Source organism: Amycolatopsis rubida, assembly GCF_900115345.1.
Lineage (GTDB): Bacteria > Actinomycetota > Actinomycetes > Mycobacteriales > Pseudonocardiaceae > Amycolatopsis > Amycolatopsis rubida.
Window position 1 is genome coordinate 115344 of the sequence record NZ_FOWC01000006.1, and the last position, 56105, is coordinate 171448.

General features: G+C 70.6%; 52 protein-coding genes and 2 pseudogenes. 36 read left to right on the forward strand and 18 right to left on the reverse strand.

Features of this window, described 5'->3' with window-relative positions; all coding sequences use genetic code 11:
- Positions 1–100: 100 nt before the first annotated feature.
- Together BM362_RS50660 and BM362_RS23445 are read left to right on the forward strand one after the other, a co-directional pair.
- Positions 101–610 (forward strand): annotated as a pseudogene (locus BM362_RS50660) (amidohydrolase family protein); the annotation flags it as partial.
- A gap of 331 nt (positions 611–941) precedes the next feature.
- Complete coding sequence (locus tag BM362_RS23445; protein WP_244287250.1) at positions 942–1169, forward strand: hypothetical protein; 228 nt, start codon at positions 942–944, stop codon at positions 1167–1169.
- 30 nt (positions 1170–1199) lie between these two features.
- Here the strand turns inward: BM362_RS23445 and BM362_RS23450 are convergent, their stop codons facing one another.
- Complete coding sequence (locus BM362_RS23450; protein WP_093574776.1) at positions 1200–1814, reverse strand: TetR/AcrR family transcriptional regulator; 615 nt, start codon at positions 1812–1814, stop codon at positions 1200–1202.
- A 101-nt stretch (positions 1815–1915) separates the two neighbouring features.
- Between BM362_RS23450 and BM362_RS23455 the strand changes: the two genes are divergently transcribed.
- The 3 genes and pseudogenes from BM362_RS23455 (at position 1916) to BM362_RS23465 (ending at position 4395) form a co-directional block, all read left to right on the forward strand.
- Positions 1916–2701, forward strand: coding sequence for an SDR family NAD(P)-dependent oxidoreductase (locus tag BM362_RS23455; RefSeq protein WP_093574553.1), 786 nt, complete (start codon positions 1916–1918; stop codon positions 2699–2701).
- Between the two features lie 115 nt (positions 2702–2816).
- Positions 2817–3428 (forward strand): annotated as a pseudogene (locus BM362_RS23460) (NAD-dependent epimerase/dehydratase family protein); the annotation flags it as partial.
- A 322-nt stretch (positions 3429–3750) separates the two neighbouring features.
- Positions 3751–4395 carry a GntR family transcriptional regulator gene (locus BM362_RS23465; RefSeq protein ID WP_067591965.1) on the forward strand — a complete coding sequence of 215 codons (645 nt, stop codon included), beginning with the start codon at positions 3751–3753 and terminating at the stop codon, positions 4393–4395.
- Positions 4396–4797: 402 nt separating this feature from the next.
- On the opposite strand, the gene BM362_RS23475 is transcribed toward BM362_RS23465, so the two are convergent.
- Positions 4798–5025: a hypothetical protein gene (locus BM362_RS23475; RefSeq protein WP_067591968.1), complete on the reverse strand. Its 228-nt coding sequence runs from the start codon at positions 5023–5025 to the stop codon at positions 4798–4800.
- 189 nt (positions 5026–5214) lie between these two features.
- On the opposite strand from BM362_RS23475, the gene BM362_RS23485 reads away from it, so the two are divergent.
- From BM362_RS23485 to BM362_RS23500, 4 genes are all read left to right on the forward strand, one after another.
- Positions 5215–6213 (forward strand): alpha/beta fold hydrolase, encoded by a 999-nt coding sequence (locus tag BM362_RS23485; protein ID WP_093574555.1) that lies wholly within the window; start codon positions 5215–5217, stop codon positions 6211–6213.
- 467 nt (positions 6214–6680) lie between these two features.
- Positions 6681–8528, forward strand: a complete 1848-nt coding sequence (locus BM362_RS23490; RefSeq protein ID WP_244287251.1) for an alpha-L-fucosidase — start codon at positions 6681–6683, stop codon at positions 8526–8528.
- Positions 8529–8537: 9 nt separating this feature from the next.
- Positions 8538–10409 carry a glycoside hydrolase family 84 protein gene (locus BM362_RS23495; RefSeq protein ID WP_093574557.1) on the forward strand — a complete coding sequence of 624 codons (1872 nt, stop codon included), beginning with the start codon at positions 8538–8540 and terminating at the stop codon, positions 10407–10409.
- An 11-nt stretch (positions 10410–10420) separates the two neighbouring features.
- Positions 10421–12250, forward strand: coding sequence for a beta-galactosidase (locus BM362_RS23500; protein WP_107309556.1), 1830 nt, complete (start codon positions 10421–10423; stop codon positions 12248–12250).
- A 507-nt stretch (positions 12251–12757) separates the two neighbouring features.
- Here BM362_RS23500 and BM362_RS47590 read toward each other — a convergent pair.
- Positions 12758–12913 (reverse strand): hypothetical protein, encoded by a 156-nt coding sequence (locus BM362_RS47590; RefSeq protein ID WP_093574558.1) that lies wholly within the window; start codon positions 12911–12913, stop codon positions 12758–12760.
- A 253-nt stretch (positions 12914–13166) separates the two neighbouring features.
- Here BM362_RS47590 and BM362_RS23510 point away from each other — a divergent pair, with 253 nt between their 5' ends.
- Both BM362_RS23510 and BM362_RS23515 read left to right on the forward strand, forming a co-directional pair.
- Positions 13167–13538: an STAS domain-containing protein gene (locus tag BM362_RS23510; RefSeq protein WP_067591986.1), complete on the forward strand. Its 372-nt coding sequence runs from the start codon at positions 13167–13169 to the stop codon at positions 13536–13538.
- Between the two features lie 118 nt (positions 13539–13656).
- Positions 13657–14619, forward strand: coding sequence for a TIGR03557 family F420-dependent LLM class oxidoreductase (locus BM362_RS23515; protein ID WP_067591988.1), 963 nt, complete (start codon positions 13657–13659; stop codon positions 14617–14619).
- Between the two features lie 33 nt (positions 14620–14652).
- Here the strand turns inward: BM362_RS23515 and BM362_RS23520 are convergent, their stop codons facing one another.
- A complete protein-coding gene (locus BM362_RS23520; RefSeq protein ID WP_067591991.1) occupies positions 14653–15744 on the reverse strand; it encodes an Rv2629 family ribosome hibernation factor in 1092 nt (363 codons plus the stop codon).
- 34 nt (positions 15745–15778) lie between these two features.
- Complete coding sequence (locus tag BM362_RS23525; RefSeq protein ID WP_093574559.1) at positions 15779–17071, reverse strand: NAD(P)/FAD-dependent oxidoreductase; 1293 nt, start codon at positions 17069–17071, stop codon at positions 15779–15781.
- 114 nt (positions 17072–17185) lie between these two features.
- Between BM362_RS23525 and BM362_RS23530 the strand changes: the two genes are divergently transcribed.
- From BM362_RS23530 to BM362_RS23555, 6 genes are all read left to right on the forward strand, one after another.
- Positions 17186–17440 carry a hypothetical protein gene (locus BM362_RS23530; protein WP_093574560.1) on the forward strand — a complete coding sequence of 85 codons (255 nt, stop codon included), beginning with the start codon at positions 17186–17188 and terminating at the stop codon, positions 17438–17440.
- A gap of 45 nt (positions 17441–17485) precedes the next feature.
- A complete protein-coding gene (locus BM362_RS23535; RefSeq protein ID WP_067592001.1) occupies positions 17486–17992 on the forward strand; it encodes a type 1 glutamine amidotransferase domain-containing protein in 507 nt (168 codons plus the stop codon).
- Positions 17993–18032: 40 nt separating this feature from the next.
- The gene (locus BM362_RS50005) at positions 18033–18164 is read left to right on the forward strand and encodes a hypothetical protein (protein WP_280142740.1); all 132 of its coding nucleotides are present in this window, start codon (positions 18033–18035) and stop codon (positions 18162–18164) included.
- A 393-nt stretch (positions 18165–18557) separates the two neighbouring features.
- On the forward strand, positions 18558–18959 hold the full coding sequence (locus BM362_RS23545; RefSeq protein WP_093574561.1) for an STAS domain-containing protein: 402 nt from the start codon (positions 18558–18560) through the stop codon (positions 18957–18959).
- Between the two features lie 138 nt (positions 18960–19097).
- Positions 19098–20147: a GAF and ANTAR domain-containing protein gene (locus BM362_RS23550; RefSeq protein WP_198545602.1), complete on the forward strand. Its 1050-nt coding sequence runs from the start codon at positions 19098–19100 to the stop codon at positions 20145–20147.
- Between the two features lie 394 nt (positions 20148–20541).
- Complete coding sequence (locus tag BM362_RS23555) at positions 20542–21462, forward strand: universal stress protein (protein WP_208865313.1); 921 nt, start codon at positions 20542–20544, stop codon at positions 21460–21462.
- On the opposite strand, the gene BM362_RS23560 is transcribed toward BM362_RS23555, so the two are convergent.
- Positions 21459–22061 carry an endonuclease gene (locus BM362_RS23560; protein WP_067592010.1) on the reverse strand — a complete coding sequence of 201 codons (603 nt, stop codon included), beginning with the start codon at positions 22059–22061 and terminating at the stop codon, positions 21459–21461. The genes BM362_RS23555 and BM362_RS23560 overlap by 4 nt on opposite strands.
- Before the next feature lie 34 nt (positions 22062–22095).
- On the reverse strand, positions 22096–22530 hold the full coding sequence (locus tag BM362_RS23565; RefSeq protein WP_067592013.1) for an ATP-binding protein: 435 nt from the start codon (positions 22528–22530) through the stop codon (positions 22096–22098).
- 128 nt (positions 22531–22658) lie between these two features.
- Between BM362_RS23565 and BM362_RS23570 the strand changes: the two genes are divergently transcribed.
- Positions 22659–23132, forward strand: coding sequence for a hypothetical protein (locus BM362_RS23570; RefSeq protein ID WP_067592016.1), 474 nt, complete (start codon positions 22659–22661; stop codon positions 23130–23132).
- Positions 23133–23206: 74 nt separating this feature from the next.
- Here BM362_RS23570 and BM362_RS23575 read toward each other — a convergent pair whose 3' ends face one another.
- Together BM362_RS23575 and BM362_RS23580 are read right to left on the reverse strand one after the other, a co-directional pair.
- Positions 23207–25762, reverse strand: coding sequence for a polynucleotide kinase-phosphatase (locus BM362_RS23575; protein WP_093574562.1), 2556 nt, complete (start codon positions 25760–25762; stop codon positions 23207–23209).
- Complete coding sequence (locus BM362_RS23580) at positions 25749–27167, reverse strand: 3' terminal RNA ribose 2'-O-methyltransferase Hen1 (protein ID WP_093574563.1); 1419 nt, start codon at positions 27165–27167, stop codon at positions 25749–25751. Before BM362_RS23580 ends, BM362_RS23575 begins: the two co-directional genes overlap by 14 nt.
- 189 nt (positions 27168–27356) lie before the next feature.
- Here BM362_RS23580 and BM362_RS23585 point away from each other — a divergent pair, with 189 nt between their 5' ends.
- From BM362_RS23585 to BM362_RS48320, 5 genes are all read left to right on the forward strand, one after another.
- Positions 27357–28100, forward strand: a complete 744-nt coding sequence (locus tag BM362_RS23585) for an IclR family transcriptional regulator (RefSeq protein ID WP_067592025.1) — start codon at positions 27357–27359, stop codon at positions 28098–28100.
- A complete protein-coding gene (gene hutG / locus BM362_RS23590) occupies positions 28097–29032 on the forward strand; it encodes a formimidoylglutamase (protein ID WP_093574564.1) in 936 nt (311 codons plus the stop codon). Before BM362_RS23585 ends, hutG begins: the two co-directional genes overlap by 4 nt.
- 2 nt (positions 29033–29034) lie before the next feature.
- The gene (locus BM362_RS23595; RefSeq protein WP_093574565.1) at positions 29035–30516 is read left to right on the forward strand and encodes an ABC transporter substrate-binding protein/permease; all 1482 of its coding nucleotides are present in this window, start codon (positions 29035–29037) and stop codon (positions 30514–30516) included.
- A complete protein-coding gene (locus BM362_RS23600; protein ID WP_093574566.1) occupies positions 30516–31247 on the forward strand; it encodes an amino acid ABC transporter ATP-binding protein in 732 nt (243 codons plus the stop codon). Before BM362_RS23595 ends, BM362_RS23600 begins: the two co-directional genes overlap by 1 nt.
- A gap of 97 nt (positions 31248–31344) precedes the next feature.
- Positions 31345–31902: an MDR/zinc-dependent alcohol dehydrogenase-like family protein gene (locus BM362_RS48320; RefSeq protein WP_208865314.1), complete on the forward strand. Its 558-nt coding sequence runs from the start codon at positions 31345–31347 to the stop codon at positions 31900–31902.
- Positions 31903–31920: 18 nt separating this feature from the next.
- Here BM362_RS48320 and BM362_RS48325 read toward each other — a convergent pair whose 3' ends face one another.
- On the reverse strand, positions 31921–32490 hold the full coding sequence (locus tag BM362_RS48325; RefSeq protein WP_244287252.1) for a YbhB/YbcL family Raf kinase inhibitor-like protein: 570 nt from the start codon (positions 32488–32490) through the stop codon (positions 31921–31923).
- Between the two features lie 369 nt (positions 32491–32859).
- Here BM362_RS48325 and BM362_RS23615 point away from each other — a divergent pair, with 369 nt between their 5' ends.
- Positions 32860–33909 carry an FUSC family protein gene (locus BM362_RS23615; protein WP_093574567.1) on the forward strand — a complete coding sequence of 350 codons (1050 nt, stop codon included), beginning with the start codon at positions 32860–32862 and terminating at the stop codon, positions 33907–33909.
- On the opposite strand, the gene BM362_RS23620 is transcribed toward BM362_RS23615, so the two are convergent.
- Positions 33887–36157, reverse strand: coding sequence for an FdhF/YdeP family oxidoreductase (locus tag BM362_RS23620; protein WP_093574568.1), 2271 nt, complete (start codon positions 36155–36157; stop codon positions 33887–33889). The genes BM362_RS23615 and BM362_RS23620 overlap by 23 nt on opposite strands.
- Before the next feature lie 211 nt (positions 36158–36368).
- Between BM362_RS23620 and BM362_RS23625 the strand changes: the two genes are divergently transcribed.
- The 3 genes from BM362_RS23625 to BM362_RS23635 are packed head-to-tail and all read left to right on the forward strand — an operon-like array spanning position 36369 to position 38235.
- Entirely contained in the window at positions 36369–37586 is a 1218-nt protein-coding gene (locus tag BM362_RS23625; RefSeq protein WP_093574569.1) for a PucR family transcriptional regulator, read from the forward strand.
- A 2-nt stretch (positions 37587–37588) separates the two neighbouring features.
- Entirely contained in the window at positions 37589–37771 is a 183-nt protein-coding gene (locus tag BM362_RS23630; RefSeq protein ID WP_067592042.1) for a hypothetical protein, read from the forward strand.
- Positions 37753–38235: a CBS domain-containing protein gene (locus BM362_RS23635; protein ID WP_143132466.1), complete on the forward strand. Its 483-nt coding sequence runs from the start codon at positions 37753–37755 to the stop codon at positions 38233–38235. The genes BM362_RS23630 and BM362_RS23635 overlap by 19 nt, the downstream gene beginning before the upstream one ends.
- On the opposite strand, the gene BM362_RS23640 is transcribed toward BM362_RS23635, so the two are convergent.
- Positions 38216–40567 carry an alpha-L-fucosidase gene (locus BM362_RS23640; protein WP_093574571.1) on the reverse strand — a complete coding sequence of 784 codons (2352 nt, stop codon included), beginning with the start codon at positions 40565–40567 and terminating at the stop codon, positions 38216–38218. The genes BM362_RS23635 and BM362_RS23640 overlap by 20 nt on opposite strands.
- A 599-nt stretch (positions 40568–41166) precedes the next feature.
- Here BM362_RS23640 and BM362_RS23650 point away from each other — a divergent pair.
- The 3 genes from BM362_RS23650 (at position 41167) to BM362_RS23660 (ending at position 44839) form a co-directional block, all read left to right on the forward strand.
- Positions 41167–41451 (forward strand): DUF1905 domain-containing protein, encoded by a 285-nt coding sequence (locus BM362_RS23650; RefSeq protein WP_067592054.1) that lies wholly within the window; start codon positions 41167–41169, stop codon positions 41449–41451.
- 116 nt (positions 41452–41567) lie between these two features.
- Positions 41568–43676, forward strand: coding sequence for a N,N-dimethylformamidase beta subunit family domain-containing protein (locus BM362_RS23655; RefSeq protein ID WP_093574572.1), 2109 nt, complete (start codon positions 41568–41570; stop codon positions 43674–43676).
- Positions 43677–43816: 140 nt separating this feature from the next.
- Positions 43817–44839 (forward strand): LLM class flavin-dependent oxidoreductase, encoded by a 1023-nt coding sequence (locus BM362_RS23660; protein WP_093574573.1) that lies wholly within the window; start codon positions 43817–43819, stop codon positions 44837–44839.
- Between the two features lie 277 nt (positions 44840–45116).
- Here BM362_RS23660 and BM362_RS23670 read toward each other — a convergent pair whose 3' ends face one another.
- The 5 genes from BM362_RS23670 to BM362_RS23690 are packed head-to-tail and all read right to left on the reverse strand — an operon-like array spanning position 45117 to position 48906.
- Positions 45117–45737, reverse strand: coding sequence for a 3,4-dihydroxy-2-butanone-4-phosphate synthase (locus BM362_RS23670; RefSeq protein ID WP_093574574.1), 621 nt, complete (start codon positions 45735–45737; stop codon positions 45117–45119).
- Complete coding sequence (locus BM362_RS23675; protein ID WP_093574575.1) at positions 45734–46315, reverse strand: NADPH-dependent FMN reductase; 582 nt, start codon at positions 46313–46315, stop codon at positions 45734–45736. The genes BM362_RS23670 and BM362_RS23675 overlap by 4 nt, the downstream gene beginning before the upstream one ends.
- A gap of 24 nt (positions 46316–46339) precedes the next feature.
- Positions 46340–47122, reverse strand: a complete 783-nt coding sequence (locus BM362_RS23680) for a creatininase family protein (RefSeq protein ID WP_093574576.1) — start codon at positions 47120–47122, stop codon at positions 46340–46342.
- 12 nt (positions 47123–47134) lie between these two features.
- Positions 47135–47542, reverse strand: coding sequence for a RidA family protein (locus BM362_RS23685; protein WP_067592065.1), 408 nt, complete (start codon positions 47540–47542; stop codon positions 47135–47137).
- The gene (locus BM362_RS23690) at positions 47539–48906 is read right to left on the reverse strand and encodes a purine-cytosine permease family protein (RefSeq protein ID WP_067592068.1); all 1368 of its coding nucleotides are present in this window, start codon (positions 48904–48906) and stop codon (positions 47539–47541) included. The genes BM362_RS23685 and BM362_RS23690 overlap by 4 nt, the downstream gene beginning before the upstream one ends.
- Positions 48907–49100: 194 nt before the next feature.
- Here BM362_RS23690 and BM362_RS23695 point away from each other — a divergent pair, with 194 nt between their 5' ends.
- Entirely contained in the window at positions 49101–50267 is a 1167-nt protein-coding gene (locus BM362_RS23695; RefSeq protein ID WP_093574578.1) for an LLM class flavin-dependent oxidoreductase, read from the forward strand.
- A 46-nt stretch (positions 50268–50313) separates the two neighbouring features.
- Here the strand turns inward: BM362_RS23695 and BM362_RS23700 are convergent, their stop codons facing one another.
- Positions 50314–50898 carry a helix-turn-helix domain-containing protein gene (locus BM362_RS23700; protein WP_067592074.1) on the reverse strand — a complete coding sequence of 195 codons (585 nt, stop codon included), beginning with the start codon at positions 50896–50898 and terminating at the stop codon, positions 50314–50316.
- Between the two features lie 709 nt (positions 50899–51607).
- On the opposite strand from BM362_RS23700, the gene BM362_RS47595 reads away from it, so the two are divergent.
- From BM362_RS47595 to BM362_RS23725, 5 genes are all read left to right on the forward strand, one after another.
- Entirely contained in the window at positions 51608–52327 is a 720-nt protein-coding gene (locus BM362_RS47595) for a GntR family transcriptional regulator (RefSeq protein WP_067592077.1), read from the forward strand.
- A complete protein-coding gene (locus tag BM362_RS23710; RefSeq protein WP_093574580.1) occupies positions 52324–53268 on the forward strand; it encodes a carbohydrate kinase family protein in 945 nt (314 codons plus the stop codon). The genes BM362_RS47595 and BM362_RS23710 overlap by 4 nt, the downstream gene beginning before the upstream one ends.
- A 5-nt stretch (positions 53269–53273) precedes the next feature.
- A complete protein-coding gene (locus BM362_RS23715; RefSeq protein WP_157905103.1) occupies positions 53274–54296 on the forward strand; it encodes an ADP-ribosylglycohydrolase family protein in 1023 nt (340 codons plus the stop codon).
- Between the two features lie 38 nt (positions 54297–54334).
- Positions 54335–55720, forward strand: coding sequence for an MFS transporter (locus BM362_RS23720; protein ID WP_067592083.1), 1386 nt, complete (start codon positions 54335–54337; stop codon positions 55718–55720).
- Positions 55721–55837: 117 nt separating this feature from the next.
- A complete protein-coding gene (locus tag BM362_RS23725; RefSeq protein WP_093574582.1) occupies positions 55838–56104 on the forward strand; it encodes an alpha/beta fold hydrolase in 267 nt (88 codons plus the stop codon).
- Position 56105 lies beyond the last annotated feature (1 nt).

Consider the following 56105-nt stretch of genomic DNA (forward strand, 5'->3'; position numbering starts at 1 on the left):
CGACGCGCTGCGGTTCCTCGACCACGCGAAGGAACTCGACGATCCGCTCGTCAACGGTGTTCTGTTGCCGTGCCGCATCGAGACCCTCACCGAAGACCTCATGCGCGCCTCCGCCGACGCGGCGCGCGAGCGCGACGTCCTGGTGCGGCTTCACTGCCCGCAAGGCGTGCTGGAGCGCGAACTGATCCTGGACCGATACGGCGTAACGCCGCTGGAAATGCTCAAGCGCACCGGCCTGCTCGGCGAACGGCTGCTGATCCCGCACGGCCACGTCCTCGACCGCCATCCCGGCGTCCACGGCGACGTCGCGACCTTGGCCGCGGCCGGCGCGTGGGTGATCCACTGCCCGCTCACGTCCTTCCGCTACGGCCACGCCCCGCGCTCGTTCCGCGAATGCCGCGAAGCAGGGCGGAACCTGTGTCTGGGCACGGATTCCTTCCCGCCGGACCTGGTGCGCGGCATGGACGTCGGCGTGCATCTGGCGAAGGTGACCGACGACCGCGCCGACGCGGCCCCGGCGGAGTGGTACGTCGAGGCGGCGACGCTCGACGGCGCCCGTGCGCTCCGCCGCGGCGATCTCGGCAAGCTGGCTCCGGGTGCGGAGGCGGACCTCGTCGCATTCCACGCCGGCGACCTCCGCGACGGCGTGCGGGACGATCCGGTCCGCACTTTCCGGCTCTCCGGAACCGCCCGCCAGGCAACGCATTCCGTCGTCGCGGGCCAGCCGGTGCTGGTGGACGGGGATGCGGGAGGCCAGACTGGGGCTCGCTTTGGTAGACCGGATCGCAGTGGCGGGAGGAGGCAAAACCGGCCGACGGCTAGCTTGTGCCGTCGAAAGGGGGACGCGATGGACAACCCGGCGACGGAGCTGTGGCGCCCGGCCGGTCCGGCGGAGCTGGGGCTGGTCCGCGTGGTCGCCGGAGCAGCCGATCTTCTACCCGGTGCTGAACGAGGGCTACGCGGTGAAGGTCGAGCGAGACTGGAACGTCCGGTACGACGGCGCCGGCTACGTGACCCGCTTCCGCGTCGAGACGCGTTCCTCGCCCGTTATCCGGTGCGGCAGGCGGGCGGCGAGACGATCCTGGAGCTGTGGGTTCCCGCCGAGGAGCCGCCGGAGTTCAACGCGCCACCTGGCCGGGGAGATCGAGGCCGTGCACGAGTTCCGCTGACCGGCCGGCTCGTGCCCGCCGGTCCCGGTTCTAACCGTGATCGGCACTCGCGAGCCCGCCCGACAACCCGCGGAAACACCGAACCGCCAACTCCACCGGCGCCGCTTTCTCCTCGGTCCCAGCCCACAGCTCCAGCGAGATCCGAATGGCATCCGTCGCCGCGGCCGCGACCAGATGCACCGTCACCTCGTCCGCCTCCGGGGCCAGTCGCGCCAGCACGGGACGCAGCCGGGTCTCGGATTCGCCGTTCACCCGGTGCCACACGGCCGCCAACGCCGGGTCGTCCCCGCTCGCGGCTCGCAGCAAGCCGCGTGTCCAGCTGAATTCCGGGGTGGCGTCGGCGGCGGAGATCGTCTTGCGGATCGCGTCCTCGACCGCCTTCAGCAGCGGCGTTCCTTCGGGCGTCGACGCGAGGTGGTCCCGCCACGAGTCGGCGCCGACGACCAGCAGCGGGGCGACTGCGTCCTCTTTGGTGCGGAAGTAGCGGTAGAAGGTGCGCGGAGCGACACCCGCCGCGGCGGCGATCGCTTCCGCTGTCGTCCCCTGTGCGCCATGCTCGGTGAACAGGCGAGCGGCGGCCCGGGCGATGTCGAGTTGCGTCGCCGCTTTGCGCCGTTCGGTCAGGGTCGGGGTCTTTCCGCTCACCATCGCCACGCTACCCGATCACTGTCAAGCATGCAGGCCTAGTCAAAGTGGCACAATCTGCCATATAGGCGTAACGTGACGGTAGATGAAAGGAGCGGACCATGAACCGTTACGAAGGACGCCGTGTGCTGGTCACGGGAGCGGGCTCGGGCATCGGGCAGGCGACAGTGCTGCGGATGCTGGCCGAGGGCGGACGTGTCGTCGCCGCGGACGTGAGCGAAGCGGGCCTGGCGGACACTGTCGAGAAGGCGGGCGCCGCGGCGGACCGGCTGAGCACCGTGGTCGTGAACGTCGCCGACGAAGCGTCGGTGAAGGCCGGGGTCGCGTCGGCGGTCGAGCAGCTCGGCGGGCTGGACGCGCTCGTCAACGCTGCGGGCATCCTGCGGTCGGCGCATACCCACGAGATGCCGCTCGGGGAGTTCGAGCAGGTCCTGCGCGTCAATCTGGTCGGCACGTTCCTGATGATCCGCGAGTCGATCCCGGCGCTGCGCGAAGGCAGCGGCCCGGCGGTGGTGAACTTCAGCTCGACGTCGGCGATGTTCGCGCACCCGTACATGGCGGCGTACGCGGCGAGCAAGGGCGGCATCCAGTCGATGACGCACGCGCTGGCGTCCGAATACGCGAAGGACGGCATCCGGTTCACCGCCGTGCAGCCCGGTTCGATCTCTTCGGGGATGACCGACGGCAGCGGCAAGAGCAAGCAGAGCGTCGGCCCCGGCTTCCCCGAGGACGCCGACTTCACCCTGCTCGGCAAGCTGCTTCCCGCGCTGGGCCAGGGTTTCGCCGGTCCGGAGACGGTCGCGTCGGTCGTCGCGATGCTCGCCAGCGAGGACGCCGCGTTCATCACCGGCACCGAGGTCCGCATCGACGGCGGCACGCACTTCTGATGCGCGATGTGGTCAAGAACCGGCAGGCGGGCGGGCCGTAGCTTCGCCGCATGACAGAGTTCTCCACCGCCCGATGCGGGGTGCGGCGATGATCCTCGTGACCGGCGGCCTCGGCATGATCGGCGCGCACACCGCCCGGGCGCTGGCCGATCTGGGGCGGGAGGTCCTGGTCACCGGGCACCGGCGGACGGACGTCCCGTCGTTCCTGGCGGGCCGGGCCGCCCTGGAAACGCTCGACGCGACCGACCGGGACGCCTTTCTCGCACTCGGCGGCCGGTACGACATCACCGAGGTCGTCCACCTGGCGGGCAGCGTCCCCGGCGACGACCCGGTCGCGTTCTTCCGGACGGACCTGACCGGCCCGGCCAACGCCCTCGACGCGGCCCGCACGTGGCGGGTGCGGCGGTTCGCGGTCGCGAGCAGCCTCGGCGTGTACATCGGCCGCGACGAGCCGAGCTGGCACGAGGACCTGTCGCTGCCGCCCGCGGATCTGCCGCATCTGATCGTGGCGTTCAAGAAGGCCGTCGAACCGCTCACGACGCACAGCCTGCGGGGGAGCGGCGTCGAACCCGTGGTGCTGCGGATCGGGACGGTGTGGGGTCCCCTGGTGGACCCGGAATCGCCGTTCTTCCCGATTCCGGCCTACCTCAACGCCGGACTGCGCGGTGACCCGCCGCGTCCGCTGGTTGCCGACGAGGGGTTCGACTGCTGCTACGCACCCGACGCCGGCCGCGCGATCGCGTTGCTGACCACGGTGCCGTCGTTGAAGCACGACACGTACAACGTGTCGCGCGGGCAGCCGGTGACGAACCGGGAATTCGCCGAGGCGCTCGCGGAGATCGCGCCGGGCCTGCCGGATCAGCTGCGGCCCGGCGGGGCGACCGGGCCGTATCTGGATATTTCGCGGCTCCGGGAGGAAACGGGTTTTCGCGCCGGAGTTCGGCGTGCGGGCGGCGGTGGCGGATTACGCGGGGTGGCGGAAGACGAATCCGCGCTGAGAAGGAACTGGCCACAGTGGACGGTCCGGGCGGTGGTGCGAGAATGGCCGGATGGCAGCGGAACAGGGCGTCGAGTCCGAGACGGACCGGGTCGTGCGGCGGCTCCGGGACGAGATTCTGGACGGGGCGCGCAAACCGGGAAGCAAGCTCGTCGAACGGGATCTCGCCGCGGACCTCGGCGTGAGCCGGGTACCGGTGCGGGACGCGCTGAAAACGCTGGTCGCCGAAGGCCTGGTCACGCCGCGCCCGCGGACGTGGGCAGTGGTGCGCGAGTTCACCGCGAGCGACGTCGCCGACTTGCAGGAAGTGCGTGCGGCGCTGGAAGTCCTGACGTTCAAGCTCGCGGCGACCCGCCATTCGCGTGCCGGTCGGGATCAGCTGCGTGCCGCGTTGGACGCGGAAACGGCCGCGGCCGCTGCCGGTGACGCGGTAGCGGCCCATCGCGCGGCGGCGGATTTCCACGAGGCCGTCACGGCGATGGCGGGGAACGAGCTGCTCAACGAGCTGGAACTCACGCTGCGCAGCCGGATGCGGTGGCTGCTCGGCCAGCACGAGGATCTGGAGCGGGTGGCGGGGGAGCACCGGGCGCTGTACGACGCGATCGCGCGGCGGGACGCGGATGCCGTGGAAGCGCTGCTGATGGAGCACATGGAGAGCGGGCGGCATCTGCGCGGGCTGGGGCGCGGCGGCGGTTGACGGGCGAGGGGCAGGTTCGCCGGGGATTCGGCGGTCGCCGCCCCGCACCGGGCGGGCATGCCCGTCCCTTGGCGCGGGGCGACCGGCCCGGTCGCACTCGGCTCCGGCTCCGGCACCGGCCCGGTCGCACTCGGCACCGACCCGGTCGCACCCCGCTCCGGCACCGGCAACCGACCCGATCGAACTCGGCACCGGCACCGGCCCGGTCGCACCCCGCTCCGGCATCGGCTCCGGCATCGGCACCGGCACCGGTGGGCGGAGGCGGTGCCTTCGGCCGGCTGCCAGCGCGAATTCCGGTGAGCGTGCCTGGCCCCGGACGGAAAGGCCCGGCTTCTTGCCGGGTGCTCCGCCGGGTGAAAAGCGGTTACCCCGGCTTTTCCGGCCGGGGTAACCGCTTTTCCCTCAGTTCGTGTGCGAGATTTCGATGTAATGCTTGCCGTTCATGGGAATGCACTCGGCACCGTCGACCGTGGGGTCCGGCGGCAGGGCGCGCAGTGCGTGGACGCAGTCGTCCGGGGTTTCGTAAGGCCCTTTGTATTCGAGGTGGCTGGCGAACGCGGTGCCGCTCAGCAGCAGCGCGCCGCCGGTGGCAGCGAGGCAAACGGCAGCTGTGGCCACGAATTTCCGCATGTGCGATCCCTCCGGTTCCGGCGGTCGCGCCGACCGCCTCTGCACCATCGCTACCCTCGCCGGGGCGCGGCGAACCGGTTCCTGCCTGTTCGGCTACAAGGAATTGATCGAACGGGCATCGGACGCAACCCCTTGCCGGAACGGCAAGTTTCCGTGCCAGCGCCGGTCCCGGCCGGTGAAACTGACCGCATGATCACCGCATCCCGGCTGGTGTCCCGCTCTGTCGCGGCACTTGCCCTGTCCCTCTTGCTCACGATCGGCAGCGTGGCCTGCGCCGCCCCTCCTGCCGAGCCTTACGCCGCCGCCACCCAGAACGATCCCGCGTTCCAGAGCGCCTTCCGGCACGAATTCGCCGACGTCGACGGCGTCCGCATGCACTACGTCACCGGCGGCAGCGGCAGCCCCGTCGTCCTGATCCACGGCTGGCCGCAAACCTGGTACGGCTGGTGGCCGGTCATGCCGGAGCTCGCGAAACAGCACACTGTGTACGCGATCGACCTTCCCGGCTTGGGGGACAGCACCGGTTCGCCCAGCGGCTACGACAAAGCCACCTTGGCGCGCTATGTGCACACCTTAATGGCTTCGCGGCTCAACGTCCGGAACGCTGCCGTCGTGGGCCACGATTTCGGTGCTGCCGTGGCATTCCAGTACGCGAGCCAGTTTCCTGGCGATACCGCGCGTCTCGGCTATTTCGATCTGCCGCTTCCCGGGCCCGCGATCAATGCCGCTGCTTATCGGACGTTGAGCTGGCACATCGCCTTCCACTCCCAGCGCCGCGTTCCCGAAGCGGTGGTCGGCGACGATGTGCGGGAATACCTCGCGCTGTTCTATCCCCAGGTTTCCTTCGGCGGGACTGCTTTCGGCGGGACCTCGGAGCGGTCGCCGTTCACCGATGCGGAGGTCAATGAGTACGCCCGGACCTACAGCCGTCCCACAGTCTTGTCCGGGGGTTTCGAGCTTTATCGGGCGCTGGACAAGGATGTCCGCGACACCGTGGCGGCGGCGCCGGTGAAGGTGCCGACGTTGCTGCTGACTGCTCAGGGCCAGCTCGACGCCATTCGGGCCACGGTGGCTCCGCGGGTGACTGACATCGTCCAGGCGGCGGACGTGCCGCATGCGGGGCATTGGCTGGCGGAGGAGAATCCGCAGTTCGTGGCGGGACAGCTGGCGCGCTTCCTGAACGGCTGACCGCGGCCGGGCGGCGGTTGTGTCCACAATGGATACCGAGCCGCCGGATGAACCCTGGTGACCACAGCGGGGGCGGGCATCTGCGTCGTCTGGCCAGGGTTCTTCCGCAACCCGACGCACGCGGCTCGGCCAGGATCCCAGGACGACGATCGCGAACGCCGTGCGGAGAAAATTCCTGTCCATATGAGGTAGCACTCCTGGTCGCCGACGAGCGAATCCCCGGCGGACGGTCACGACGTCGCGCGCACGATCGGCACGGTCCTGCCCGGTGAGCCATCAGATCACTCGGCCTCCGCCGCGCCCTCGGCCAAGCCGTGCGCGCGAGGCTTGGAACAGCGCTGATCCAAGCCTCGGCGCTCGGGTGAAAGCGGGACCTCCTCCGCCGATCAGGTCTAGACATCCGATGGATGCTCGACTTACGCTCCCCGCCGTCACCGTTCGGTCACGGATCCGACAGGAGGACCGCCGTGTCGATTCCCGCGAGCCTGGCGCTTGCCGCGGTACTGGCGGCCGGGGGACCGGCTGCCCCCGCCGTCGCGCGAACCACCGCCTGCCATGGACCGATCCGTCCGGCGGCGATCCAGGCCGTGCGGTCGTGCGACGGCATGGACCGGATCCTCGCCAAAGCCGCCGCGACCGTGCCGCGGTCCGGGCAGATTGCCTGGCAGCAGCGGCCGGTCACCGCGTTCACGCACTTCGGCATGAACACCTTCACCGACCGGGAATGGGGTTCCGGCGCGGAAAAGGAGTCGACGTTCGCGCCCACCGCCGTCGACACCGACCAGTGGATGCGGTCGATGAAGGCGGCCGGCGCGACGCAGGTGATGCTGACCGCGAAGCACCACGACGGGTTCGTCCTCTATCCGACGCGCTACACGAATCACTCCGTCGTCGCGAGTCCGTGGTGGGTCACGCCTGGGTGTGCCGACGACGCGGTGACCAAAGCCCGTGCGGCGGCGCAGAACGGGAGGGCGCGGGATCCGTCCGCATACTGGCAGGCCCGCGCCGCCGGGTGCGCCAATCCGCGCGGCGATCTCCTGCGCGGCTACGTCGATTCCGCGCGGAAGGCCGGGCTGAAAGTCGGCGTGTACTTGTCGCCCGCGGACGGCGCTGAGCTGCCGGAGCAGTTCTTCGCGCAGCAGGTGAAACGGGTCGAGGCGAAGGTCGCCGCCGGACAGCCGTTGAGCATCGAGGAGCAGGCGACTTACGACGACCGTGCCAACACGCCTGCTGGCCAGGGGCGGTACGGCACGGGCAGCGCGGCGAAGGTCCGCACCATCCCGTCGCTGGTCCCGAACGACGACCGTGCCGCGGCGCTCGCCGCCGGGAAGCTGCCGAAATTCACCGTCACCGAGGACGATTACAACACCTACTACCTGAACCAGGTCTACGAGCTGTTCACCCAGTACGGCCCCATCGACGAGCTGTGGCTGGACGGCGCGAACCCCTGGCGCGGCAACGGAATCAGCGAAACCTACGACTTCGCGACCTGGTTCCGGATGATCCACGCGCTGTCGCCGGACACGGTCACGTTCGCCGGACCGGCAGGCGTCCGCTGGGTCGGCAACGAGAAGGGCCAAGCTCGCGAGAGCGAGTGGAGCGCCCTGCCGGCCACGGGAGATCCGAACACCGCGCACAACGAGGAGTTGTTCGTCGGCGGCGCGGAGGGTGGCGACCTCGGGTCGCGGCAGGTGCTCGCCGACCCGTCCGTGCGATACCTGGAATGGGCACCGGCCGAAGCTGACGTGTCGATCCGGCCGGGTTGGTTCTACCACCCGGACGAACAGCCGAAGACGCCCGCCCAGCTCGTGGACCTCTACCGCGCCTCGGTCGGACGCAACGCTTCGCTGTTGCTGAACGTTCCGCCCGGCCCGGACGGTCGCGTCGCTCCGGCGGATGCCGCCGCGTTGGCGTCCTTCGGGCAGGCCATCGCCAGGACGCAGGCCGAGAACCTCGCCGCCGGCGCGCGCGGACTGGATGCGGTCACGGATTCCTCGCTCACCACCTCGTGGTCGCCGCCGCGTGGTGCGCTCGCCGGGACGATGGACGTCGTGTTGCCGAAGGCGGTCGCCTTCGACCAGATCCGGCTGGGAGAGGACATCACCCGCGGTCAGCACGTCGAAGGCGCGACCGTGCAGGCCGAAGTGGACGGTTCCTGGCGCACGATCGCGACCGTCACCACTGTCGGAGCCAACCGCCTCGTCACCCTCCCGTCCCCGGTCACCGCCCGCCACCTGCGCGTGGTCGTCACGCAGTCGAGAGCGACGCCGTACCTGGCTGCCTTCGCGTTGTACCGCACTGTCCCCGCCGCCTGAGAGGAAGTCATGACTCTACGCCGCAGAGCCTGGCTCGCCGCTGTCGTCGCGACGAGTGCCCTCGCCGTCGTCCAACCGGCTGCTGCCAAGCCGGGTCCGGTACCGGTGGTTTCCCCGACACCGCAACAGATCAACCGCGACGCCGCCGACGTGACGCTGCCGTCCTCGGTGGTACTGGTCACGGACGGCACCACGGACGGCCCGGCCAAAGAACTGCTGATCTCCCTGGTGAAACAGCACGGAGTCAAGAAGATCAGCACGGGTCCGCAGCGCGGGTTCGTCATCCGGCTCAGCAACGGCGGGGACGCGCCAACGCAGGCGGAGGGCTATTCGCTCGCTGTGCGGCGCGACGGCGTGACAATCAACGGCCGCGACGGTGCCGGGCAATACTACGGCGTGCAGACGTTGCGGCAGCTGTTTGCCCGAAATGGACACGGCTGGGCATTGCGCGGTGTCGCGGTACGAGACTGGCCCAACATGGCGCTGCGCGGGTCGATCGAAGGCTTCTACGGTCCACCGTGGACGAACGACGACCGGGTGCGGCAGATCAAGTTTCTCGGCGAGACCAAGGCGAACACTTACATCTACAGCGCGAAAGACGACGCGTATCTGCGTGCGCAGTGGCGAGATCCGTATCCGCAGCTGGAGCTGGACGCGCTCGGCCAGCTTGTGCGCACGGCGAACGCGAACCACGTCGACTTCACCTACGCCCTGTCTCCCGGCGTCTCGATCTGTTTCTCGTCGCCGCGGGATGTCGCCGCGGTGAAAGCGAAATTCCAGGCGGTGTACGACCTCGGCGTGCGTTCGTTCTCGCTGCCGTTCGACGACATCTCGTACACCAAGTGGAATTGCGCAGGCGACCAGGCGGCGTTCGGCGCACCGGGCCAGGCTGCCGCGGGCAAGGCCCAGGTTTCGTTGCTGAACGAGATCACCGAGAACTTCGTGCGGACGCACGACGGCGTCCGTCCATTGCAGACGGTTCCGACGGAGTACAGCGATCTCAAGGATTCGCCGTACAAGACGCAGCTGCGGGAGAACCTCGACCCGTCCGTAGTCGTGCAGTGGACCGGCACCGCGGTGGTGCCGCCGAGCGTGACGAACGACGAAGCGCAGCAGGTCTCCACTGTGTACGGGCGGAAAGTGTTCCTCTGGGACAACTATCCGGTCAACGATTACGAGCAGTCCGCCGGACGGCTGCTGCTCGCGCCTTACGCACATCGCGAAGCGGGGCTGGCCCAGTACCTCAACGGGATTGTCTCCAACCCGATGAACCAGGAAGCGGCCAGCGAGGTCGCCGAGTTCGGTGTGGCCGACTTCTCCTGGAACGACGCGGGCTACTCGCCGGAGCGCTCATGGCCGCAGGCGCTGGCGCGGCTCGCGGGCGGCGACCGACGCGCGACCGCGGCGCTGAAGGTGTTCGCGGACCTCGAACACTTGGCACCCGTCTTCGGACCCGCACCGTGGCAGCCTCAGGCACCGGTGCTCGCGGCAACGGTCGCCGATTTCTGGCAGCACTGGAACGCCGGTGACCACCGTGCTCTGGGCAGACTGCGCTCGTACGCCGAACAGATCCGCAATGCTCCGACCGTGATCCGGGGCGGGCAGGTGCAGAACGCGTTCGTCAGCGAGGCCGGCCCGTGGCTGGACGCGACCGCGCTCTGGGGCGAGGCGACGCTGACCCGCCTGGACGCATTGGCCGCAGCCGCCCGCGGTGACGACGCGAAGGCCCAACGCCTGACCGCAGCCGCGGACGCGCTGGTCAAGCGGGCGGAAGCGGTGAAGACGGGCAACAGCAACCGGTGGGGCGTGCGGCAGGCACTCGTCGGCGACGGCGTGCTCGACGCGTTCCTCGTCCAGGTCCGCGCGGCGACGGCCGGCTGAGCGGGGGAGGGATGGACGTGAGCAGGAGGAGCTTCCTCGGCGGCGCGGCCGCGGTCGCCGCGAGCACGGTGTTCGCCGGACCGGCGGGCGCGGCGGGCCGCCGCGGGCTGAGCGTGTCCGGCGACCAGTTCTTGCTGGAGGGCAAGCCATTCCAGATCGTTTCCGGCGCGATCCACTACTTCCGGCTGCGCCCGGAGCAGTGGCACGACCGGCTGTCGCGGCTCAAAGCGCTGGGCCTCAACACTGTCGAAACCTATGTGGCCTGGAATTTCCACCAGCCGAAACCCGGCCGGGCCGATTTCCGCGGCGATCGCGACCTCGCGGCCTTCATCCGGCTGGCCGGGGAACTCGGTTTCCAGGTCATCGTCCGGCCGAGTCCCTACATCTGCGCGGAATGGGAATTCGGCGGTCTGCCCGCGTGGCTGCTCGCCGACCGGAACATGGAGCTGCGCTGCGCCGATCCGGCTTACCTCAAGGCGGTCGACGCGTGGTACGACCAGCTGATCCCGCAGCTCGCCCCGCTGGAAGCGCAACACGGCGGGCCGATCGTGGCCGCGCAGATCGAAAACGAATACGGCAGCTACGGCAACGACACGAGCTATCTCGCGCACTTGCGGGACAGCCTGCGTTCACGCGGAATGACAAGTCTCCTCTTCGTCGCCGACGGTGCTTCCGAATTCTTCATGCGCTTCGGTGAACTGCCCGCAACATTGGAGGCCGGGACCGGCGACGGCGATCCGGCGCCGAGCATCGCCGCGCTGAAAGCCTTCCGTCCCGGAGCGCCGGTCATGATGGCCGAGTACTGGGACGGCTGGTTCGACCACTGGGGCGAGCCGCACCACACGACGGATCCCCGGCACACGGCCGCCCACGTCGATCAGCTGCTGGCGACAGGTGCGTCGGTAAACCTGTACCTGGCCTGCGGCGGCACCAACTACGGATTCACCGCCGGAGCCAACACCTCCGGTCCGCACTACCAGCCGACGGTGACCAGCTACGACTACGATTCGCCGGTCGGCGAGGCAGGCGACGTCGGCGCGAAGTTCACCGCGTTGCAGTCGGTGATCACCAAGTACACCAAGCAACCGCTCGTCCCTCCGCCCGCCCGCTCGCCGCGCCTGCCCGCCCAGTCGGTCGCTCCGTCCGGCTCAGTGTCCCTTGTGGACTCTCTGCCAGCACTGTCCACAGTGGTCCGCTCGGCGCAACCGGTCGCCATGGAACGGGTGGGCCAGTCGACCGGACTGATCCACTACCGCACGACCGTGCAGGGCCCGCATTCCGGCCCGCTGAGCATCCACGGCCTGGCGGACCGCGCGCTGGTGTTCGCCGACGGGGTGCAGCTGGGGATCCTGGACCGCAACCGCCCGGACGCGACGCTGGAGCTGAAACTGGAGAAACCGAGGACACGCCTGGACGTCCTGGTCGACACCATGGGCCGGGTGAACTACGGCCCGCACCTGGCCGATCGCAAGGGCATCGACGGCTGGGTCGCGATGAACACCCAGCAGAAACTGTTCGGCTGGGAGATCCGCCCGCTGCCCCTGGACGACCTGTCCCGGCTGCGGTTCTCCTCCGTCCAGCCTGGAGCCGGCCCGGCTTTCCACCGCGCGACCGCCCTGGTCGCCGAGCCGGCGGACGGTTTCGTCGCCCTGCCCGGCTGGGAGAAGGGCGTGGTGTGGCTGAACGGTTTCAACCTCGGCCGGTACTGGAAGATCGGGCCGCAGCAGACGCTGTACGCACCGAAGTCGTTGTGGCGGAAGGGGAAGAACGAACTGGTCGTGCTGGAGATGCACCATCCGGGGACGGCGATCGAAATCCGTCCGGAGGCAGACCTGGGCTGAGAGCGAGCCGTTGCGGCCGATAGCCGGGGATGGCCGCTTGACAACCGGACGAGGCTGGGCGAGGGCGGGGACCTGACCGGGGGCGCTGCTCCGCGGACAGCTCGGTCGTGCTGCGGGCGGGACCCCGCGCAGGCTTCGGCCGGTCGCGGAACAGCTTGGCGCCACGCGGACCACGGCGGATTCGGTGCGGGAACCGCTGGACGTGCTCGTGCCCGCCGCGACGGGCGGATTGCGGCACGGCGCTGATCGTGGGACCGGCGAAGAAGCAGAGCGCGGCCGAGGAGGTCGCGACGGTGTTGCGGGACCGGGAAATCGCATGGATTCCGGACGCCGTCGCGAGGAACCCGGAATGGCGGAAGCGGTGTCGAACGCGAAGATCGATGCTGTCGGCGACCCGGCGAATTCGGTTCTGTGACTCGCTCGCGAACGGGGGCGGGCGGCGCTTGCCCGGACAAAGCGCACGCCAAGGCTCCCAGAGCCTTGGCGTGCGCTTCCGTAGCCGCGGGGTCAGAACCAATGCGCGCGGCCGCCGATGCGGCGTCCGGTCCCGCCGAGCACTGCCAGGATCGCGCCGATCACCACCAGGGCGATCCCGATGCTCCACAAAATCTGGATCGAGGTGATGAACCCGATCACGAGCAGAATGACGCCGAGAACAATCACGGGGAGAACCTCGTCTTTCTTCTCTCGGTGGGGAATGTGGCGTGCTCACTCCCGGATACCCTCACTCGGTCGAGTGAAACCTCGACTCGGCGGAGAATTCCGGAGCGGTGAATGTGTCACCGCGTTGAGCGGTTCGCAGGCAGGAACTAAGGCAAATGGCGCAAGGAAGCGCGCCGCCGCACCCGGACGGGCATCATGGGGTGGTGGCCGGGCCGTCTGCCCGGCAGGAGAGACCGAAGACGGGACCGTGCCGATGGACGAGCCGACCGACCCCAGCGCCGACCCGGCGCGCGAGTTCCGCGTCGAGCGGGAGGACCGGCCGCCGGTCGCGGTGCTCACGGTGCACGGCGAGGTCGACCTGGTCACCGCGCCGCTGCTGACCGCCGCGGTCGACGAGGCGCTCGACGGGGCTCCGCCAGTGCTGGTGCTGGACCTCGCCGCGGTGGAATTCCTGGCTTCCGCCGGGCTGACCGCGCTGGTGACGCTGACCGAGCACCGCGCCCGCGGAGCCAGCCTGCGGATCGTCGCGTCCGGCCGGGCGACGATGCGGCCCATCCAGCTCACCGGGCTGGAGCAGACCTTGCCGCTGTACCCGACGGTCGAGGCGGCGCTGGCCGGGTCCTGACCCGGAGGGACAGCACGGGTGAACCCGGCCCCGCCCGGGTACCCGGGCGGGAGAAGAGGTTCCGGGGCGGCCGCAGCGCTGGCGCCGCGAGCGGAACAGCCCGTCGAACGAGGAGACCATGCGCATCGGCTATACCTTGATGACCGAACAGACCGGGCCGCGCGAGCTGGTCGGCTGCGCGATCGCCGCCGAACAGGCCGGATTCGACTTCGCGGCCTGCAGCGACCACTATTCGCCGTGGCTGGCCGAACAGGGGCACGCGCCGTACGCGTGGAGCGTGCTCGGCGCGGTGGCCCAGGCGACCGGACAGCTCGAACTCATGACGCTCGTGACTTGCCCGACGATGCGGTATCACCCGGTGGTGGTCGCGCAGAAGGCCGCGACGGTGCAGTTGCTGTCCGAGGGCCGGTTCACTCTCGGGCTCGGCGCGGGGGAGAACCTGAACGAACGCGTCGTCGGCATGGGCTGGCCGTCGGTGTCGGTGCGGCACGACCGGCTCGCCGAGGCCGTCCAGATCATCGGCGGCCTGTTCGACGGCGGCACGTTCACCTACACCGGACGGCATTACCGGGCCGACGGGGCGAAGCTGTGGGACCTGTCGCCGACACGGGTGCCGATCGCGATCGCGGTGTCCGGCCCGAAATCGGTGAAGCGGTTCGCGCCGGTGGCCGACGCGATGGTCGCGGTCGAACCGAAAGCGGAGCTGTGCGCGGAATGGGATCACGAGCGGGTCGGGCCGCCGACGCGCAAGATCGGGCAGCTGCCGGTCAGCTGGGACGCCGACCGCGGGGCGGCGGTCCGGCGGGCGCACGAGCAGTTCCGGTGGTTCGGCTCGGGCTGGCCGGTGAACGCCGAACTGCCGGGGCCGCAGGCGTTCGACGCCGCGACGCAGTACGTGCGCGAGGAGGACGTCGCGGCGGGGATTCCGTGCGGCCCGGACGCCGGGCCCATTGTGGACGCGGCGAAGCAGTTCGCGCGGGCCGGGTTCACGGATCTGGCGCTGGTGCAGATCGGCGGGCCGGAGCGGCAGCCGGAGTTCATGAAGTTCGCGCGGCAGGAGTTGCTGCCCGCGTTGCGCTAGCAGTCCGCGAAGGACACCGGGCCCGGCCGCGCGTCAGGGATGCCGCAGCAGCGCCCCGAATCCGTCGGTCAGGTCGAGCCGTTCGTCCATCACCACGACGTCCGCGCCGACCGCCACCGCCGCGTACGGCAGGGCTTCGTCCGCCCGCCGCCGGGCCGGGTCGGCCACGCCGAGCGCGTCCAACCGGGACTGGGCCACGCCGACCTGAGCCGGTTCGGAACCGGTGTACACACTGGCCTCGCCGGACTCGCCGACCAGCAGCGTCGCCACATTCGCCTCCGCCAGCGCGGCGGTGACGGCCGGCAATCCGCTGACCGCCAGCGCCGATTCGCGAGCGGCGTCCGCGCGGAAGCGGTCGGCCAGGTCGTCCAGCTCGCGCAACCGTTGCCCAGTCAGCAATTCGTGCACCGCGCGGTCCAGCTCGGCCCGGCCGGCGCCGGACGCGCGGCTGCCCGCGTCGACCTCCGCGGCGAGCGAGCGGGCCGGTTCGGGAAGGCGCTCGTGCAGGTCAGTGCGGGCCTGGATTTCGCCGGCCAGAACGATCGCCCGCGGCCGCACGCGTTCGGCGGTCTTCGCGATGTGGCCGGCGACTTCCGACAGGTTGTCGCGCGCGGTCTGCTCGGCGTGCGACTGGATGTCGCGGTGCGCCGGACCGCCGCCGCGGACCTTGTGCACCGGGTGTTCCCGTCCGCGCACGGTCTCGGTTTCCACACTGCCGTCCGGCCGGTGCACCTCGATGTCCGCACCGGTCCGGTCGACGAGCACCACCAGATGCGCGGGGGCTTCTTCGAGATGGCTCACGGCCGGCAGGAAGTAGGGCAGTCCGGAGAAACGCGCCTCCTGCGCCGGCGGCGGAGCCGCGAGCCGCCGGTCGAGCAGGACGCTGCCGTGCGCGGCGACGACGGTGCGCCCGGCCCGGCCGACCGGCGGAGGGCTTTCCTCCACCGCGCGCAGGACCGCCTCGACGCTCGGCCGGTCCGCGCCCTGGTCCGCGAGCGCGGCCTCGATCTCCTTGAGCCGCAGCCGCAATTGCTTGGCCGCGTCCTCGGTGTCGTGCGATTCGTCGAAGTGCACCGAGACGAACGGTCCGTCGGTCAGCAGCGCGCGCAGTTCGTGTGTGTCCATTTCGGATTCTTTCCTCCCAGCGTTCGGGGCGGCCTCACCGGGTCCGCGGCAGCTCGGGCGAGGCGGTGTCCAGCGGCACCTCGCCGGAACGGACGAGTCCCAGCTGGACAGTCTGCCGCCGGCCCGTCTTTTCCCATGCCCAGTCGGCGGCTGTGCGCAGGCGGTTCCCCGGCAGCGACAGCAGGTGGTATCCGCGAGTCACCAGGCGCGCGGGAAGGCCCGCCAGCGGGACGTGCAGCGGATTGGCCGCGCCCTGGCCGGACCCGAGGTCGACCGCGAAGCCGAGGTCGTGGTGCCGGTACTTGCGCGCGCGGCCGGCGCCGAGCGACGCGGCGACGTTGTTCCCGGCCAGTTTCCCTTGCCGCTGAGCGTGTTGTGCGGTCATCGGGGTGGTTTCGCCGGGACGGGTCAGGTCGGGCACCGCTGCCGCGTCACCGCAGGCGAACACGTCGTCGCGCCCCGGCACGTTCAGCTCCGGCGTGACGACCAGCCGGCCCTTCACGGTTTCCAGGCCCAGGTCGGAGACCAGCGGATCGGGGCGGACGCCCACGCACCACACGAGCGTGTGCGCCGGGACGGCGTCGCCATTGGTCAGCGTGACGCCTTCGAGGTCCGCATGGTCGATCGAGGTCTTCATCCGGACCTCGACGCCCCGCTCGCGCAGCACCCGATCGGCGGTGGCGCCGAGCCGGGGGTCCAGTTCGGGCAGTACGCGTTCGGCGATGTCCAGCAGCAGCCAGCGAATCGGCTGGCCTTCGAGTTCGGGGTGGCGGCGCGCGAGAGCGGCGGTGAAGTCCGGGCCCTGCGCGGCGACCTCCGTGCCGGTGTATCCCGCGCCGACGACGACGAACGTGCACCGGGCGTCGCGCTCGGCCTGGTCGTCGGTCGCGGCAGCCAGTTCGATCTGCCGGGTGACGTGGTCGCGCAGGTACAACGCTTCGGGCAGGCCGCGGAAACCGTGCGCGCACTCGGCGACGCCGGGGATCGGCAGCAGCTTGTTGACGCTGCCCGCGGCGAGGATCAGCCGGTCGTAGCCCAGCTTTCGCTCGCGGTCTTCGGGGTCGGTGTAGGTCACGGTGCGGGCGTCGAGGTCGGCCGATTCGGCGGTGCCCAGCGCCAGCCGCACGCCGCGCAGAGTGTCTGGAATGGACACCGCGATGTGCCGGGGGTCGACGATTCCGCTGGCCACCTCCGGCAGCAACGGCAGGTACAGGAAATAGTCGGTCGGGTTCAGCACGACGATCTCGGCGCGGTCCCCGAGGGTGCGCAGCAGCTTCTTCGCGGCGTGGTATCCGGCGAACCCGCCGCCGACGATCACAACTCGCATGGGCGGCCTCCTTCCGCTCGACGGGTACCCGGAGCGCGGCCGGGCAATCGCGCCGGTTTCGCCTCGCCGCGTCCCGGGCATCCGGGTCCGGTACCCGCTCGCGAGGAGGAGCGCATGCGCAGCGCGATCACCGAAATCGTGGACGCCGACGTCCCGGAGCCGACCGCGTACGACCAGCGGACGCGGTTCGAACCGTTCCCCGGGCTCACCCGTTTCGGCGAGCAGCATCCCGACGAGCGGATCGCGGGGCGCTCGGGCTCCGGACCGGACCACGCCCGGGTGATCGCCTGCCACCGGGTGGGCGACCCGGTCGAACAGCGCGGACGCGAAACGGGCTCGTGGCACGGCGACGTCGAATGCCCGAGCTGACCTGGGAGCGAAGCCCCTTCAGACCCGTTCAGAGAGGAGAACAGCATGGCCCGCGTGGCAGTGCTCGTGGACGAAATGACCGAGGACGACGAATTCCTGGTGCCGTGCGAGCGGTTGCGCTCCGCCGGGCACGAGCCGGTGGTGGTCGGCTTGGCGAAGGGCAAGAAGCTCACCGCGTTGCACGGCACCGAAATCACGACCGACCAGGCCGTGGACGACGTGGCCGCGGCGGACTTCGACGCGGTCGTGGTCCCCGGCGGGTATTCGCCGGACAAGATCCGCACCAGCGAGCCGATGGTCGCGCTGGTCCGGGAAACGGCGGCCGCGGGCAAACCGGTCGCGGCCGTGTGCCACGGTCCTTGGCTGCTCGCCGAGTCCGGGTTGGCGCGCGGCCGGACGGTGACGTCGTGGCCGTCGCTGCGGACCGATCTGCGCAACGCCGGTGCGGAGTGGGTCGATCGCGAGGTGGTGACGGACGACGGCGTGATCACCTCGCGGAATCCGGACGACCTGCCGGCGTTCTGCGACGCGTTGCTGGAACACCTGAAGTAAGCCGCGCGGTTCGGCGAAGCGAACCTCAGGACAGCGTGAAGTGGTTGAGCGTCGCGGGGAGCCGCCCCGGCTGGAGATCGCCAGCGGTGCCGCGCGGCGCGAAACCCGCTCGCTGCAACAGGGCAGCGAGCAGCGTCGCCGCGGTGACGGCACGACGTCGCCGCGGCGCTGAACGGCACGAACGCCGGGGTGGCTTTGGCGCGGCCGTCCAGCCAGATGCCCGGAACGAAGGAACAGATGCCCGGAACGAAGGAATCTGCGTACGGCGATGGTTCCGGATCGCGGCGGAAGAACGGCGGGTAGATCAGGAACGACGTTCCCGCCGGGCCTCAAGCGGTGTCCTCGGTGCTTTCGCGCAGCAGTGCGGGCGCGGGGTCCGGATCGTCCACAGTGCCTCCGGCGTGAGCTGGGCTCGGGCTGGTCGCGGGCACTGCGCTGCGGTACGGTCGGCACAGGAGCGGTTCAGCCCACGTGCCGCCGCCTGACCCAAGCGGCCCGCTCGATCCGGGCCCAGGGCCGGGCCGCGCTGAGCCGGCCCGGTCTCGCATTAGGCGAGGAGGGCTCGATGCACGAAAAATTCGCTTGCCTGCCGGGAGCACCGGCGAGGACCCTGATCACCGCCACCGCGGGCGAAACCGTCGTCGCGGTGTCCGCGGAACTGGACCGGCGCTCCACCGACCGGCTGCGCGAGGTGCTGGCCGAGGAGACCGCGCTGGGCCCGCCCGCCTTGATCGTCGACGCCTCCGGCCTGACGTTCTGCTCGGTCAGCGGCCTGGAAGTGCTCATCGACGCCGCGCGGGCGGCTGCCCTGGCGGGTGTCGCGTTCTTCGTGGTGGCCGCACAGCGCGCCGTCCTCCGGCCGTTGCGCGTTCTCGAACTCGACCGGGAGCTGCGGGTGGTCGAACGCCTCGCCGACGCCCTCGAAGCGAGTGCCGCCGCGCGGACGCTGGCGGCCGAGGTCGGTTAACCCCGTTCGCCACGCCCGGCCTTCCCTGCAGGGCCGGGCCTGAATTGTGCGCGTGAGCTGGGCGGGGACACTGCCCGGGGCCAGGATCGGAGTACGTTGGCAGGCGCTGGGGCAGCCCGGGCCGGCAGGGAGGGAACTGTGGAAGGCGGAAGCGGCGGGAAGGTCGACTGCTCGGCCGTGGTGCGGCTGAGCGGCGATCCGGCCGGGCTGCGCGGCGAAGTGGGCGAGGCGCTGGCGGCGGAGCCGCGGACAGTGGTCTTCGATCTGAGCGAGCTGACCTCGTTCTCCAGCGAAGACCTCGCGGCACTGCGCGAGACCGCCCAGCCGAGCGAAGCGGTATTCGCCTGCCGGGAGGGCGGGGTGGCCCGCCAGGTGCTCGAAGAGGAGGGTGTCCTGTTCTCCGATTCGGCGGCCGAGGCGCTGGCGTTCGAGGACGAGCCGCCGCGGCCGTCCGGCGAGCGGTTCCGGTCGCTCACCGAGATGCTTCTGGCCGCCCGGAGCGTCGGCGATGTCCTGCAGCTGATCGTGGACGCGACCGCTTCGCTGGCGCCTTCCGCCGACCTGGTGTCGATCACGCTGCGCGCGCCCGACGGCAACTTCCACACCGCCGCCTACACCGACCCGAAAGCCGCCGACCTGGACCTATTGCAGTACAAACTGGGCGAGGGCCCGTGCCACGACGCGGCGGTGCCGGGCCGTCCGGAATTCCTCGAATCCGCCGACCTGGACAGCGACGCGCAGTGGCCGCGCTGGTCCCCGGAGGCGGCCGGGCTGGGCTGGCGCGCGGTACTGGCGACCGCGCTGGTCGACGACGCCGTGTCGCGGTTCTCCGGCGCGCTCAACCTCTACTCCCGCACACCCGGCGGCCTGGCTGACGTGGACCGCGACGTCGTGCTGCTCCTGGCCAGCCACGCGACCCTCGCGGTGGCCGAAACGGACGCGGTGACCCGCAACGAGCTGAACCAGGCCCAGCTGCGGCGCGCGCTGGACAGCCGGGACGTGATCGGCCAGGCGAAAGGCATCATCATGGCGCGCCGGGGGCTGGACGCGCAGGAGGCGTTCGACCTGCTGCGCCGGACCTCGCAGCAGCTGAACGTGAAGCTGGTGCACCTGGCGGGCACGCTCGTGGCCCGGCACGAGGAGCTGGACGGGCCGGTCGCGGAAATGGGGGAGCCGGATCCGGTGTGAGGGCCGGGGCGAGTCCCCGGCGCCGCGGTCCGGGTCGCGCGTCGTCGCGGGTTTTGCCCGCTGAACAGCGCCAGCGGGCCTGACCGCGGGATCCGGCGTGTCCGGAGCCGGTCCGCCGGGTAGCCGGGTACGGAGGATTCGAACCGGCTGAGGAAGGAACCCGTCATGGTGCACCCCGTGCCGCCCGGACCGGAGCCCGTCCCGTCGCCGCCGGAGCCGGCGCCGCCGTTCCCGCCGGAGCCCGCGCCGCCGCCGCGTCCGGGACCGGGTCCGCTGCCGCCGCCGGAGCCGCCCGTCCCGCCCGATCCGCGCTGACGGCGTCGCGGGGGCCGGTTGCCGGGCGAGGCGACCGGGTACCTCCCGGAAAAGCGCCGCACGGGAACGGAGGCAGGCGATGGACGAAGCGGATCGGGCCGAACCGGGAGTCGTGGTCGGGGACGACGGCTCCGACGGTGCCCGCCTGGCCCTCGACTGGGCCGCCGCCGAGGCGGAGGCGCTCGGGACGTGCCTGGTCGTCGTCCGGACGATGACGCCGCCGATGCCGAACGTGGACTTCGTGCCCGGCGTGATCACCCCGGTCGCGGGCGAGATCGTGGCCGATCAGTCCGTGGTGGACTACGCGGAGAAGGAATTGGCCGCGGTCGCCGCCGCGGTCGCCCGGTCGCGGCCGGAGCTGCCGGTGCGCACCCGGGTGCGGTTCGGGCGGGCGAGCTGGGAGCTGGCGGACATCGGACGGCGGGCGGAGCTGATCGTGGTCGGCGCGTCCGGGCGCGGCGGGCTGCCCCGGCTGCTGCTCGGGTCGACCGCCTCGCAGGTGGTGCACACGAGCGCGCGTCCGGTCGTCGTGGTCCGCCCTTCGGCGGAGAACGCCCGGCGCGTCGTGGTCGGCCTGGACGGATCGCCGGCGAGCATCGCGGCGGTGCGGTACGCGTACGACTTCGCCGACCGGCACGGCTGCGCGCTGCACGCGGTGCACGTGTGGTCGGAACCGCCGGAGGACGTGTTCGGCCCGGCCCGCTCCGGCGGCGAGGGGCAGCAGAGCCCGCAGGACGAGGGCGAACGGCTGCTCGCGGAATCGCTCACCGGCCTCGGCGAGCGGCATCCGGACGTCCTGGTGCGGCGGGAGGTCGCGCTCGGAAGCGTGGCCGAGGTGCTGCTGGACCACGCGGAAGCGGCGACGCTGCTGGTGGTCGGCGGGCACGGTCGCGGTGCGTTGCGGGGCGCGTTCCTCGGTTCGGTGAGTCACGCGATGGCCTATCACGCACCGTGTCCGGTCGCGATCGTGCGGGAGGGCGTCGAGGAACACCCGGGCTAGCGCTGCAAGCTCCGCCGCACCAGCGCTGCCGCCAGCCGGGCCGAATCGTCTCCGGGCACCAGTTCCGCCAGGCGTTTCGGGTCGGTGGGCAACCCGGCCTTTTTCGCGCCGGCCAAGGCTTTGCGGTCGAAGCACGGACGCAGCCACGGCCAGACCGCCTGTGCTTCGCGGCAAAAGATCCGCGCGCCGGTCGGGCCGATCCGGGGGAACTCGGTGAGGAGCTTCTCCAGCCGCCGCGGGTCGCCGCCGGCGGCGTCGGCCATGCGGCGCAGGTCGTCGCGGTACTGGTCGCGGATGAACTCGGCGCCTTCGCCGAGGTGGTGCGAAGTGCTTTCGTCGTACCGGACGTAGTGGGCGCGGCCCAGTGCGTCAACGCGCTGCTGCCACGTGGAATCGCGCATCGCGGCCGGGGAGCGCCAGCCCGAACGCGAGAGTTCGCGTGCGGCGGCGACCGCGATGCCGGCGCTGATCCGCGTCGACAGCAGCGTGGCGAGGACCAGCAACCGGTACAGCGGTTGCGGTTTGTCGGCCAGCTTGATCCCGGCTTCCTCGGCGAACGTCGTGCCGTGTTCGGCGAGGAGTTCCTCCACTCGGCGCATGCGTGCCGGATTCCCGTTCGGGCGGACGCAAAACTCAGCGTTGCCCGGGGAACGGCTTCATGGCGAATTCGACGCACAGCCGCCAGCCGTCCGTGCCGGGCGCGGGTTCGGTCCAGGCGTCGAGCGCGTCGGTCAGCGCGCGCAGGATGTGCCAGCCCACCTCGTCCGGCCCCGGCGGGAACGCCCACGACGAGGTGGTGGCGACAGTGACCGTCATCCGTCCGGCGCAGCGGAACGCGCATTCCAGGACCGCGCCGTCGTCCGCCCGGCGTGCCTGCGCCGCGACCGCCTCGTCCACGGCCAGCCGGAGATCGGCGACCTCGTCGAGGGCGAACTCCGCCGAGGAGGCGATGTCCTCGGCCACCAGCCGGGCCAGGAAGAGCAGTTCTCCGTTCGCCGGAAGGCGCAGCTCGACCGCGGGAGCGGCCGCGGCCGGCCCGCCCGTTCCGTCCGCATCGCGCTGAATCATGCGGTTCGGGTTACCCGCCCGGCCGCCCGTCAACCATCGCCGCCCGGCGGCACCCGAACGGCCCGTTTCCGGCGCGGCACGGCGGGTAACCGCAGCAGGGGAGCACGGCAGGGAAAGGAGTACCCGGCATGAGCACCAACGCATACCTCTCGTTCCTCGCGATCGGGATCGCGCTGGTCCTGGTGGACGGCCAGATCATCTACCGCAGCGGCCGCCGTTACCTCGCGAACGCCTACGGGGACCCCGGAGCCGGCGCCTCGATGACCCGCCTGGTGACCGTGTTGTTCCACCTCGTGACATTGGGCGTTCTCGCCCTGGTCTCGCTCGTCGACCTCGGCGGCAGCGATCTGCCGGGCGTGGTCGGCCGGGTGGGCGCGCTGCTGCTGATCCTGGCCTTGGCGCACGCGGCGACGCTGGGCGCGCTGGCGCGGATTCGCGGGGAGCAGGACGTGGCCGACGCGATCGCGCATCGGGACGAGCGGGCAGCGCGGCGGTCGGAGACGGATCTGCAGGCTCCGACGGTGACGCCGGTGCCCGGCCAGGAGGGTCGGCATCCGGACGTGAGCCCGACGTTGGAGCAGCGGTCGCCGTATACGGCTTGAGCGGTTGCCCGGTGACCGGTGCGGTTCCGCGAACACTGCGGGACCGCACCGGTCACCGTGTGCCGCCTGACCGTCTACAAGCGAGGGTCGACCGGCTCGGATTCCAGCGCCAGGACAGCGAAAACGCACTCGTGCACGCGCCACATCGGCTCGTCGCGGGCGAGGCGGTCCAGCGCTTCCAGGCCGAGGCCGTACTCCCGCAGCGCCAGCGACCGCTTGTGGCCGAGACCTCGTTGCCGCAGCCGGGTCAGGTGGCGTTCCTCGGTGTAGTCAGGGCCGTAGACGATTCGCAGATACTCGCGTCCGCGGACCTTCAGCCCCGGCTGCACCAGCCCGCGCGAGCCTCGGACCAGGTTCGCGGCCGGTTTGACCACCATGCCTTCGCCGCCGTTCGCGGTGAGTTCGCTCCACCAGCCGAGGGCCGCCGCGACCGAGGCGGGATCGGTGGTGTCGACCGGCAGACGTCCGGTGGGGGCGAGGAAACCGTCGCTGCTTTCGACGAGCCGGTCCGCCAGCGCGAGGTGCCAATCGTGGGGCCGCTGGTGATGAGCCTGGCCCGCCGACGCCAGCACCTGGAAGGGCGCGAAGCGCACGCTGTCGAGGCCGTCGGTCGGCCAGCAGTAGCGTCGGTACGACTGGGCGAACGCCTCCGCGTTGGTGGCGCGGGAACGCGTGCGCTGCACCAAGGCGGACACGTCGAGGCCGGAGGCATCAGCGGCGGCCAGCGCACTCACGGCGGCGGGAAGCGCCGAGCGGGCAGCAGCGCCGACCGCCGCGTACTGATCGCGCAGCAACTGCTCGGCCTTCACGCTCCACGGCAGCAGTTCGCCGTCGAGCAGCAGCCAGTCTGAGCCGAGTTCGTCGAACAGGCCGGCCTTCTCCGCGGCCGCGCGGATCCGGTCGACGGCTTCGGCCGTCAGCGTTTCGGCGAAGAAGTGCCGTCCGGTCCGCGTCCACACCGCGCCGAGAGCGTCGCCGGGTGCGCCGAAGCGGGCGCGGGCCGCGTCGAGCGAGCGGCACACGAGCGCGACCGCGCGCGAACCCATGTGCTTTTCCTCGCACACGACGGAATCCACGCCCTCTGCCCGGAAATAGTCGAACGCTTGCTCCGGGTGTTCCAGCAGCCCGTCGGCCGTCGCGGTGGCGACCGGCGACATGGTCGGCGGCAGGTAGACCAGCCAGCGGGGGTCGATCGCGAACCGCGACATCACCTCCAAAGCCGCCGCGGCGTTCTCCTCGCGGACGCCGACCCGTTTCTGGTAGGCGGTCTCGATCACGCGGCGGCCCAGGACGTCGGTGACGTCGAGAACGCCCGGATCGCGACGTGCGACCGGCTCCGCGGCCGCCGGGTTGGCGGGGAACGGTTTGGCGGGCTCGTAATAGACCTCGGCCGCCGGGACCGAGACGATCTCCTTCTCCGGATAGCGCAAGGCAGTGAGCGTCCCGCCGAACACGCAACCGGTGTCCAGGCACAGGGTGTTGTTCACCCATTGCGCGGCGGGCACCGGGGTGTGGCCGTAGACGACTGTCGCGCGGCCGCGGTACTCGTCCGCCCACGGATAGCGCACCGGCAGGCCGAATTCGTCGGTCTCGCCGGTGCTCTGCCCGTACATGCAGAAGCTCCGCACGCGCCCGGACGCGCGGCCCTGGAAGCGTTCGGTGATCCCCGCGTGCGCGACGACCAGCTTGCCGTCGTCCAGGACGTAGTGGCTGATCAGGCCGTCCATGAACTCCTGTGCCTCAGCCCGGAATTCGGCCGTCTCCGCCTGGAGCTGCGCAAGCGACTCCGCGAGTCCGTGCGTGACCTGCACGTTCCGGCCGCGCAGCGCACGCAGCAGTTTGTGCTCGTGGTTTCCGGTGACACAGAAGGCATTTCCCGCGCGCACCATGCCCATGACAAGCCGCAGCACGCCCGGCGTGTCCGGGCCGCGGTCGACGAGATCGCCGACGAACACCGCCCGTCGCTCCGGATGCCGCGCCCCGGCGGCCCGGCCCTCGTCATCGCGCTCGACGGCGTAGCCGAGCTCGGCGAGCAGCGCTTCGAGTTCGACGCGGCAGCCGTGGATGTCGCCGACGATGTCGAACGGCCCGGTTTCGTGCCGCAAGTCGTTGTACAGCGGGACGCGCGTGATCGTCGCTTCGGCGGTCTCCTCCGGCGTGCGCAGGACATGCACCGTCCGGAAGCCTTCTTTCTGCAGACTCCGCAACCCCCGGCGCAGCTGGTCTCGCTGCCGCCGGATCACCTGCGCGCCGAAGTTCCGGTCCGGCCGGTCGGCGTTGCGCGCGACGCACAGCGATTCCGGCGGGTCCAGCACGATCGCCACCGGCAGCACGTCGTGCTCCTTCGCCAGCGCGACCAGCGATGCGCGCGAGTCAGGCTGCACGTTCGTGGCGTCCACCACGGTCAGGCGTCCGGCGGCGAGCCGTTTGCCGACGATGTAGTTGAGGACGTCGAAGGCGTCCTTGGTCGCCGACTGGTCGTTCTCGTCGTCGGACACCAGCCCGCGGCAGAAGTCCGAGGAGATCACCTCGGTCGGCTTGAACTGCGTGCGGCCGAACGTCGATTTGCCGGACCCGCTCGCGCCGATCAGCACGACGAGGCACAGGCCGGGGATCTCAAGCGTGCTCACGGCGCACCTCCTTAGTGAACAGGGCCAGCTGCGTAGCCGGACCGACCTCGGGATCGTCGGAACCGACCGGCAGCATCCGCACGCCGTAGCCGTAACTGCTCGCGACCCGGTCCGCCCACGCGCGGAACTCGGCGCGCGTCCATTCGAAACGATGGTCGCGATGGCGCAGCTTGCCCGCGGGCAGCGACTCGAAACGCACGTTGTACTCGCGGTTGGGCGTGGTCACGATGACCGCCCGCGGCGCGGCGAACTCGAACACCGTGCGCTCCAGCGCTTCGAGCCGCGGCGGGTCGACGTGCTCGACGACCTCCATCAGCACCGCCGCGTCGAGCCCGGCGAGCCGGTCGTCGCGGTAGGTCAGCGAGGACTGCAGCAGCTCCAGCCTCGATCGCTCCCGTTCGGGCCTGTGTTCCAGCCGCAGCTTCCGCGCGGCGACCTGGAGCGCGCGGGCCGAGACGTCCGCGGCCACGATCCGCTCCACCGACTTTTCGGCCAGCAGATCGCGCACCAGCGCCCCCTCGCCGCAACCGAAGTCGCCGACCGAACGCGCGTGCAGCGACCGCAGCACCGCCATGATCGTGCCGCGCCGCTGCTCGGCCAACGGCACCGGACGGTCCGGCGCTTCGAGGACGGCGGGCCCGGCGAGCGCGTTGTCGATCTCCTCGGGCTCCGAATCGTCCACTTCGGCCAGCCGGGTCAACGCGGCGGCCGTCAGTGCCCGGCGGTGTGCGAGGTAGCGGCGGGTGATCAGCTCCTTCTCGGGATGTCCGGCGAGCCAGTCGCCGCCGGCGCGCAGAAGCTTGCCGATCTCGGCTTCGCCGACCCAGTAGTGCTTCGCGTTGTCCAGGACCGGCAGCAGCACGTAGACGTGGTTGAGCGCGTCGGCCAGCCGGAGTTCGCCGGTGAGCCGGAGGTCGGCATAGCGCGAATCGCCCCACTGCGGGAACTGCGGATCCAGCGGGAGCACCGTCGCCTCGACCGTCCAGCCGAGCGGTTCGAACATCCGGCGCACCAGGTCGGCTCCGCCCGGACAGGCGGGCACCCGGATGTCGAGCGGGATCGCGCTGGCCGCCAGCTCCGGACGCGACTCGCACCGGCCGGCGAGCGCGGTGCGGAACACTTCCTTGAGCGCCACGGAAAGCAGGCTGGAGGCCGCGTAGGGGCGGTCGTTCACGTACTGGCCCAGCGTGAACCCGTCGCCGGAGCCCGCCTTGCCGCGCACCAGCGACACCGGGTCGACCTCGAGCATCAGCGCGGCGGTGCACCGCTCTTCGGACGTCTCGGGGTAGAAGACGTGCGCTTGCCCGGCGGAAAGCTCGAACGACTGCACCCGGCCCGGGTGCTTGTGCAGCAGGAACCCCAGGTCGGAGGCGGGCTGGTGGGTGGTGGTGACGGTCAGGAACACCAGGGGGAGTATTCCGGATGGCTTCGCTGGTGTCGCCGGAGTTTCGGCCGTGCGGGCAGGCGAGCGGGCGGCCGAAGCGGTACCGGAGCATCGCTCCGCTCCGCGCACAGCCAATCACCGGGAATAAACTTCCCATTAACTGGGAAAAGCCGCTAGGAACCCGCCCGCCCGCGACGTAGCGTGCCCGCCATGACAAGCGCGGATGCCAACCGGAGAGCCGGGACCAGAGCGGCGCGGATCCTGGCGGTGTTCGCCGAGCGGGAGAGCGCCACGGCGGAGGAGATCTCCGTCGGCACGGGGATTCCGTCCAGTGCCGTGTACCGCTACCTGACGACGTTCGTCGAGATCGGGCTCGTGCACCAAGCGCGCACTCGCGGCCGGTATTGCGCGGGTTCGCTCACCGTCCAGATGGCCGAGAACTACCGGCGCGAGGCGCTCGGCCAGGGCGGCGTCAAGCGGCGGCTCCGGCAGCTCGCCGCGGAGACCGACGAGCTCGCCGCGTTCCTCATCGCCCGCGACAACGACGTGCTCTGCGTCGAAGCGGCCGAGGGGACCCGCGTGATCCGATGCAGTTTCTCGCCGGGGCTGAGCAAACCGCTCGTCTTCGGCGCGAGTGCGCAGGCATTGCTGGCGCATCTGCCGGAGGACCGGGTCGCGGCGACCGCCGAAGCGCACGGGCTGAGCGGGGAGCAGGTCGCGAAGCTCGAAACAGAGCTGCGACGGGTCCGGGACCAGGGCTTCGCGGAGAGCGTCGGCCAGGTCGACCCGGGGGTGTGGGGCGTGAGCGTGCCGGTGCTGGACCGGCACCGCGACCTCGTCGGCACGGTGAGCACGATGGCTCCCGACTTTCGCGTGCGCCCGCGCCGCGATTCCCTCGTCACGCTCACCCACGCCGCCGCGCAGGACATCAGCCGATCGCAGGAGCACGTGTGAGCACCAGGAAATGGACCGGACGCGAGGACGGCAGCGGTCCGGAACACCGCCGATGGCATCACGCCGTCAACGAATTCTCCAGCGGCACCGGCGTTTCGCTGATCGGGTTCGCCAGCGACGCCGGAGTCCGGCGCAACGGCGGACGGCCGGGAGCGCGAGGCGGGCCGGACGCGATCCGGCAAGCGCTGGCGTCGTTCGCGATCCGGCCGGAGTTCGCGGTGAGCGACGCGGGGGACGTCGTCGTCGAAGGCGACGAGCTGGAAGCGGGGCAGGAAAACCTCGGCGAGCTGGTCGCGAAGCAGCTCAGCGACGGAAACCTCCCGCTGGTGCTCGGCGGCGGCCACGAAACGGCGTACGGCTCCTACCTCGGCCTCGCCCGCAGCGGGCTGCTGGACGGGCGGCGCCTCGGCATCCTCAACCTCGACGCGCATTTCGACCTGCGGACGGCAGACCGCCCGTCCTCGGGCACTCCGTTCCGGCAGATCGCGGCCAGGGAAGCCGAACGCGGCGCGGAATTCGCCTACGCCGTGGCCGGAATCAGCGAACCCGGCAACACCGCCGCGCTGTTCGAGACGGCCGCCGGGCTGAACGTCCGCCACCTCCTGGACGTCGACTGCCAGGAACGCCGTCTCGAACCAGTTCTCGACTTCGTCCGGGGCTTCGTCGCGGACGTCGACGCGCTGTATCTGTCGATCGATCTCGACGTGCTCCCCGCCGCGCAGGCGCCCGGGGTCAGCGCTCCCGCGACCCTCGGCGTACCCGCCGCGGTCGTCCTCGAGGTGTGCCGGCTGGTCGCGAGCGACCCGAAGCTCGCCCTCGCCGACATCACCGAACTGAACCCCGTCTACGACGCCGACCACCGCACAGCCCGGATCGCGGCCCGCCTCGCGCACACGCTCGTGACGAGCCGTCCGGTCCCGGAAGGACACTGAACATGCCCCCTCAGCGAATCTGGCCGCGGCTCGGCGCCGTGCTGCTGGCCTGCCTGCTCGCGTTCCTGCCCGTGAGCGCGGCGAGCGCGGCCGGACCGCAGGGCGGGAAGCTCGCCGCGCTGCGGTCCGGGCAGACCGCGCTGCGGGTCGGCACCGACGCCACGTTCCCGCCGTTCGAGTTCACCGACGCCAAGGGCGGCCAGCTCGGCTTCGACATCGACCTGGTCCGGGCGCTCGCGCAGCGGGCGGGCATCCAGAAGGTCGACTTCGTCCAGATGCCGTTCGGGAACATCGTCCCGGCGCTGCAGGCGAACCAGATCGACGTCGGCGCGTCGGCGATCTACAGCAGCCCCGCGCGGCAGAAGGCCGTCGACTTCTCGGACATCTACTATCCGGGCGGGCTCGCGGTTTTCGTGTCCGACCAGGACAATTCCGTCACCTCGCTGAAGGATCTCGCCGGCAAGCGGGTCGCGGTCCAGGTGGGCACGAAGTCGGTCGACTGGCTCACCCAGCACCAGCCGGCCGCGCGGCTGATCACGGCGCAGACCAACGAGCAGATGTTCTCGTCGGTGAAGCTGGGCCAGGCGGACGCGGTCGTCACCGGGGCTCCGGCCGGAAAGTACTTCATCGCGCAGCAAGGCGGCCTCAAGCAGGTCGGCGACCGGCTGACCGAGGAGAACTACGGCTACGCCTTCCAGAAGACCGACACCGAGCTGCGGACCGCGTTCAACACCGCGCTCAAGCAGATGCGCGACGACGGTTCCTACCAGCAGTCCACCGAAAAGTGGTTCGGCGCGGAGAGCACCGCCGCGAAGCCGGGCGGGCACTCGCTGTTCAACTTCGCCACCATCGTCGACTCCTCGGGACAGCTCTGGCAGGGCCTGCTGGTCAGCCTCCAGGTCATCCTGCTCGCGCTGGCGCTGAGCCTGCTGCTCGGCACGCTCGGCGGGTTCGCCAAGCTCAGCAAGATCGCGCCGGTCCGGTGGATCGGCAACGTCTACGTGTCGGTGATCCGCGGGACGCCGTTCGTGGTGCAGCTGTTCTTCATCTACTTCGGACTGCCGCAGCTCGGCGTGCAGCTTCCGCCGATGACCGCGGGCATCATCTCGCTCGGGCTCTACAGCGGCTCGTACGTGACCGAGATCTTCCGCGGGGCCGTGCAGTCCATCGACCGCGGGCAGCTGGAAGCGGCGCGGTCGTGCGGAATGTCGCAGGTGTCGGCGATGCGGCACGTGATCATCCCGCAGGCGTTCCTGCGGATGCTTCCGCCGCTGGGCAACGAATTCGTGTCGCTGACGAAGAACTCCGCGCTGGTGTCCTTCGTGACCATTCACGAGCTGTTCCTGGTGGGGCAGACGATCATCTCCCGCACCTTCGACGCGCTGACCGTGTACCTGTTCATCGGCCTGCTGTACTACCTGCTCACCAACCTGATCAGCTTCACGACGCGCACCCTGGAGAAGAAGATGGCGGTGTACATCTGATGGCACTGTTGGAAGTCCGCGGTCTCACCAAGTCCTACGGGGACACCGATGTGCTCGGCGGGATCGACTTCGCGATCGAACCCGGCCAGGTGGTCGCGGTGATCGGCCCCAGCGGCGGCGGGAAGTCCACCTTCCTGCGCTGCCTCAACCTCCTGGAGACCCCGACCTCGGGCAGCGTCTCGTTCGACGGCGAGGAACTGACCGGGCGCGGCGTCGACCTCGACCGGCTGCGGTCCCGGATGGGCATGGTGTTCCAGCACTTCAACCTGTTCCCGAACATGACGGCGCTGCGCAATGTCGTGCTGCCGCAGATGAACGTGCTCAAGCGGAGCAAGGAAGAAGCCGAGGCGAAGGCACGTGCCCTGCTGGAGCGCGTCGGCATGCTCGAACGCGCCGGCGCGTACCCGAACCGGCTGTCCGGCGGGCAGAAACAGCGCGTCGCGATCGTCCGCGCCGCCGCGATGGACCCGAAGCTGATGCTGTTCGACGAGCCGACCTCGGCGCTGGACCCCGAGGTGGTGCAGGACGTCCTCGACATCATGTCCGAGCTGGCGAAGGACGGCATGACGATGCTCGTGGTCACCCACGAGATGGGGTTCGCCCGCAAGGTCGCCGACCGCGTGGTCTTCGTCGACGGCGGGAAGATCGCCGCCGACCTGCCGCCGTCGGAGTTCTTCTCCGCGGGCAACGCGAATCCGCGCGCGCAAGCCTTCCTGGAGAAGGTGCTGTAGGGGGTCGCGAGTGGCGATGCCGGTTAACCGTGCTGTGCCGGGATCGCTGACAGCCAGCGCAGAAAGCCGGCGGTCCGTGAGTTCGCCCACGGCCGCAATGCCGCGATCGATCGCGAATGGTTCGGCGGTCACCGGGGTGATCAACACGGTGCCGAAGCTGCCGCGCAAGGCGAACCTGCTGTGGTACGTGGTCCTGGGCGGACTGTTCTTCGACCGCCGGGCTCGGCGCGGTGCTCACCGCGACCGGCGGCGGCTTCGGGGCGGGCTGGTCGGCGTCGCCTGCGGCATCGACTTCGCGGTCGCGATAGCGCTGCTGACTGGTGACGTCGCGGTGATCGGCGGCCGGGTGGATCACGCGGTCGACACGACCGTTGTGGTCGCTGCGCTGAGCCAGGCTCACGAGGCGACCCTGCCCGCCGGGCCGACCCTGCCCGCCGGGCCGACCCTGCCCGCGCAAAGCCTGGTAGCCGAGGAGAAAACCCCGCGTGGGAGTTACCTCGGTTCGTGCGTGCCGCGGCGGGAGGTGCCCCGGTTCATCGCGCTGTACCAGGCGAGGTCGCTTCCGGTGAGGCGTTCGAGCACGCTGGACGAGATCAACGCGGGTTTCGCCCGGCTGCGGGACGGAGGCGCGGTCCGCCAGGTGATCGCCTTCTGAACCGTGCCCCCGGTTCCGCTACGAGCTGCCGCGCAGCGAAGCGGTCGCGATGGTCGCCGCGTCGATCGCGGCCTCGGCGGCCTGGGTGGACGAGGCGGAGCCGAGTTCGGTGAGCGATTCCTTGTTCAGTGCGTGCACGGCCCACTCGTAGGTGTGGTTCGTCGTGCACGGGCCCTGGTATCCGAAGAAGTTCGCGCTGCCGCGGTAGTAGGCCTGCCGAGACCCGGCGGGCACCGTCGGCTGGTAGACGTGGTCGATGTTCTGCGGCAGTCCGGCGATGTTCGCCGGGATGTCGTAGACGACCCAGTGGATGATGCCGTTGTCGAGGTCGTGCAGGACGATCGCGTAGCTCTTGGCCTGCTCCGGCGCGCCGGACCAGGCCAGCGGCGGCGACTCGTTCTTCTTTCCGGGGTCGCCGTCGCCGCTGCTGGCGCAGTCGTGGACCTTGGGGATCATCCCGCCGTCGGCGAAGGCGGCGCTGGAGAGGGCGAAGGCGGCGCGTCCCGGATTCGCCGACGCGGCGGCGGGGCCGAAACTCGCGGCGCAGAGGACGAGCAGGGCGAAGAGAGCGATTCTGGTGCGTCTCACTGGAGGCTCCCGAGGCTGCTGGTGGTCTCTTGTCCTTTCGTGGGGAGAGTGTGCGCCGGAATCGGCGAGCACCGGCGCGCCAGCGGCAGTGAGTACCACGTTTCCCGTCAAGAGTGACATGCGGCGCGGCAGGCTGACGACGGGGCGGCCACGCACCGAATCGAGGCCGCGATGTTCTTCGACGTCGAAGGGGACCACGTTTTCCTGGAATCTCGTTTCGGCGAAAATCGCCGCGGTGCGCGCTTGGCTGACGGCGCAGACATTATTGTGGCGCCCCACAAACCGGCCTGGTACTGCCGTTGGCGCAGATACCGTAGGAAGACCGGCTGATCCCGGTGCGGTCCCGTCAGACGATCAAGCGGAGGACAGGTGCCGGTGGCGACCTCGGCCGCAGCCGCGCGTTCGTTCGACGGCGGCGAATGGTGGCACGCGGGCCGGGTCGCGGCCGGGCTGCTGATTCCCGGGCTGGCGCTGCTCGCGGGGGGCCGTCCGGACTTGATCATTTTCGCCGCGTTCGGTTCCTTCGCCGGGATGTACGGCCGGGCCGAGTCGCGCGTACTCCGTTTCCGGCACCAGATCCAGGCGGGTGCGGTGCTGCTGAGCGGCGTCTCGCTGGGGGTGCTGCTGTCGGCCGGGAACGCGCCGTCTTGGCTGCTGGTGGTCACCGAGGCCACGTTCTCGTTCGGCTGCGCACTCGTGACGAATCGCTTGGATTTGAGCCCGCGTGGACCGTTCTTCGGCATCTTCGCACTCGGCGCGATCGCTCTGGTGCCCGCCGGGCGGGTCGAACCGTGGGCCGGAATCGCCTTGTGCGCGGGCACGATCGCCGGGTGTGTCCTCATTGGACTGACCGGTCCGGAACGCCCGGCCCCTCCCGGGAAGCCGGCCTGCGCACCGGAATGCGGCGCCGCCTGCGCCGTCGTGCACGCCGCCCGGTACGCGTCGGCGATCGCCGCCGCGGGCGCGGTCGGCCTGCTGCTCGGCGTGGACCACGCGAACTGGGCGATGGCCTCGGCGGCGGTCCAGCTGGCGGCGGCTGATCCGCGCAGCCGGGTGCATCCGGGCCTGCGCAGCGTGCTGGACCGCAGCGCGCACCGGGTCCTCGGCACGCTCGCCGGACTGGTCGTCACGGCTTTGCTGCTCTTGCCGGGATTCGGAGCCGCGCCGCTGGCGTTGGCGGTGATTGTGCTGTTGTTCCCGACGGAGTTGTTCATGTCCCGGCACTACGGGATCGCGCTGGGGTTCTTCACTCCGCTGATCCTGGTGATGACGGAACTGGCCGCGCCCGCCGCCCCCGCGACGCTGCTCACCGCGCGGGTGGCGGACACGCTGGTCGGTGTGGCGGCCGGGATCGGGGCGGCAGTGCTGGTTCGCGCCCCGTGCCGGACCGCCGCGCTCAAGCGGAGCGCTCGACCGTGACCTTCAAATGCTTCATCAACGGCTGGTCGCTCTGCGTGCTGTAATCGCCGATGGCGCACAACACGTTCATCTCCGGCATATACCCCGCCGCACACCCGCGCGGGATGTCGTACGGGATCGCCCGGTAACGCCGCACCGAACGCTCCGTTCCGTCCTTCGCGGTGGCCGTGATGTCGACCTCGTCGAACTCGCTCAGCCCGCGGTCCCGCATGTCCTCGGTGTTCAGGAACACCAGTGTGCGGAGGTTCTTGATGCCGCGATACCGGTCGTCGTCGGAATAGATCGTCGTGTTCCACTGGTCGTGCGAGCGCATCGTGCCCAGCGCCAGCGTGCCTGCGGCGGGGACGACGTCCGGCAGGTCCGCGGTCGAGAACTCGGCGCGCTCGGACGGCGTGCGGAAGACCCGTTCGCGCGCGGCCTGGCGGATGCGGAAGCCCAGGGGTTCGCGGACGCGGGTGTTGAAGTCCTCGAATCCGTCCAGCACCCGCGCCATGGTGTCGCGGATGCGGTCGTAGTCGCCGACGTAGTCCGCCCACGGCGTCGGGCTCTCCGGCAGTGTGGCGCTCGCCATCCCGGCGATGATCGCGGGCTCGGACAGCAGGTGCGGCGAGGCCGGCTTCTTCATGCCGGTGGACAGGTGGACCATGCTCATCGCGTCCTCGACGGACGTCGACTGCAGCCCGGCCGCCTGGAAGTCTTTTTCGGTCCGGCCGAGGCAGGGCAGGATCAGCGCCTGTGTGCCGTGTTCGAGGTGGCCGCGGTTGAGTTTGGTGCTGACCTGCACGGTCAGCTCGCACTTGCGCAGCCCGGCCGCGGTGTAGGAGGTGTCGGGCGCGGCGAGGGCGAAGTTGCCGCCCATGCCGACGAACACGCGCACGTCGCCGCGATGCATCGCCTCGATCGCGCCGACGGTGTCGAGCCCGTGGTGGCGCGGCGGGTCGATGCCGCAGACCTCGGCGAGCTGGTCGAGGAATTCCGGCGCCGGGCGGTGGTCGATGCCGCAGGTGCGGTTGCCCTGCACGTTGCTGTGCCCGCGCACCGGCGACGGCCCGGTGCCGGGGCGGCCGATGTTTCCGCGCAGCAGCACCAGGTTCACGATCTCGCGGACGGTGTCGACGCCGTGCTCGTGCTGGGTCACGCCGAGGCACCAGCTGATGATCGACCGGTCGGCGTCGCGGTAGATCTTCGCCGCCGCGCGGATCTCGCCCTCGGTCAGCCCGGACTGCCGTTCCAGCTCGGCCCAGGACGTGGTTTCGCAGACGACCTGGTACTTCTCGACGCCGCTGGTGCAGGTCTCCAGGAACTCCGAGTCGATCGCCCCGGGATCGGTTTCCGCCATCTCGAACAGGGCTTTCGCCATGCCGCGGAGGAACGCCAGGTCGCCGCCGATGCGCGGCTGGAGGTTGAGGGTGGACGTCGGGGTCGCCCGGAACGTCGCCATCCGGACGAAGTCGTGCGGGATGATCGTGCGCGTGGCCCCGGCCTCGACCAGCGGGTTGATGTGCACGACCTGCGCGCCGCGCCGGTGCGCTTCGGCGAGCGCGGTGAGCATCCGGGGTGCGTTCGACGCCGCGTTGACGCCCATGATGAACAGCGCGTCGGCGGCTTCCCAGTCGTGGATGTCCGCGGTGCCCTTGCCGGTGCCGAGGGCGGCCTGCAACGCGCGGCCGCTCGCTTCGTGGCACATGTTCGAGCAGTCCGGCAGGTTGTTGGTGCCGAACTCCCGTGCCCACAGCTGGTACAGGAACGTCGCCTCGTTGCCGAGCCGCCCGGACGTGTAGAACGCCGCCTGGTCGGGAGAGCCGAGACCGCGCAGCGTGGCGCCGACCAGCTCGAACGCCTTGTCCCACGAGATCGGCACGTACCGGTCGGTTTTCTCGTCGTAGCGCAGCGGCTCGGTGAGCCTGCCCTGCGCCTCCAGCGCGGTGTCGCTCCAGCCGTCCAGTTCGGACACGGTGTGCGCGGCGAAGAATTCCGCGCCGACGCGTTTGCGCGTCATCTCCCAGGTGACGTGCTTGATCCCGTTTTCGCAAATGTCGAGATGCAGGCCTTTGGTGTCGTCCGGCCACGCGCAGCCCGGGCAGTCGAACCCGCCGTTCTCGTGATTCATCTTCACGATCGCGCGCGGGCCGGCGACGAGTTCCCGTTCCCGGACGAGGAACTGCGTCACGCTTTTCGCCGCGCCCCAGCCCGCGGCCGGATGGTGGTAAGGCTTGAACTCCGGCCGGCCCTCGCGCTGCTCGTCCACCGTAACCCTCTCGCCGGAACTGTGCTTCCCTGTCGATTCAAGCACGACGGCCCGCGCCGGGCATCCGGCCGGGGAATGCGAACGGGGTTGTTGTGGAGCGCGACAAACAATTCTGTTCCGGCTCACAAAATGCGCGATAAATCGGAGAGCGCTTTCCCGGGAGGGAAATCCGCGGGGGCGGCCGCTCGGGGGCGCGGGTACGATCCCGGACGTGGCCGACCGGGACGAAAGCGCTGTGCGGACCGCCGCCCTGACCGAACTCGTCGCCTGGGCAGGCGTTCGGCTGCCCCGGCTGATCGACGACGTCTGCGCGGCGAGCTGCGAGCGGATCGGGATGTACCGGGACGAGAAGATCGTCCCGCGCGCCGACCTGCGCCGCTCGATCGCGGTGAACCTCCGGTTCATGGTCGACGCGCTCCGCGGCGGCGAGACGCCGGACCAGCGCGCGCCGAAGGAGACCGGCCGCCGCCGGGCGCACCAGGGCGCGCCGCTGCCCGAGGTGCTGCAGGTGTACCGGATCGCCTGCGCGATGCTGTGGGACCTGCTGGTGGGCCGCGCTCGCGAGACCGGAAGCACCGACGTGCTGATCGATGTCGCGAGCCTGCTGTGGCGGGTCACCGACGAGCACGCGGTCCGCGTCACCGAGGCGTACCGGGCGGCGAGCGCGGAACTGCTGGTCGCCCAGCAGCGGCGGCGGTCCGCGCTGGCCGAGGTGCTGCTGACCGGCGCGCGCGGGTCCGATTCCGGGCCGTGGGAGGCGGGACGGCTGCTCGGCCTGTCGCTGGACGGCAAGCTGACCGTGGTCGCCGCCGAGACGCGCGGGCTGGCCGAAGAAAGCCTGGTCGGCGTCGAGCGGCGGCTCGGCAAGCTCGGCATCGTGTCGGCGTGGCATCTGTCGCCGACGCTGCAGGCCGGCGTGGTGTCGCTGCGCGAGGAGCAGTACGACGCGATGCTCGGCTTGCTGCGCGAACTGGCGCTGGCCCGCACCGGCGTCAGCCCGCTGTTCCGCTCGCTGACCGAAACCCCGCGCGCGGTCCACCTGGCACGGACCGCGCTGTCGGGCATCCCGCCCGAACGGGGCGAGGTCCGCGCGTTCGACCCGAGCCCGCTGGCCGCCTTCGTCGCCTACGACCCGGACGAGGGCCGCAGGCTGGGGGAGCAGGTCTTCGGTGCGGTGCTGGAACTGCCCGCCGAGGAACGCGACGTGCTGCTGGAGACGCTGGACGCGTACTTCGCGCACGGCGGCTCCTCCGACCGCGCGGGGCAGGTGCTGCACTGCCACGCCAACACGGTCCGGTACCGGCTGCGCCGGATCCGGGAACTCACCGACCGGACGCTGACCGATCCGCGGGACCTGGCCGAACTGGTCACCGCTATGCAGGCGCTGCGGGTCGATTCGGCGCGCTCGATCGATTCGCGGGGGAGCTGACGATGTCTGAAGAGTGGTACTGCAACACGCGCACGAACGAGGTCGAGCGCGGCCGCCGAGCGCGCGGCGTCGACCGGCTCGGCCCGTACCCGGACGAGGCCGCCGCACAGCGCGCTCTGGAGCTGGCGGGCGAACGCACGAAGGCGGAGGACCAGGCTGACGCGGAGTGGGACAACCCGCAGTGACGGCACCGGATTTCCGCGGCGCGTCGACCGTCGGCGAGGCGATGCTCCGGGTGCCGAAGGTGCTCGACGCCTCGGCGACGGCCGGCGAGGTGCGCGCGCTCTTCGAGGACGATCACGTGCATGCCGCGCTGGTCGTTTCCGGGGAAACGCTGCTGAGCGTCGTGGAGCGGCCGGATCTGGACGGGCTGCCGGACGCGCTTCCGGCTTGCCGGGCGGGCCGGGTGACCGGCCGGGTGGTGGGTCCGGAGGCGGACCTGTACGCGACGTGGCTGAGCATGTCCCGGCGCAGGCTGGCGGTAGTGGACGCGAGCGGGCGATTGCTGGGCTTGCTGTGTTTGAAGCGCAGCGGCCGCGGATTCTGCTCGGACGCCGACGTGGCGGCCCGGGCGCAGGATCGGGAGAGCGGGTGCCGGGGAGGCCCGTCGCGGACCGCCCCGGCCTGCTTCAGCGCCAGTCCACTTTGAACACCCAAGCGTGCTTTCCCGCCGCACGCGCCGCCGCGGGAACGTCGATGACGAGCCGGCCCTCGCTCTGACTCCAGTGCAGCGGCCCGCCGTAGCCGAGCATGCTCACGCGGTCGCCGCGGCGGATCGGGACCGGAGCGTCGACCACGAGCCGCGAGCCCGGCGCGACGAGCGACATGACGTAGAACGCCGAACCGGGCCGCACGGTGAACCGCAGGTCGCCGAGCTGGGCCATTCGCGACCAGTACGTGGTGCCGTAGATCGCTTCTCCGTTGGTGCGCAGCCAAACCCCGGTCTCGCGCAGCCGCTGCCGCATCACCGCCGGGATCGTGCCGTCGAAATCGGGGCCGATGTCCAGCAGGAAGTTCCCGTTCTTCGACACGACGTCGACCAGCGTGTGCACCACGTCGGCGGTGGTCATGTACTTGCCCTCCGGCGTCGCGCGGTTGTAGCCGTAGGAGAACGGGTCCAGGCCCCGGCTCGACTCCCACTTCGCGACGACCGTGTTGGGGTACGTCGTGTACTCCGGCGTGGTGAAGTCGTGGTCCGGGATGCCGCCGCGGTCGTTGTACGTGACGTCCTTGGGCCGTCGCCGGTTCTTGGCCCGGTTGAAGTATTCGGTGAGCACTTCGCGACTGTCGTTCACGCCGCCGATGTCGAACCACAGCACGTCCGGGTCGAAGCCGGAGATCAGCTCCAGCACCTGCGGCGCCTGAAGATCCTTCACGAAATCGCGTCCGGCGGTGTAGCCGGTGTAGGGCAGCGGCGCGCCGGTGTACGGATTGCGCGGTGCGTGGCCCATCCACGGGTTGTCCGGGTTGAACCATTCGGGCAGTGAGAAATACAGGCCGTTGCGCAGGCCCGGCGTGTACTTGCGCGAGGCGGCGAACAGGTCGGCGACGAGGTCGCGGCGCGGGCCGAGCTTCTTGGCGTTGCGGCCGCTGACTTTCGTGTCCCACAAGGCGAAACCGTCGTGGTGCTTGGACGTGAGCACGTAGTACTGTGCGCCCGCGTCCTCGATCAGCCGCACCCACGAACGCGGATCGAACCGGGCGGCGGTGAACCTCGGGATGAAGTCGTCGTAGACGAACGACTCGCCGTATGTCTTGGCGTGGTGGGCGTAAGTGGGGCCGTCGGGGTCTTGCTGGTTGTTCCAGTACCACTCGGCGTACTGCTGTCCGACCGGAGCCCACGCGGGCACCGAGTACACGCCCCAGTGGATGAAGATCCCGAATTTGGCGTCGCGGAACCAATACGGCGCGCGGTGCGTGGACAGCGACGCGTCGGCCGGCCGGAAATCCGGAATGCCGAGCGGCACCGGCAAGGTCCGGGCGGCGATCGTCGACCGGTCGGCGAGCACCCGGATCCGGCCGGTCGCCGGGGTCCCGGCGGGCAGGCCGCGGTCGGCGGCGAGGCCGAGCCGCACGGTGGTCTGTTCGCCCGGCGCGAGGCGGGGAATCGGCGCTGGCGTGCGCACCCGGCCCCCCGGCACGTCGAGCGTGACGGTGATCCGGTCGCGCGTTTCCAGCCAGACGGTGCCGGTGTTGACGATCGTCGCCTCGACTGCCTGCGGACCGCCGTCCTGCAGCAGGTTCGCGGTCGCCCGGGCGTCGAGGACGGTGGCCGAACGGCCTTGCGCGACCGGCTGCAGCGTCAAGGCGAACACGTGCAGGCTCGCCGCATTCGCCGCCGGTCGGGCGGTCTTGGGCAGAGTCAGCGCGACCGCCTCGCGTGCCGGATCGATCCACACCTGCGCGGTGCCGATCGACACCGGGTTCTGGTCGGCGACGCCGCCCGGGCCGTAGCGGAAAGTCGAGGCGACGGCGCCGCCGGAGCCGTACCAGTCGGAGCCGGACAGGGCGGCGGTGCTGGTGCTGCCGTCGGCGTAGTGGACGGTCGCGTCGCCTCCGGTGCTGCCGTAACTGCACGCGACGAGGAACGCGGCGCCGTAGTACCGGCCTTTCGGCAGGTCGACGCGCTGGCCGAGCGCGACGACGTTGTTCTTCGCCCCGGCGGCCGCCGAGCCGAGCAGATACGGCACGCCGCCCGCGGTGACCGTGCTGCCCGCCGGGATCTGCTCCGCCGGGAAGGTGTAGCCGGAGCCGTCGAAGTTCCCGTCGTGCGCGTTCGCGGAGTCGATGCCGTCGTTGTCGAACCACGCGTCGAGCGGGACCGGCACCGGCGGAGGCGGCGGCACGACCGGCGCGCCCGCCCCGTCCGTGACCACCGGCCGCGCCGGCCCGCCCGCGGCCGCCGCGGTGCCCGGCAGCCCGAGCAGCACCGCGCCGCCGAGTGCCATGCCGAGTGCGTGCCGGCGAGGATAGGTCGTCATGGAGCCTCCACAGTGAAGTCCAGTGGTCCGATGCCTGGCGGGATTTTCTCGATCATCAGGGAGATCGGGGCGAGGATGCGGCCGATACATCTGATGAATCATCGTCGGTGTGCACGGGAGTGCTGTCAAGGAGATCCCGCTGAGCGGAGCAGGAAGAATCAGGATGCCGGAGCACGGCGCCCGGAACTCGCGGGTGGAGAACTCGTGCGTTCCGCCGATTCGCTCGCGGTCCGGGCGAACCGGGAGGTGAAGGATCCGGCCGTGGAGATCGCGCACGACAACGTATTCCGCGAACTACCCGGGCATCATGCCGGCGACCGGCCACGACCTGCTGCCGTTCTTCGGGCAGCCGCTGAGCGCGGACAACGCCCCGCACCGCTGCGGCGGCGCTTTCTGGGGCGGACAGCGGAAATTCGGCGCGATCAGTTCTTCGCCCAGTGCAAGGACAACCCCGGCATCGTGCTGCGGGACACGGAATCCACGACTCGGCCTCTGGCGGAATCCACTTCACAACCGGCGGCAGGCCGGTACCGTGTCGAAATCCCGCGACCAGGTTCGTACCTCGGGGTGAACGTTCCGCCGACCCGAAGGAGAACCCGATGACGACCGGCGAACTCGACGAGGAATTCACCGCGACCTTGCGCACAAGCCCGGCCAAAGGCGGCCACACCTACCTGATCTGGCCCGGCTCCGCGGAGTTCTTCGGCACCCGCGGCCTGGTGAAGGTCCGCGGCACCGTCGACGGCGAGCCGTTCCGCAGTTCCTTCATGGCGCTCGGCGACGGCACTCACAAACTCCCGGTCAACGCCTCGCTCCGGAAAGCGATCGGCAAGGAGGCCGGGGACACGGTGACCGTCGTCCTGCTGGAACGCCTCGCCCGCTGAGCCGTTGCGCTGATCGGGTGGTCGTGGCGCCGCCGGGTAAACGACCTGCGGCCGCCCGAGCGTGAGCCCCATCAGAAGTGTGCGAAGGGGACGCACACCGAACTCCTGGGGGAGACATGGGGACCATCAGCGGCCGTCCGGCATTGCCGATCGCCGAAGCAGCACAGGCACCTCCGGAAGAAGCACGGGAAACCGGAGCGTTCGATCCGCACCAGCGGTGGAGCAGGCTCGTCGGCGGAGGCGACGGGATCGTCTACGCCGTGCAGTCGGACGGCGCCCTGTACTGGTACCGGCACCGGGGCTGGCCCGCCGCCGCGTTCGACTGGGCCAACCAGGGCGGCGGCCTGCTGATCGGATCCGGCTGGCAGGACTTCGACACGGTGCTCGGCGATCTGAACGGCGTCCTCTACGGAGTGCGCGGGGACGGGACGGTGCTGTGCTACCAGCGGCTCGTCGCCGACCTGGACACCGGCGCGGGGACGTGGGCCAACAACGGCACCGGCGTCGTCGTGGGGACCGGATTCAACGCCTTCCCGCGCATTTTCGGCGGCCCGGGCGGCGTCATCTGGTGCGTGGACGCCGACGGAGTCCTGTACCGCTCACGGCGAGTCAACGGCACTTTCGAAACGCCTCAACCGCTCGGCGACGGATTCAACGCCGCGCGCTATCTGTTCTCCGACACCGCGAATGTCCTTTACGCGGTCAGCGGCACCGGAGCGCTCACCTGGTTCCGCTACCGCGACGGCATCGGATGGGCGAACGGCGGGCAGCCCGTCGCGATCGGCGACAACGACTGGTTCGAGCTGTTCCGCCGGGACTTGTTCGCCGGAGGCGGCAACGGCGCGGTTTATCTCATCCGGATCGATCATTCGACGGTGCCGGGCGACGACGGCGATCTCGTCGAACTGCGCCTCGCCAACCATGAGACGGTCGACACCGACGGCGGGCCGCGCTGGATCGACAACGGGACCGGTGTCGTCGTCGGGAAGGGTTTCACCGTCGAGCGCGGCGCCGGGCTGCAAGGGTATCCGCGGCAGCAGAGCGTGCCCGCCGGCGGCCGCGTTTCCATCGCGCTGTCGACGGCGTTCAGCTCGGTCACCGCGCAGCTCGTGCGCGTCGCCCCCGGCGGGGACACGCCGGAGGCGGTCACCGGGACGACCACCGTCGCAGGCGGCCTGCAGACGGTGGCCGCGAACTACCGGTCCGCCGGATGCGGCTGGGCCGAGCGCTACGCCGCCGGCATCCCCGCGACCTGGCCGTCCGGGGTGTACGCCGCGCGGCTGACCGGCCGGTTCGGCCGGGTGCAGCACATCCCGTTCGTGGTGCGGCCCGCGGCGCCGGCGCGGAAAATCGCCGTGGTCCTGCCGACCAACACCTACCACGCGTACAACGGCTGGAGCGGGCACGACCAGTATTCCGAGGGCCAGGAAGGCGTCCGGCGCCCGATCTCGTTCCTGCGGCCCAGCTACACCTGGCTGATCGCGCCGAAGGGCCAATACGACCTGGAGCTGTACAGCGACCTGGAGCTGCTGCGCTGGCTGAGCGCGGAGCAGATCGGGTTCGACTGCTACATCGACCACGATCTGCACGTCGGCGGCTGGCTCCCGGCGTACAGCGCGGTCGTGCTCGGTTCGCATCCGGAGTACTTCTCGATGGCCATGCGCACCAATCTGGCGAACTACCTCGCCTCCGGGGGCAGCGTGATCGCCACCGGAGGCAACCAGATCTACGAGCGCGCGGAGTTCGACGCCGACGGCACCACACTGACGTTCCGTGCCGCCGACGGCAGCCGCGATCTGTTCCTCGACCACTACAACCTGCCCGAATCGCAGCTGCTCGGGGTGAATTTCGAATACGAGGGCTGGATGACCTTCGCGCCGTACCGCGTGCTGCGCGACCACCCGTTCCTGGCCGGGACCGGCCTGACGCCCGGCAGCGAGTTCGGCGCGCACGGCCGCAACGGCGCCGCGAGCGCCTGGGAGTTCGACACCCTCCAGGGCCTCGACGGAGAGGCGCCGCCGAGCGGGGTCATCGCGCAGGGGACGAACCCGACCGACCGCGCGGGCGCGGCGATGGTGTGCAAGGAGCTGCCCGGCGGCGGGTTCGTGTTCAGCGCGTCGTCGATGACGTTCAACGGCGCCATCCGGGTGGACCCGGTGGTGCGGCGGCTGCTGCGGAACGTGTTCGACCGGGCACTCAGCCGTCCCGCGCCGGCGCTCTCCTGACTCTCCGCTGCGCAGCGCCCGAGGTTCGTGAGGGGAAATCAGAGTCCCTCAGGGTTCCCCTCACGAACCTCGGCGGCACCGCGCGGAGGAGGCGGCGGACGCCCGGGAATGAGCCACGGTAGTTGAACGTTTGACGATGCGTGAAGAACATTGGCTTCCTCTCGTTCGGCCACTGGTCGCCGAGCCCGCACTCCGAGACCCGGTCGGCCGCCGACTTCCTGCACCAGTCGATCGACCTCGCGGTCGCGGCCGAGGAACTGGGCGTCGACGGCGCGTACTTCCGCGTGCACCACTTCGCGCGGCAGGCGGGCAGCCCGTTCCCGCTGCTCGCGGCCATCGGCGCGCGGACGTCGAAGATCGAGATCGGCACCGGCGTGATCGACATGCGCTACGAGAACCCGCTGTACATGGTCGAGGACGCCGGCGCCGCCGACCTCATCTCGCGGGGCAGGCTCCAGCTCGGCGTCAGCCGGGGGTCTCCCGAGCAGGTGATCGACGGCTGGCGGTACTTCGGCTACGCCCCGGCGGAGGGCGAGACCGAGGCGGACATGGCCCGTGACCGGGTCGAGGTCTTCCTGAAGCTCCTCGAAGGCGAGGGCTTCGCGAAGCCGAACCCGCGGCCGATGTTCGCCAACCCGCCGGGCCTGCTCCGGCTCGAACCGCACTCCGAAGGCCTGCGCGACCGCATCTGGTGGGGCTCGAGCTCGAACGCGACGGCCGTCTGGGCGGCGAAACTCGGCATGAACCTGCAGAGTTCCACGCTCAAAGACGACGAAACGGGCGAACCGCTGCACGTCCAGCAGCGCAAGCAGATCGAGGCCTACCACGGGGCGTGGAAGGAAGCGGGCCACGAGCGCGAGCCGAGGGTGTCGGTCAGCCGCAGCATCTTCGCGCTGACCAACGACCTGGACCGCGCCTACTTCGGCAGCGACCGCAATTCGCGCGACCAGATCGGCATGATCGACGAGAACACCCGGGCGATCTTCGGCCGCTCGTACGCCGCCGAACCGGACGAACTGGTGCGGGAGCTGAAGGAGGACGAAGCGGTCCAAGCCGCGGACACCCTGCTGCTGACCGTGCCGAACCAGCTGGGCGTCGACTACAACGCCCACGTGCTGGAGAGCATCCTGACCCACGTCGCCCCGGAGCTGGGCTGGCGCTGAGCGCACCCGCGCGTGGAGACGGCCGAAGAGGTGCGCGACCGGGTTCTGCGCGCAGCCCGCCACGTTCCGGTGGAGCAGACGGCGACTTGCGACGCTTTTCCCGCTCGCGGACGACCAATCGACCTCGCGGCAGATCGCGTTCGGCAAGCTTCGCGCGCGGTGGGAAGGCATTGTGCTCGTGGCGGATCAGCTCGGCGTCGATCGGCCGGGCGGCGGCTGGCCGGGCGGTGGCTGGCCGGGAAAGGCGGTGCGGGGAACCCCGAGGCAATCGGATTCCTCAGGGTTCCCCGCACCGACCGGAGACGGCGGCGACTGCCGAATCGAGCACCGGCACGCCGTGCGCGGAGGCGAAGGCCGCTGCTTCGCCCGGCGTGGCCATCCGCCTCGGATCTTCTGGACTGACCAGCTCGGCGAACGCGGCCGCCGCGGGCAGCCGGGCCAGCACGCACAGGCCGACAGCCGCTTCAGGGAGTGCGAGCCTGCCGAGGATCCCTCGCGGGTGGACGGCGTAAGGCAGCACGTGTCCCGGTCGATGGAGGTCCCCGGGCCGGGTGCCGCGATCCGCGAGACGCCGGATCGTCTCCGCCCGGTCCGCCGCGGAAATCCCGGTGGTGACGCCAGTCGCGGCGTCGACCGCGACGCACCAGCCGCGCTCGCCGTCGTGGCGGAAGCTCGGTCGCATGGGTGGCAGGTCGAGCGCGTCGCACCGGTCGCCGGGCAAAGCGACGCCGACCAGTCCGGACGAGTGCCGGATGACGAACGCCAGCGCGATGGTGGACGCCTCCGCCGCGGGCAGGACGAGGGCCGCGGCGCCGGGGGTGGTGAGCACGACCGGCTGGCCGTGCGCGAGCGCGTCGAGTGCGGCGTCGAGCGGGCGTGCGTCGAGCGAGATGGTCATGCGACCGTCCGGATCTCCGCCGTCGCGAACCGGGCCACCTGCTCGGCGACGGTCGCGAGCTGGGCGGCGAGTTTCCGGTCGGCGACGCGGCCGTCGGCGGCGAAGGGCTGAGCGGTCGAGTCGACCACGACGCCGAGCGGGGTCGGCCAGCCGCGCAGGGCGTGCACAGTCGAGCGCAGCGACGTCAACGTCGTGACCCCGGCTTGCGGCCCGTACGCGCTGACGATGCAGCCGACGGCGCGTCCGTGCAGGTAGGGGCGGTCGTCGCCGGCGAGGTCCTGGAGGTAGTCCAAGGCGTTCTTGAGCAGGCCGGACAGTCCGCCGTGGTATCCGGGCGTCGAGATCAGCACGCCGTCGGCGCGGCGGACGGCGTCGAGGAACGCGGTCGCGGACGGGCAGCGGTGCGCGAGATCCGGTTCGTACATGGCGAAACCGAGGTCTCGTGCGGTGAACAGTTCGGTGCGGGCCCCGTGCGCCCGCACGTCTTCGAGCACCGCGCGGAGGGCTCGTTCGGAGGAGGAATCGGGGCGGACGGTGCCGCCGACGCCCACGATCGTGGGTTCCTGGACGGTATGCATGGCGAACCGGCTTCCTGCGGTGGGTTATCGCGATCGGGCGGAATCGGGGAAGTCGAAGCGGGCGACCTCCGCGAGCTGGTCGCCCAAGGCGGCGACCATCGACGTGAACCCGCTCGCGCCCGCTTCGGCGCTGGCCAGGGTCGGGTCGCCGAGGTAGCCCTCGGGGCCGAAATCGTCGGCCAGCCAGCCGAACGCGACGCTGCCGCCGAATCGGGCGTGGACGTTGTCGGCCAGCTGCGCGGGGATCCGCCGTCGCGCGGCGGAGAGGTCGACCAGGTCGGGACGCAGGTGCAGCATCAGGGACGTTTCCGCGGCCCCGCCGTGGATTCCGAGCCCGTTTTCGCTCGCGGCCCAGGCCGGGTCGTGCTCCTCGGCGAGGAACACGTTGATGCCGAACGTCAGCAGGCCGTAGGCCAAGCGCAGATCGCGCAGCGCGGTCTGGATCTCGGACACGTTCCCGCCGTGGCCGTTCACGAGGACGATCCGGCGGATGCCGGCGGCGGCGACCGAACGTCCGATGTCGTCGAGCACCGCCGCGAAGGTCGCGGTGGACAGGGACAGGGTGCCCGCCGCCCAGGTGTGCTCGACGGAGCGGCCGTAGCTGATCGTCGGCAGCAGCCAGAGGTCTTCGTCGTGGGTGGCGACGACTTCTTTCGACACTGCTTCGGCGACGAGCGCGTCGGTGGCCAGCGGGAGGTGCGGGCCGTGCTGTTCGACGGCGCCGACGGGCAGCACCGCGACCGAGGACGGTCCGCAGGCAGCCTCGACCTGCGACGCCCGAAGTTCAGCGAATATCCGTGCAGCCATAAGGAATCTCCTTCAAGCACCGAGATGGGCGACGGCCCGGATCTCCACCCGCATCTCGGGGGTGGCCAGCGGGGGATAGATCAGCAGCGACGCGTACGAACGCTCGGACAGCAGCTTGGGCGCGTGCTCGGCCAGCCAGCCGTCGCGCACCCGCATGTACTCCGCGCGGTCGGCGGGATCGGCGAGGAACTGGTCGAACTGCACGATGTCCTCGAACTCCGCGCCCGCGTCGGCGAGCAGCCGGCGCACGCGGTTGAGCGTGACGAGGGTTTGCGCGGCGACGCCGTGGGCGGGCTGGCCGTGCTCGTCGGTGACGCCGTCGATTCCGCTGAGGAAGACGAAGCCGCCTGCCGCGGCTCCTCTGCCCCAGGGCTGGACCGTGGCGCCGTACTTCAACGGGCCAAGTGCTTGTTTCGTCACGCGTCGGCCTTTCGGTAGCGTCGGATGAGGTAGTAGGCCAAGGCGGCGACCGCGCCCGCGACCCACGGGGTGAGGTCGCCGAACTGCGGGAAGCGCTCGGCGAACGCGCCGGTGTAGAGGCTTTGGTCCATGAACGGCACGGAGACCGCGATGGCGATCACGAACGCCGCCAGTCCCGGGCGGAACCGGCGGGCGCGGTCGAAATACCGCCGCGGGTCGATCTCCTCGCGGCCGAAGACCACGGCGTCCATGACGACGATCCCGAGCCAGGGGCCGATCCAGTAACCCATCAGGAACAGGAAATTCTGGAAGGTGCCGAAGACGGACCCGGCGTTGTGCCCGGCGACGAAACCGACCGCGGTCCCCAGCACGCCGATGATGATCGCGGAGATCCAGCGGCGAACCTTGGCGCCCACCATCAGCAGGCCGAGCGAAGCGGTGTAGATGTCCAGGACACTGCCGGAGATCGAAGCCGCGAGCAACGCCACCAGGATCACGGCGGCCAGGCCGGCCGGAATCAGCTTCGCCACCAGATCGGTCGGACTGTCCACCGTGATCACGGTGCCGATCGCCGCTCCGACGACCGCCATCCACAGCCCGGCCAGCGACGCGCCGGAGAACGCCGCGAGCAGCACACGCCGGCGGGAGGTGTCGCGCGGCAGGTAGCGCGTGTAGTCCGAACCGCCGATCGACCAGCCGAACGTCCTGGTCGAAGCGAGGGCGACGGTGGTCAGCATGCCTCCGGCGACCCCGCCCGCACCCCGGGCCACGACGTCGCCGGACGCGGCGAGATCGCCTTTCGCCAGGCCGTACCAGGTGAGGATCACGAACAGCGCGGACGCGACGATCGCGAGGAAGCGTTCGGCCTGGTGCACCAGATCGTGCCCGATGATCGCGATGACGATCTGCACCGCCGCCACCGCGACGAGCGAAACCAGGAAAGGCAGCCCGAACAGCTCGCGGACGATGTAGGCGCCGAGCACGGTGTTGACCGCGAAATAGCCGAGGCCGGTCAGGCACAGGAGCAGCACCGGCAGGAAATTGCCGTAGTAGCCGAACGGAATCCGCGACTGGATCATCTGCGGCACCCCGGCGCGGGGCCCCATCGACGCGGCGAAGCCCAGCAGCACGCTGCCGATCAGGATGCCGATGGCCAGCGAAAGGACGGCTTCGCCGAACCCGAGGCCGAGGAACGCGGTGGGAATGGCGCCGACCGCGAGCGCGGAATACTGCAGATTTCCCGCGAACCACAGGGAAAAGGCCGAACGCGGCGAACCGTGGCGCTGGTCGTCGGGAATCCTTTCGATGCCGTGGTGCTCGACGGACACGGCGGGTGGGCGGACTGCGTGGGCTTCGTTGACCATCTGTCCTCCAGCGGAGAGCCCCCTGCGGCGGCAGTGTTGATATAGGTAACACGGCTGCCCCAGCCTGCGCCGCGCCTTCCGCAGATGTCAAGAGGGTTCTTGGGCTTGACACTCCGCAGGTCGGACCGCACAGTGTTGATATTACTTACATTCTTGCGGACGACCCGGCCGAGCCCGGGCGGGATGGAGGCGCTGTGCGGCACGGAGTGTTTTTCTTCGGCTCGGTCGAGATGCCGGACGTGCTGGCCGGGAACCCGGTGCCCGCCGCGCGGCGGCGCGCCACCCGCGAGCAGGTGTGGCACGCGCACGAGCGGCTGCTCGGGATGGGCGAGCTGGCCGAGGAGCTGGGATACGACAGTTATTGGCTGGCAGAGCACCATTTCCAGCACGAGGGCTACGAGGTCGTGCCCAACGCGATGATGCTCGAAGCGCATCTCGCCGCGCGGACCTCGCGGATCCGGCTGGGCTCGATGTTCAGCATCGTCCCGCAGTGGAATCCGCTGCGGCTGGCCGAGGATTTCAGCAGCCTGCTCAACCTGTCGCGCGGACGAGCGGTGCTCGGCGTCGGCCGGGGCACGGTGTCTCGCGAACTGCGCAGCCTCACCGCGCACCAGGCGGACATCGGGGTGCTGACCTCCAGCGAGGAACGCAAGGTCATCGACGCGCACAACCGTGCGGTTTTCGCCGAGTACATGGACATCGTGCGCACGGCGTTGGGCCAGGAAACCTTTTCCTACCAAGGGAAGTTCTTCGAACTGCCGCCGCCGGACAACCGCGACCCCGAGCACGAGGCGGACACGCTGACGCTGGTGCCGGGTCCGTTGCATCCCGTCGAGATCTGGCAGGCGGTCACCAGTCCGCCCACTTTGGACTACGCGGCCGAGGTGGGCCACGGCTGTGTCTGGTGGAACCAGTACCACGGATACATCCGCGAACAGTGGGAGCGCTACGCCGAGCTGTACGAACAGCGGCACGGCATCCGGCTGGCCCCGGGGCAGAACCGCATTCTGGTGCTGCCGGTGCACCTCGCCGACACCCACGAAGAGGCCTGGCGCACCGGGCGGATCGGGCACGACGAGTTCTGGAATCTGCTCGCGCCGTTCGGCTGGAGCAGCGGCTACCGCGGCGACGACGGCAACCGGGCCCCGGCCGGGCTGGTGCCGACGCTGGAGCAGTCCACGCAGCAGAAGTGCTGGGCGGTCGGCACGCCGGAGGAGGTCGCGGAGATCGTGCAGCACCACAAGGACACGCTCGGCCTCGAACAGCTCGTGGTGTTCCCGCATTTCCCCGGGCACACCTACGACATGGCCGCCGAGCAGATGCGGCGCTTCAGCGAGCAGGTCGTCCCGCTGCTGCGCTGAGCTTGTTTTCCGGACCGCGCGGCTCTCCCGGCCGCGCGGTCCGCTGTCATTCCCCGGCGTTGATCAGCAGGACCCGGACCGGTTCCTCGCCGAGCCTGCGCCAGCGATGCGGCCGCGATCCCGGGTAGGTCGCCACGTCGGCCTCGCCCAGCTGCTCGCGGCGCCCGTCGGCGAAATCCAGCTCGATCCGCCCGGCGACGACGTACAGCATCTCCTGCCCGACGTGCTCGAAATACTCGCCGAACTCCGCCGGGCCGCCGGTGTATTCGATGGGCTGCACCGGAAAACCCGCCCGGGACAGCGCCCGCGCCGTGGACCCGGTCGGGATTTCGGCTCCCGGCATCACCATTCCCTCGTCGGCGCGCAGCAATCCCACGCCCTGCTCCGCGGGACCCGCGAGAAGCGCCGACACCGTGGTGTCCAGCGCGACCGCGATCCGCTGCAACGTGCTGACGCTCGCGGCGGCCAGCCCGCGCTCGAACTGGCTGAGAAAAGCGTGCGAGAGACGGGAAACCTCGCCGACCTGCTTGAGCGTCAGCCCTCGGCCGCGCCGCAGTTCGCGCACCCGCGCCCCGAGTGTTTTCGCCGGATCCGGCGCTGCTCCGGAATCGGGGGCGGGAGGGGTTCGCATGGGCCCGACTATACCGGAGCGCGGGTGTTCCGAAGTGGACTCCGATGGGGAAACGCGGCGATGTGCAAGGGAAATTCTCGCCGGAGGAGCTGGCGCGCCCCGCTCGGGGACCGCGAACTCGCCAGCGGGCGCCGGAGCGGGTGCGTCCGCCTTGGCAGACGCGTTCGAAAGCCTTGATCGAGCTGCGGAAGCCGTCGAGAACGTCGGTATTGACGGCGTCTTCCACGGTCGCACCCTCCTGGAGCGCGGTCCGCGCGAGCTGTACGGCCCGGGCGGTGCCTTGCAGCTGGAACCAAGTGCGCACCTGGCCGGGCAACGACGAGACCTTCACGATCTCGGGACAGCCAGCCGGAAGCGGTGCGGAGGGCGCGGTTGTCGCCGGTGCTTCTGCGGTCGCGTCCGGCGGAGACGGGCGACGGAGAGCCGGGGACGACGAGGACGCCGTGCCGGGGCCCGCGCATGCGGTGCAGGCGAATGCGCGGAGCGCGGTGACGATTACCCGCTTGCCAGGTCGTTTCCGCGGCGTCATCGCGGTTCGACCTCCACGGCCGTTCCGGCGCGGATCGGTCGTTCGCTGAGGGCCCGACCGGCCCAGCGGGTGTCCTTCGGGCCGGCCGTACCCGGCTGGCTGTTACTCGACCGGACCGGGTTGGTCGTCGAAAAGCGAGGGCAGTGCGAGCCAGTTGACACACTTAGTACACTAAGTTGCATGACCGGTCGACCCAGTCGTGCGCCGCTTTATCGCACGATTCAGAGCGAGATCCAGCGCGACATCCTGAGCGGCAGGCTGAAGCCGGGGGACTGGCTCCCGTCGGAGAGTCAGCTCCGGGCGCAGTACGGGGTGTCCCAGACGTCCGTCCGGCGCGCTTTTCAGGAGCTGCAGCGGCTCGGACTGGTGGAGCGGTTCCACGGCCGGGGCAGCATCGTCGCGTCGAACGAGATCCGCGCGATGAGCCCGATGCTCGGCCTGGGGCGCGAGCTCCGGCAGCGCGGCTTCGCGATCCGGCCCGAGCTGCTCGGCAATGCCGAGGAACCCGCCGCCACAGCAGTCGCCGAGGCGCTCGACCTCGAACCCGGCGACACCGTGAGCCACATCGAGCGGCGTTACTGGATCGGCGACGATCCGTTCGTCTTCCTCGACCACTATCTGGCCCCCCAGCCCGGGATCGACTTCGCCGAGTTCACCGGGGATTCGCTGTATGCGTTCCTCTCCGGCCGCGACGCGCAGCCCACGCACGCGCGGGAGCGGGTCAGCGCCGTCACCCTGTCCGCGGCGGAGGCCGACCGGCTCCAGGTCGCGCCCGGGGTCGCGGCGATGCTGCGCGAGCGCACGTCGTTCGGCGCCGATCAGCGGCCGGTGGAGTTCACCCGCTACATCCTGCGCGGCGATCGCTACCACCTCGACATCGACCTCAGAAGCGAGCGATGAGCGCCGCGGCGCGGCTCGTCGTCGTGGGGGACGCGAGCATCGACTACTTCGTCCAGGTCCCGCACATCGCGGGCAACGACAACAAGGCCATCGGCTCCCTGTCCGGCGTGTACGGCGGCGGGATGAGCGCCAACCTCGCCGCCGCGGCCGCGCAGCACGGCATCGCGGTCGACCTGATCACCAAGACCGGGGCGGGGCCGGACACCGATGCCGCGCTGGCCGAACTCCGCAGGCTCGGGGTGTCGATCGAGCATTCCCTGCGCGACCTCGAGCATCCGACCTGGATGTGTTTCGTCCAGCTCGACGCGAGCGGGGAGAAGGCGCTGACCGGCGCGGACACCGGGATCAAGATTCCGGCGATCGAGGAGATCGACGCGTCGGTCCTGGCGGGGGCGGACATCGTGGCGCCGCTGGCCGACGACCTCGAATGGGCGGCCGCCGTCGCCGAACTCGGCCGGGAGCGCGGAACGCGGGTCGCCGTCGATCTCGAACCGGACGCGTTCGAGCCGGATCAGCCGGAGTTCGCGCGGCTGCTCGGGCTCAGCGACATCGTCTTCCTCAACGCCGCCTCGGCGGCCAAACTCGCCGCCACCCCGCGCGACGCGGCCCGGCAGCTGATCCGGCTCGGCGCGGAACTCGTCGTCCTCAGCGAAGGCGCGCACGGAGCGTCGGCGGTGGACCGTGACGGTGTCGTGCATCGCGCGCGGTCGACCGGCGAGGTGACTGCCGTCGACACGACCGGCGCCGGTGACGCGCTGGCCGGGGCGTTCCTGGGCGCGTTGCTGGCCGGGGCCGAAGTGCCCGAAAGCCTTCGCCGGGCGGTGGCCCAGGCGACCCGGTGCGTCACCGCCGTCGGCGGCCGCACCTATCTGTCCGGCTCGCAGCGCGGCGAGCGGCCAGACGACCTGATCACGATCACGACTGAGAGGCAACCGAGTTGAATTCTGTGCTGCGTTCCAAGATCCACGGCAGTCTCGCCGCGGCCTGCCTGGCCGACGCGCTCGGCGCGCCGACCGAGGAACTGAGCCGGGACCAGATCCGGGCCGCGTTCGGCGGCTATGTCACCGAGTTCCACGCCCCGCTCCCCGGCGCGCCCTACGCCAAGGGGCGCGCCGCCGCGCAGATCACCGACGACTCCAGCCAGATGATCCTGCTGGCCCGGCTGCTCGCCCGGACCGGAGCCGCGCTGAGCCCCGGCGACATGGCGCAGCTGCTGATCGAATGGTCCAAGAACGAGAACTACTTCCCGCACTTCGCCGGGCCGACCACCCGCGAGGCGATCGCCCGGCTGGAACGCGGCGAGGACCCCCGCGAGGTCGGCCGGACCGGGACCATCATGACCCAGGGTGCCAGCAACGGGGCCGCGATGCGGGTCGGGCCGGTCGGGCTGTTCCACCACGGCGACCCGGAGGCGGCCGTCCGGACGGCGTTCACCACCTGCGTGCCCAGCCACAACACGCCGCCCGGTGTCGCGGGCGCCGCGGCCGTCGCCGCCGCGGTCGCGCGGGCTTGCACTCCCGGCGCGGAGATCGTCGACATCGTCCGCGCGGCCGTCGACGGCGCGCGAGCGGGTGCCGAACTCGGCCGGACCGAGGGCCGTGACGTGCCGGGCGCGTCGGTCGAGCGGCGGATCGAGCGGGCGGTCGCGCTGGCCATCACGGCTCGCGACGACGAACACGCGATCGACCTGATCGCCGGGGAGATCGGCGTCGGCCTGCCTGCCGCGGAAGCGGTGCCCGCGGCGCTCGGGTTCTTCGTCGCCGCCGGCGGAGATCCGGTGCGCGTCGCGCGGCTGGCCGCCAACGCGGGCGGGGACAGCGACACCATCGGCTGCATGGCGGCCGCGATCGCCGGCGCGTACCGGGGCATCGAGGCGATCGACGCGGAGGCCGTCGCCGAGGTGGAGCGCGCGAACGATCTCGACCTTGGCGCGCTCGCCGACGAACTCCTCGCCGCCGCGCGGCACTGACCCCCTCTCCCCGCCCCGATCCGAAGGGACGCTCGACGATGAGCGCACGAAGCGAAGAATTCGCCACGGTGACCTGGAAGGAACGCCTCTCTTTCGGAGGCGGTGATCTGGCCACGAACATCGCCTGGGGTGCGCTGGCCACCTACGTGGTTTTCTTCTACACCAACGTGATCGGGGCGGCGGCGTCGGCGGTCGGCACGATCGTGCTCATCGCGCGGCTGTTCGACGGCGTGGTCGACGTCGGGATGGGCGCGATCGTCGACCGGACCTCGACCCGCTGGGGCAAGGCGCGCCCCTGGGTGCTGTGGGCCGCCGCGCCGTTCGCCCTCGCGCTGATCCTGGTGTTCACCGTGCCGGGCATGGAACCGGCGCCGACGCTGGTGTACATCGCGATCACCTACGCGCTGATGAACATCGCCCTGAGCGCGGCGGTGATCCCGTACGGAACGCTGAACACCCGGATGACGCGGGACTTCACCGAACGGTCCCGGCTCAACGTCACCCGGATGTTCGGTGCCACCCTCGGCTCGCTGGTCGTCACCGTCCTCACTCTGCCGCTGGTGAGCGCGCTCGGCGACGACCAGCGCGCGTGGATCATCACCTTCTGCCTGTTCGGCGCGGTCGCGGCGGTGCTGTTCTTCATCACCTTCCGCAACACGCGGGAACGTATCGTGGACACCGCGCCGCCGAAGGACCAGCCGGGGATCGCCGAATCGCTGAAGCTCGCGGGACGGAACCGTTACTGGCTGCTGCTCTTCGCGATCTTCATCGTGTTCAGCGTCGCGGAATCGCTCTACACCGGAGCGACGGCCTACTTCGCCCAGTACTTCCTGGGCAATGCCGGGTTCGCCGCGCTGATGTCGTTCCTGCTCTACATTCCGGCTTTGCTCGGAATGCTGTTCATGCAGCCGGTGTACCAGCGTTTCGGCAAGGTCGCGCCGATGATCGTCGGGGCCGCGATCTTCGTGGCGGGCTCGCTGGTCATCGCCATCGACCCGACGGACATGACCCTGGCCGTCACCGGCTCGATCCTTCGCGGCATCGGGCGGATCCCGATCTTCGGCGCGATCTGGGGCATGCTGCCCGACACCATCGAGTACGGCGAGTGGAAGAACGGCCGCCGGCTGGAAGGCGTGCTGTACAGCGCGGGCAGCATGGGCCAGAAGCTCGGCTACGGCCTGGGCGCGGCGGTGCTGGGCTGGGTCATGGGCGCGGCGGGCTACAACGGCTTGAACCGCACCCAGCCGGATTCGGCGCTGTCCGCGATCAACGCGTTGTTCGTTTATGTGCCGATGGCGTTGTTCGTGCTGTTGATCGTGCTGTTCTGGGCTTACCGGCTGGAGCGGATCTACCCGACAGTGGAGAAAGACCTGGCCGAACGGCGCGCGTCGGCCGGGGAACGCTCGCTTCCGCTCGGCGATTGAGGCGGGGTCGTCCCTGCCGCGCTCGGGCAGCCAGCGGTATCGCGTTCGACTGGGTTGTTCGCGACGCTGTGGTTGCTTCCCGGCGCGTGGAGGGGATCCAGTGACGGATTCTGGCGGGTGGCGGCGGTCGTCGCGGCCGCGTGCGCCGCTGGCGCGGCTGATCCTCCGGCCGCCGGACCGCGCCTGGTTCCGGTGAACGGCCGCGAGACGGCGTTTTCCGTGACTCCGGGCCGGTCGCGCGCCATTGCGCTCGGCGCGGGCGGCGGGACGGATTCTCCGGAATGGCGCGAGGTCGTCCCGGAACTCGCGGCCAGGACCGGATCCGAGGCAATCGCCTGCGACCGGACCGGGGCGGGCGAGAGCGACGAGGCGCCGGGTCCGTAGG

Coding starts and splice junctions, on each gene's coding strand:
- BM362_RS23510 (WP_067591986.1), top strand. CDS start 13,167: ATGGACGAGCCGACCGACCCCAGCGCCGACCCGGCGCGCGAGTTCCGC.
- BM362_RS23485 (WP_093574555.1), top strand. CDS start 5,215: ATGATCACCGCATCCCGGCTGGTGTCCCGCTCTGTCGCGGCACTTGCC.
- BM362_RS23500 (WP_107309556.1), top strand. CDS start 10,421: ATGGACGTGAGCAGGAGGAGCTTCCTCGGCGGCGCGGCCGCGGTCGCC.
- BM362_RS23565 (WP_067592013.1), bottom strand. CDS start 22,530: ATGATTCAGCGCGATGCGGACGGAACGGGCGGGCCGGCCGCGGCCGCT.
- BM362_RS23475 (WP_067591968.1), bottom strand. CDS start 5,025: ATGCGGAAATTCGTGGCCACAGCTGCCGTTTGCCTCGCTGCCACCGGC.
- BM362_RS23465 (WP_067591965.1), top strand. CDS start 3,751: ATGGCAGCGGAACAGGGCGTCGAGTCCGAGACGGACCGGGTCGTGCGG.
- BM362_RS23545 (WP_093574561.1), top strand. CDS start 18,558: ATGCACGAAAAATTCGCTTGCCTGCCGGGAGCACCGGCGAGGACCCTG.
- BM362_RS23680 (WP_093574576.1), bottom strand. CDS start 47,122: ATGGCTGCACGGATATTCGCTGAACTTCGGGCGTCGCAGGTCGAGGCT.
- BM362_RS23560 (WP_067592010.1), bottom strand. CDS start 22,061: ATGCGCCGAGTGGAGGAACTCCTCGCCGAACACGGCACGACGTTCGCC.
- BM362_RS23690 (WP_067592068.1), bottom strand. CDS start 48,906: ATGGTCAACGAAGCCCACGCAGTCCGCCCACCCGCCGTGTCCGTCGAG.
- BM362_RS23650 (WP_067592054.1), top strand. CDS start 41,167: ATGACGACCGGCGAACTCGACGAGGAATTCACCGCGACCTTGCGCACA.
- BM362_RS23525 (WP_093574559.1), bottom strand. CDS start 17,071: ATGCGAGTTGTGATCGTCGGCGGCGGGTTCGCCGGATACCACGCCGCG.
- BM362_RS23495 (WP_093574557.1), top strand. CDS start 8,538: ATGACTCTACGCCGCAGAGCCTGGCTCGCCGCTGTCGTCGCGACGAGT.
- BM362_RS23535 (WP_067592001.1), top strand. CDS start 17,486: ATGGCCCGCGTGGCAGTGCTCGTGGACGAAATGACCGAGGACGACGAA.
- BM362_RS23520 (WP_067591991.1), bottom strand. CDS start 15,744: ATGGACACACACGAACTGCGCGCGCTGCTGACCGACGGACCGTTCGTC.
- BM362_RS23515 (WP_067591988.1), top strand. CDS start 13,657: ATGCGCATCGGCTATACCTTGATGACCGAACAGACCGGGCCGCGCGAG.
- BM362_RS23600 (WP_093574566.1), top strand. CDS start 30,516: ATGGCACTGTTGGAAGTCCGCGGTCTCACCAAGTCCTACGGGGACACC.
- BM362_RS23655 (WP_093574572.1), top strand. CDS start 41,568: ATGGGGACCATCAGCGGCCGTCCGGCATTGCCGATCGCCGAAGCAGCA.
- BM362_RS47595 (WP_067592077.1), top strand. CDS start 51,608: ATGACCGGTCGACCCAGTCGTGCGCCGCTTTATCGCACGATTCAGAGC.
- BM362_RS23555 (WP_208865313.1), top strand. CDS start 20,542: ATGGACGAAGCGGATCGGGCCGAACCGGGAGTCGTGGTCGGGGACGAC.
- BM362_RS23595 (WP_093574565.1), top strand. CDS start 29,035: ATGCCCCCTCAGCGAATCTGGCCGCGGCTCGGCGCCGTGCTGCTGGCC.
- BM362_RS23700 (WP_067592074.1), bottom strand. CDS start 50,898: ATGCGAACCCCTCCCGCCCCCGATTCCGGAGCAGCGCCGGATCCGGCG.
- BM362_RS23570 (WP_067592016.1), top strand. CDS start 22,659: ATGAGCACCAACGCATACCTCTCGTTCCTCGCGATCGGGATCGCGCTG.
- BM362_RS23710 (WP_093574580.1), top strand. CDS start 52,324: ATGAGCGCCGCGGCGCGGCTCGTCGTCGTGGGGGACGCGAGCATCGAC.
- BM362_RS23455 (WP_093574553.1), top strand. CDS start 1,916: ATGAACCGTTACGAAGGACGCCGTGTGCTGGTCACGGGAGCGGGCTCG.
- BM362_RS23640 (WP_093574571.1), bottom strand. CDS start 40,567: ATGACGACCTATCCTCGCCGGCACGCACTCGGCATGGCACTCGGCGGC.
- BM362_RS23675 (WP_093574575.1), bottom strand. CDS start 46,315: ATGCATACCGTCCAGGAACCCACGATCGTGGGCGTCGGCGGCACCGTC.
- BM362_RS23720 (WP_067592083.1), top strand. CDS start 54,335: ATGAGCGCACGAAGCGAAGAATTCGCCACGGTGACCTGGAAGGAACGC.
- BM362_RS23530 (WP_093574560.1), top strand. CDS start 17,186: ATGCGCAGCGCGATCACCGAAATCGTGGACGCCGACGTCCCGGAGCCG.
- BM362_RS23585 (WP_067592025.1), top strand. CDS start 27,357: ATGACAAGCGCGGATGCCAACCGGAGAGCCGGGACCAGAGCGGCGCGG.
- BM362_RS23630 (WP_067592042.1), top strand. CDS start 37,589: ATGTCTGAAGAGTGGTACTGCAACACGCGCACGAACGAGGTCGAGCGC.
- BM362_RS48320 (WP_208865314.1), top strand. CDS start 31,345: ATGCCGCGATCGATCGCGAATGGTTCGGCGGTCACCGGGGTGATCAAC.
- BM362_RS23670 (WP_093574574.1), bottom strand. CDS start 45,737: ATGACCATCTCGCTCGACGCACGCCCGCTCGACGCCGCACTCGACGCG.